The sequence below is a fragment of the Pseudomonas sp. UBA6699 genome, assembly GCF_002454615.1.
Classification (GTDB): Bacteria; Pseudomonadota; Gammaproteobacteria; order Pseudomonadales; family Pseudomonadaceae; genus Aquipseudomonas; species Aquipseudomonas juntendi.
The window spans coordinates 1-48,726 of the sequence record NZ_DKJF01000101.1; the positions used below are offsets into that span (position 1 = coordinate 1).

Annotated in this window: 46 protein-coding genes; 28 read left to right on the forward strand and 18 right to left on the reverse strand. The window is 62.2% G+C overall.

Translation table 11 applies throughout. From position 1 onward, the window contains the following. Positions 1-79 precede the first annotated feature (79 nt). Positions 80-1,300 (reverse strand): CaiB/BaiF CoA transferase family protein, encoded by a 1,221-nt coding sequence (locus tag B3361_RS19505; RefSeq protein ID WP_054904520.1) that lies wholly within the window; start codon positions 1,298-1,300, stop codon positions 80-82. A gap of 14 nt (positions 1,301-1,314) precedes the next feature. After that, positions 1,315-2,496, reverse strand: coding sequence for an acyl-CoA dehydrogenase (locus B3361_RS19510; protein ID WP_154211486.1), 1,182 nt, complete (start codon positions 2,494-2,496; stop codon positions 1,315-1,317). A 163-nt stretch (positions 2,497-2,659) separates the two neighbouring features. Between B3361_RS19510 and B3361_RS19515 the strand changes: the two genes are divergently transcribed. The 10 genes from B3361_RS19515 to B3361_RS19560 all read left to right on the forward strand — a co-directional run bounded on the left by B3361_RS19515 (position 2,660) and on the right by B3361_RS19560 (position 12,417). Next, positions 2,660-3,574 carry a LysR family transcriptional regulator gene (locus tag B3361_RS19515; RefSeq protein ID WP_054904518.1) on the forward strand — a complete coding sequence of 305 codons (915 nt, stop codon included), beginning with the start codon at positions 2,660-2,662 and terminating at the stop codon, positions 3,572-3,574. Positions 3,575-3,982: 408 nt separating this feature from the next. Continuing rightward, the gene (locus tag B3361_RS19520; RefSeq protein WP_009683556.1) at positions 3,983-5,104 is read left to right on the forward strand and encodes a Re/Si-specific NAD(P)(+) transhydrogenase subunit alpha; all 1,122 of its coding nucleotides are present in this window, start codon (positions 3,983-3,985) and stop codon (positions 5,102-5,104) included. Between the two features lie 11 nt (positions 5,105-5,115). Next, complete coding sequence (locus tag B3361_RS19525; RefSeq protein ID WP_003256966.1) at positions 5,116-5,430, forward strand: NAD(P) transhydrogenase subunit alpha; 315 nt, start codon at positions 5,116-5,118, stop codon at positions 5,428-5,430. A 2-nt stretch (positions 5,431-5,432) separates the two neighbouring features. Continuing rightward, positions 5,433-6,884 carry an NAD(P)(+) transhydrogenase (Re/Si-specific) subunit beta gene (locus B3361_RS19530; RefSeq protein WP_009683557.1) on the forward strand — a complete coding sequence of 484 codons (1,452 nt, stop codon included), beginning with the start codon at positions 5,433-5,435 and terminating at the stop codon, positions 6,882-6,884. A gap of 184 nt (positions 6,885-7,068) precedes the next feature. Then, positions 7,069-8,562: an acetyl-CoA hydrolase/transferase family protein gene (locus B3361_RS19535; RefSeq protein WP_029885367.1), complete on the forward strand. Its 1,494-nt coding sequence runs from the start codon at positions 7,069-7,071 to the stop codon at positions 8,560-8,562. Positions 8,563-8,892: 330 nt separating this feature from the next. Then, a complete protein-coding gene (locus tag B3361_RS19540; RefSeq protein ID WP_054904517.1) occupies positions 8,893-9,108 on the forward strand; it encodes a DUF1127 domain-containing protein in 216 nt (71 codons plus the stop codon). 301 nt (positions 9,109-9,409) lie between these two features. Further along, positions 9,410-9,727 carry a DUF2388 domain-containing protein gene (locus tag B3361_RS19545; RefSeq protein WP_029885365.1) on the forward strand — a complete coding sequence of 106 codons (318 nt, stop codon included), beginning with the start codon at positions 9,410-9,412 and terminating at the stop codon, positions 9,725-9,727. An 86-nt stretch (positions 9,728-9,813) separates the two neighbouring features. After that, positions 9,814-10,107 carry a DUF2388 domain-containing protein gene (locus B3361_RS19550; protein ID WP_009683560.1) on the forward strand — a complete coding sequence of 98 codons (294 nt, stop codon included), beginning with the start codon at positions 9,814-9,816 and terminating at the stop codon, positions 10,105-10,107. A gap of 37 nt (positions 10,108-10,144) precedes the next feature. Beyond that, positions 10,145-10,465: a DUF2388 domain-containing protein gene (locus tag B3361_RS19555; protein ID WP_009683561.1), complete on the forward strand. Its 321-nt coding sequence runs from the start codon at positions 10,145-10,147 to the stop codon at positions 10,463-10,465. Continuing rightward, positions 10,462-12,417, forward strand: coding sequence for a DUF4105 domain-containing protein (locus B3361_RS19560; RefSeq protein WP_054904516.1), 1,956 nt, complete (start codon positions 10,462-10,464; stop codon positions 12,415-12,417). The genes B3361_RS19555 and B3361_RS19560 overlap by 4 nt, the downstream gene beginning before the upstream one ends. Before the next feature lie 82 nt (positions 12,418-12,499). On the opposite strand, the gene B3361_RS19565 is transcribed toward B3361_RS19560, so the two are convergent. Beyond that, positions 12,500-12,901 (reverse strand): GFA family protein, encoded by a 402-nt coding sequence (locus B3361_RS19565; protein ID WP_054904523.1) that lies wholly within the window; start codon positions 12,899-12,901, stop codon positions 12,500-12,502. A gap of 266 nt (positions 12,902-13,167) precedes the next feature. On the opposite strand from B3361_RS19565, the gene B3361_RS19570 reads away from it, so the two are divergent. From B3361_RS19570 to B3361_RS19610, 9 genes are all read left to right on the forward strand, one after another. Next, positions 13,168-14,475, forward strand: coding sequence for a CitMHS family transporter (locus B3361_RS19570; RefSeq protein WP_009683564.1), 1,308 nt, complete (start codon positions 13,168-13,170; stop codon positions 14,473-14,475). Between the two features lie 69 nt (positions 14,476-14,544). Next, positions 14,545-15,315, forward strand: a complete 771-nt coding sequence (locus B3361_RS19575; protein ID WP_029885361.1) for a TerC family protein — start codon at positions 14,545-14,547, stop codon at positions 15,313-15,315. Between the two features lie 245 nt (positions 15,316-15,560). Then, positions 15,561-17,225, forward strand: a complete 1,665-nt coding sequence (locus tag B3361_RS19580) for a Na/Pi cotransporter family protein (protein ID WP_054904515.1) — start codon at positions 15,561-15,563, stop codon at positions 17,223-17,225. A 20-nt stretch (positions 17,226-17,245) separates the two neighbouring features. Further along, the gene (locus B3361_RS19585; RefSeq protein WP_154211488.1) at positions 17,246-18,652 is read left to right on the forward strand and encodes a M16 family metallopeptidase; all 1,407 of its coding nucleotides are present in this window, start codon (positions 17,246-17,248) and stop codon (positions 18,650-18,652) included. Between the two features lie 155 nt (positions 18,653-18,807). Further along, the gene (locus B3361_RS19590) at positions 18,808-19,830 is read left to right on the forward strand and encodes a DUF5924 family protein (protein WP_054904513.1); all 1,023 of its coding nucleotides are present in this window, start codon (positions 18,808-18,810) and stop codon (positions 19,828-19,830) included. Positions 19,831-19,923: 93 nt separating this feature from the next. Beyond that, positions 19,924-21,057, forward strand: coding sequence for an ABC transporter permease (locus tag B3361_RS19595; RefSeq protein WP_054904512.1), 1,134 nt, complete (start codon positions 19,924-19,926; stop codon positions 21,055-21,057). Next, the gene (locus B3361_RS19600; RefSeq protein WP_054904511.1) at positions 21,054-21,845 is read left to right on the forward strand and encodes an ABC transporter ATP-binding protein; all 792 of its coding nucleotides are present in this window, start codon (positions 21,054-21,056) and stop codon (positions 21,843-21,845) included. The genes B3361_RS19595 and B3361_RS19600 overlap by 4 nt, the downstream gene beginning before the upstream one ends. Positions 21,846-21,848: 3 nt before the next feature. Further along, positions 21,849-22,787, forward strand: coding sequence for an MlaD family protein (locus B3361_RS19605; RefSeq protein WP_054904510.1), 939 nt, complete (start codon positions 21,849-21,851; stop codon positions 22,785-22,787). Next, positions 22,784-23,401 (forward strand): ABC-type transport auxiliary lipoprotein family protein, encoded by a 618-nt coding sequence (locus B3361_RS19610; protein ID WP_054904509.1) that lies wholly within the window; start codon positions 22,784-22,786, stop codon positions 23,399-23,401. The genes B3361_RS19605 and B3361_RS19610 overlap by 4 nt, the downstream gene beginning before the upstream one ends. A gap of 37 nt (positions 23,402-23,438) precedes the next feature. Here B3361_RS19610 and B3361_RS19615 read toward each other — a convergent pair whose 3' ends face one another. From B3361_RS19615 to B3361_RS19640, 6 genes are all read right to left on the reverse strand, one after another. Beyond that, positions 23,439-24,668 (reverse strand): nucleoside recognition domain-containing protein, encoded by a 1,230-nt coding sequence (locus tag B3361_RS19615; protein ID WP_286920327.1) that lies wholly within the window; start codon positions 24,666-24,668, stop codon positions 23,439-23,441. A 132-nt stretch (positions 24,669-24,800) separates the two neighbouring features. Beyond that, positions 24,801-26,129, reverse strand: a complete 1,329-nt coding sequence (gene gltP, locus B3361_RS19620; RefSeq protein ID WP_009683574.1) for a glutamate/aspartate:proton symporter GltP — start codon at positions 26,127-26,129, stop codon at positions 24,801-24,803. Positions 26,130-26,875: 746 nt separating this feature from the next. Then, a complete protein-coding gene (locus B3361_RS19625; protein ID WP_029885353.1) occupies positions 26,876-27,346 on the reverse strand; it encodes an inhibitor of vertebrate lysozyme family protein in 471 nt (156 codons plus the stop codon). 2 nt (positions 27,347-27,348) lie between these two features. Next, positions 27,349-27,510, reverse strand: coding sequence for a DUF1328 domain-containing protein (locus B3361_RS19630; RefSeq protein ID WP_003252966.1), 162 nt, complete (start codon positions 27,508-27,510; stop codon positions 27,349-27,351). Positions 27,511-27,551: 41 nt separating this feature from the next. Then, positions 27,552-27,842 (reverse strand): hypothetical protein, encoded by a 291-nt coding sequence (locus B3361_RS19635; RefSeq protein WP_029885352.1) that lies wholly within the window; start codon positions 27,840-27,842, stop codon positions 27,552-27,554. Positions 27,843-28,016: 174 nt separating this feature from the next. Beyond that, positions 28,017-28,838, reverse strand: coding sequence for a BON domain-containing protein (locus B3361_RS19640; RefSeq protein WP_054904507.1), 822 nt, complete (start codon positions 28,836-28,838; stop codon positions 28,017-28,019). Between the two features lie 210 nt (positions 28,839-29,048). On the opposite strand from B3361_RS19640, the gene algB reads away from it, so the two are divergent. Both algB and B3361_RS19650 read left to right on the forward strand, forming a co-directional pair. Further along, positions 29,049-30,395 carry a sigma-54-dependent response regulator transcription factor AlgB gene (algB, locus tag B3361_RS19645; RefSeq protein ID WP_029885350.1) on the forward strand — a complete coding sequence of 449 codons (1,347 nt, stop codon included), beginning with the start codon at positions 29,049-29,051 and terminating at the stop codon, positions 30,393-30,395. Next, positions 30,392-32,173: a KinB sensor domain-containing domain gene (locus tag B3361_RS19650; protein ID WP_009683579.1), complete on the forward strand. Its 1,782-nt coding sequence runs from the start codon at positions 30,392-30,394 to the stop codon at positions 32,171-32,173. The genes algB and B3361_RS19650 overlap by 4 nt, the downstream gene beginning before the upstream one ends. 14 nt (positions 32,174-32,187) lie before the next feature. On the opposite strand, the gene B3361_RS19655 is transcribed toward B3361_RS19650, so the two are convergent. The 7 genes from B3361_RS19655 to B3361_RS19685 form a co-directional block, all read right to left on the reverse strand. Further along, positions 32,188-33,789 carry an EAL domain-containing protein gene (locus B3361_RS19655; RefSeq protein ID WP_054904506.1) on the reverse strand — a complete coding sequence of 534 codons (1,602 nt, stop codon included), beginning with the start codon at positions 33,787-33,789 and terminating at the stop codon, positions 32,188-32,190. A 136-nt stretch (positions 33,790-33,925) separates the two neighbouring features. After that, the gene (locus B3361_RS19660; protein WP_029886308.1) at positions 33,926-34,714 is read right to left on the reverse strand and encodes an N-acetylmuramoyl-L-alanine amidase; all 789 of its coding nucleotides are present in this window, start codon (positions 34,712-34,714) and stop codon (positions 33,926-33,928) included. Between the two features lie 80 nt (positions 34,715-34,794). Continuing rightward, positions 34,795-36,732 carry a GGDEF domain-containing protein gene (locus B3361_RS19665; protein WP_054904505.1) on the reverse strand — a complete coding sequence of 646 codons (1,938 nt, stop codon included), beginning with the start codon at positions 36,730-36,732 and terminating at the stop codon, positions 34,795-34,797. Between the two features lie 97 nt (positions 36,733-36,829). Then, positions 36,830-37,684 carry an endonuclease/exonuclease/phosphatase family protein gene (locus B3361_RS19670; RefSeq protein ID WP_054904504.1) on the reverse strand — a complete coding sequence of 285 codons (855 nt, stop codon included), beginning with the start codon at positions 37,682-37,684 and terminating at the stop codon, positions 36,830-36,832. A 12-nt stretch (positions 37,685-37,696) separates the two neighbouring features. Continuing rightward, complete coding sequence (gene dsbA / locus B3361_RS19675) at positions 37,697-38,332, reverse strand: thiol:disulfide interchange protein DsbA (protein ID WP_054904503.1); 636 nt, start codon at positions 38,330-38,332, stop codon at positions 37,697-37,699. 204 nt (positions 38,333-38,536) lie between these two features. Then, positions 38,537-39,154, reverse strand: a complete 618-nt coding sequence (locus B3361_RS19680) for a c-type cytochrome (RefSeq protein ID WP_009683585.1) — start codon at positions 39,152-39,154, stop codon at positions 38,537-38,539. A gap of 31 nt (positions 39,155-39,185) precedes the next feature. Beyond that, entirely contained in the window at positions 39,186-39,488 is a 303-nt protein-coding gene (locus B3361_RS19685; protein WP_029886304.1) for a c-type cytochrome, read from the reverse strand. A 193-nt stretch (positions 39,489-39,681) separates the two neighbouring features. Between B3361_RS19685 and yihA the strand changes: the two genes are divergently transcribed. Next, positions 39,682-40,314 carry a ribosome biogenesis GTP-binding protein YihA/YsxC gene (yihA, locus tag B3361_RS19690; RefSeq protein WP_009683587.1) on the forward strand — a complete coding sequence of 211 codons (633 nt, stop codon included), beginning with the start codon at positions 39,682-39,684 and terminating at the stop codon, positions 40,312-40,314. Positions 40,315-40,649: 335 nt separating this feature from the next. On the opposite strand, the gene polA is transcribed toward yihA, so the two are convergent. Further along, positions 40,650-43,397 (reverse strand): DNA polymerase I, encoded by a 2,748-nt coding sequence (polA, locus tag B3361_RS19695; protein WP_054904502.1) that lies wholly within the window; start codon positions 43,395-43,397, stop codon positions 40,650-40,652. Between the two features lie 75 nt (positions 43,398-43,472). Between polA and B3361_RS19700 the strand changes: the two genes are divergently transcribed. Next, entirely contained in the window at positions 43,473-43,760 is a 288-nt protein-coding gene (locus B3361_RS19700) for a DUF2782 domain-containing protein (RefSeq protein WP_009683589.1), read from the forward strand. 69 nt (positions 43,761-43,829) lie between these two features. Then, positions 43,830-44,780 (forward strand): homoserine kinase, encoded by a 951-nt coding sequence (locus B3361_RS19705; RefSeq protein ID WP_054904501.1) that lies wholly within the window; start codon positions 43,830-43,832, stop codon positions 44,778-44,780. A 65-nt stretch (positions 44,781-44,845) separates the two neighbouring features. On the opposite strand, the gene B3361_RS19710 is transcribed toward B3361_RS19705, so the two are convergent. Next, entirely contained in the window at positions 44,846-45,802 is a 957-nt protein-coding gene (locus tag B3361_RS19710; RefSeq protein WP_082414592.1) for a zinc ABC transporter substrate-binding protein, read from the reverse strand. A gap of 18 nt (positions 45,803-45,820) precedes the next feature. On the opposite strand from B3361_RS19710, the gene zur reads away from it, so the two are divergent. From zur to B3361_RS19730, 4 genes are all read left to right on the forward strand, one after another. Continuing rightward, positions 45,821-46,306: a zinc uptake transcriptional repressor Zur gene (zur, locus tag B3361_RS19715; protein WP_286920328.1), complete on the forward strand. Its 486-nt coding sequence runs from the start codon at positions 45,821-45,823 to the stop codon at positions 46,304-46,306. Further along, complete coding sequence (znuC, locus tag B3361_RS19720; protein WP_009683593.1) at positions 46,303-47,076, forward strand: zinc ABC transporter ATP-binding protein ZnuC; 774 nt, start codon at positions 46,303-46,305, stop codon at positions 47,074-47,076. Before zur ends, znuC begins: the two co-directional genes overlap by 4 nt. Then, complete coding sequence (znuB, locus tag B3361_RS19725) at positions 47,069-47,851, forward strand: zinc ABC transporter permease subunit ZnuB (protein WP_009683594.1); 783 nt, start codon at positions 47,069-47,071, stop codon at positions 47,849-47,851. The genes znuC and znuB overlap by 8 nt, the downstream gene beginning before the upstream one ends. Positions 47,852-47,977: 126 nt before the next feature. Further along, positions 47,978-48,685 carry a PA5502 family lipoprotein gene (locus B3361_RS19730; RefSeq protein WP_054904498.1) on the forward strand — a complete coding sequence of 236 codons (708 nt, stop codon included), beginning with the start codon at positions 47,978-47,980 and terminating at the stop codon, positions 48,683-48,685. The last annotated feature ends 41 nt before the right edge of the window (positions 48,686-48,726 follow it).

The following is a 48,726-nucleotide window of genomic DNA, read 5'->3' on the forward strand; positions in this document are numbered from 1 at the left end:
AAATAAACTTTCAGGGCGCTTAAAAAGCAAAGCGGGGAGGCCTGGCGGCCTCCCCGCTATATAGCTAGACCAGCATTCCCTACAACACGCCAACGCTGCGCAACTGGCGCACTTCTTCCGCTCCTAGCCCTAACACCTCCTCAAGCACCACCTCGGTATGCTCACCCAACATAGGCGGCGCCAGCCGATACTCGACAGGCGTCGCCGACAAACGTATCGGGCTCGCCACCTGCGGCACATTGCCTGCCAACGCATGCGGGATACTGACCGCCAGCCCGCGAGCCAGCACTTGGGGGTCGCGGAACACCTGGGCAAGATCATTGATTGGCCCACACGGCACACCCGCTGCCTCCAGCTTGCTCACCCATTCGGCCGTGGTCTTGAACACGGTGGCCTGGCGAATCAATGGAATCAGCTCAGCCCGGTTGGCCACACGCAGCTTGTTGGTGGCAAAGCGAGGGTCAGTCGCCCATTGAGGCTGCCCGGCCACCTCGGCGAACTTGCGGAACTGGCTGTCGTTGCCCACGGTAAGAATGAAATCGCCATCCGCCGTCGGAAAATCCTGATAAGGCACGATGTTGGGGTGCGCATTGCCCAGGCGACGGGGCGCCGTGCCCGTGGTCAGGTAGTTCATTGCCTGGTTCGCCAGGCAAGCCACCTGCACATCCAGCAGCGCCATGTCGACGTGCTGACCGACCCCAGTCTGGTCACGGTGGGCGAGGGCAGCCAACATGGCCACCGTTGAGTACAGCCCGGTCAGAATGTCGGTAAGGGCGACACCCACCTTGACCGGGCCTGCGCCTTCCTCACCTTCCGGGCGCCCCGTCAGGCTCATCAGCCCACCTAGCCCCTGGATCATGAAGTCATAGCCAGCGCGCCGGGCATAAGGCCCGGTCTGCCCGAAACCGGTAATGGAGCAATAGATAAGCCGCGGATTGTCGGCCTTGAGGCTCTGGTAATCCAGCCCATAGGCCGCCAGCCCACCCACCTTGAAGTTCTCGATGACGATATCGCACTTCGCCGCCAGCTCACGCACCAGGCGCTGGCCCTCGGGCCGCGTGAAATCGATCGTCACCGACCGCTTATTGCGGTTGGCCGACAGATAATAAGCCGCCTCGCTCGTGTTCTCGCCATTGGCACCTTTAAGGAAGGGCGGCCCCCAGGAGCGGGTATCGTCCCCACTGCCCGGCCGCTCGACCTTGATCACGTCAGCCCCCAGGTCAGCGAGGATCTGGCCAGACCACGGACCGGCCAACACGCGCGACAGGTCCAGCACCCGCAGATGTGATAACGCGCCCATGGACTGGCTCCTTATCAATAGAAAGCCTGGATACCGGTTTGCGCGCGGCCCAGGATCAGCGCATGCACGTCGTGCGTACCTTCATAGGTGTTGACCACCTCCAGGTTGACCAGATGACGGGCGACACCGAACTCGTCGGAAATCCCGTTACCACCAAGCATGTCGCGCGCCATGCGTGCGATATCCAGCGCCTTGCCGCAGGAGTTGCGCTTCATGATCGAGGTAATTTCCACCGCCGCGGTGCCTTCGTCCTTCATTCGCCCAAGGCGCAGGCAGCCTTGCAGCGCCAGCGTGATCTCGGTCTGCATGTCGGCCAGCTTTTTCTGGATCAGCTGGTTTGCAGCAAGTGGGCGACCGAACTGCTGACGGTCCAGCGTGTATTGGCGGGCGGTGTGCCAGCAGGCCTCTGCAGCACCCAGCGCCCCCCAGGAAATGCCGTAACGGGCCGAATTCAGGCAAGTGAACGGACCTTTGAGGCCACGCACATCGGGGAAGATGTTCTCTTCCGGCACAAACACATTATCCATGACGATCTCGCCGGTAATCGACGCGCGCAGACCGACCTTGCCATGAATTGCAGGCGCACTCAGGCCCTGCCAGCCCTTTTCCAGGACGAAGCCACGGATATCTCCGGCGTCATCCTTGGCCCAGACCACGAATACGTCAGCGATCGGGCTGTTGGTGATCCACATTTTGCTGCCGCTCAGGCGATAACCGCCCTCGACCTTCTTGGCCCGGGTAATCATCGAGCCCGGGTCAGAGCCATGGTTAGGCTCGGTCAAACCGAAGCAACCGATCCATTCCCCACTCGCCAACTTGGGCAAGTACTTCTGTTTCTGGGCTTCGGTGCCAAATTCGTTGATCGGCACCATCACCAGCGAAGACTGAACGCTCATCATCGAGCGATAACCGGAGTCGATGCGCTCCACTTCGCGGGCAATCAGGCCATAGCACACATAGTTCAAGCCACTGCCGCCGTATTGCTCGGGGATGGTCGCACCCAGCAGGCCCACTTCCCCCATTTCGCGAAAAATCGCCGGGTCGGTCTGCTCATGACGAAACGCCTCGAGTACACGCGGGGCCAGCTTGCCCTGGGCGAACTGATAAGCGCTGTCACGCACCATGCGCTCTTCTTCAGTGAGCTGCTGATCCAGCAGCAGTGGATCGATCCAGTTGAAGCTTGCTTCACCAGCCATGAGCGGAATCCTCGAGAAGGGGGCGGAGTTTTTATGTGCCTTTGAGCCTAGGACTGATTGCCCGCTGATACAAACGAGGATTGCGCACCATATAGTGATATTTTGTCACTTCGAAAATCAGAACCCCGCCACATTTTCGGCCTTACGAGTGAGGTTGACGTACATGCGACGCAAGATCCCCAGCACCTCTGCATTGGTTTGCTTCGAGGCCGCTGCACGTCACCAGAGCTTCACCAAGGCCGCCCAGGAGCTTTCCCTGACCCAAGGCGCCGTCTGCAGACAGATTGCCAGCCTGGAAACGTTCCTTAACGTAGAGTTGTTCCGCCGCTCGCGCCGTGGTGTGAAGCTGACCGAGGCGGGCCTGTCGTACAGCCGACAGGTTGCCGCGCAACTGGACGCAGTGGAGCGCGACACCTTGTCAGTGATGCGACAGCAGGGCGCCAGCGTGATCGAACTGGCAGTAGTACCGACCTTCGGTACCCAATGGCTGCTACCGCGCCTCAAAGACTTCCAGCAGCGCCACCCGGAGGTCACCGTGAACCTCACCAACCGCACCCGGCCATTTCTGTTCGCGGACACAACATTCGATGCCGCCATCTATTTTGGTGATGGCGACTGGTCTGGCACACAGTCGCAGCGGCTGATGGGGGAAAACCCGTTACCCGTATGCAGCCCGGCACTGCTGGGCGGGCAAGGCACGCTCGAAGCACGGCACATCGCTGAGCTGCCACTGTTGCAGCAGAGCACGCGGCCGTACGCGTGGCGGCAATGGTTCGCAAGCGTGGCCATGAATGTGGAACGTGACATGACCGGCCCACGCTATGAGCTGTTTTCGATGCTTGCCCAAGCGGCCATGCACGAGATGGGCGTCGCGCTGATACCGCCGTTTCTGATCCAGCGCGAGTTGCAGGAGGGTAGGCTGGTAGTCGCTAACAGACACGTCCTGACTAGCGACAAGGCCTACTATCTGATGATTCCAGAACGCAAGGTGGAGTCCGCATCTCTGCGCGCATTCCGTGACTGGCTGGTGAGCCAAGCGCAGGCATATGCCCAGGAACGGGACAACCTGACCCCGTAGTCAATTATTTTTAACACCTACAGATATATATATTTGTCGCATATTCGTAAACTGTTACGTACGCACAAAAATACCCGCTAACCGTCCTGACTACGGGGCTTTGCGGGTTATTTTGCGACATCGAACAAGCCATCAGCGAACTGGCCAAAATTTTTTTGTTTTTTCCTCCTAATCTGGCAAAAGCCCGTAGTTGATGGGCTGCGACCTTATGCGTGCGACAAGCGGTCACAGGGTGACTTGTAGTTTTAACTTCGTTTCGCTCCAGAACCGGTTGAAGCCCTATGGGTTCGTCTGCAAAATGCTTCGCCCGCCCAGGATCCGGCGGGATGGCGCTCCACAGCCACCCAGCACACCATTCGCAGTGCGCTGGCTTTGACAAAAACAAAGGTCACCGCAGGAGAAATAGTCGTGCACATTGGTGTTCCTCTCGAGACGCAGACCGGTGAGACAAGGGTCGCTGCGACCCCCGAAACCATCAAGAAACTGATTGGCCAGGGCCATCAGGTCACCGTTCAACGGGGGGCAGGGCTCAACGCCGCCATTCCGGACAGTGCCTATGAGGCCGTGGGTGCTTCCCTGGGGACCGCAGCCGATGCATACGGCGCCCAACTGGTCCTGAAGGTGGTCGCGCCCAACGACCAGGAACTGGCCCTGATCAACAGCGGCAGCCTGCTGGTAGGTATGCTCAACCCCTTCAACAGCGAACTGATCGGCAAGATGGCCGAACGCGGGATCACCGCCTTCGCGCTGGAGGCCGCGCCCCGCACGTCAAGGGCGCAGAGCCTGGACGTGCTGTCGTCACAGGCGAACATTGCCGGTTACAAGGCCGTGCTGCTGGCTGCCCATCACTACCCACGCTTCATGCCCATGCTGATGACCGCCGCCGGTACGGTCAAAGCCGCCCGGGTACTGATCCTGGGTGCGGGCGTTGCCGGCCTGCAGGCCATCGCCACGGCCAAGCGCCTGGGCGCAGTGATCGAGGCGTCCGACGTACGCCCGGCGGTGAAGGAGCAGATCGAGTCGCTGGGCGCCAAGTTCATCGACGTCCCCTACGAGACCGACGAAGAACGGGCGTGCGCCGAAGGCGTCGGCGGCTATGCCCGGCCGATGCCAGCCAGTTGGATGCAACGCCAGGCCCAGGCCGTGCACGAGCGCGCCAAGCAGGCGGATATCGTCATCACCACCGCATTGATCCCTGGCCGCAAGGCGCCAACCCTGCTCAGTGCCGAAACAGTGGCCCAGATGAAGCCTGGCTCGGTCGTCATCGACCTGGCCGCGGCCCAAGGCGGCAACTGCCCGCTGACCGTGGCGGACCAGGTCGTTCAGGCGCATGGCGTGACCATCGTCGGCCCTACCAACCTGCCGGCCCAGGTCGGCGCCGATGCCTCGGCGCTGTATGCGCGCAACCTGCTGGACTTCATGAAGCTGCTGTTCGACAAGGACGGCGCACTGACCATCAACCTCGAAGACGACATCGTCGCGGCCTGCCTGATGTGCCGCGATGGCCAGGTCGTCCGCAAGAACGGCTAAGGAGCACGACAATGGAAGACATGCTGATTTCCCACGGCATCTACAACCTGATCATCTTCGTGCTGGCCATTTATGTGGGCTACCACGTGGTGTGGAACGTCACCCCGGCGCTGCACACCCCACTCATGGCGGTCACCAATGCCATCTCGGCGATCGTCATCGTCGGTGCCATGCTGGCCGCCGCCCTGACCGTGACCCCTGCCGGCAAACTGATGGGCACCCTGGCGGTGGCCCTGGCCGCAGTCAATGTGTTCGGTGGCTTCCTGGTCACCCGCCGCATGCTGGAAATGTTCAAGAAGAAAACCAAGAACGAGGCGCAGAAGTAAGCATGAGCATGAATCTGGTAACGCTCCTCTACCTCGTCGCCTCGGTGTGCTTCATCCAGGCGCTCAAGGGCCTGTCGCACCCGACAACCTCGCGGCGCGGCAACCTGTTCGGCATGATCGGCATGGGCATCGCCATCCTCACTACGGTTGGCCTCATCTACAAGCTCGCGGCGCTCTCCATCGGCAACGGTGGGGCTACGACCGGCATCGGTTACGTACTGGTCGGCCTGCTGGTCGGTGGTACCGCCGGTTCGATCATGGCCAAGCGGGTCGAGATGACCAAGATGCCCGAGCTGGTCGCCTTCATGCACAGCATGATCGGCCTGGCTGCGGTGTTCATCGCCATCGCCGCAGTGCTCGAACCGCAGTCGATGGGCATCGTTGCAGCCATCAGCGACCCGATCCCTACCGGTAACCGCCTGGAACTGTTCCTCGGCGCAGCCATTGGTGCCATTACCTTCTCTGGCTCGGTGATCGCTTTCGGCAAGCTGTCGGGCAAATACAAATTCCGCCTCTTCCAGGGCGCACCCGTACAGTTCGCCGGTCAGCACAAGCTCAATCTGATCCTGGGCCTGACCACCATCGCCTTGGGCCTGCTGTTCACGTTCACCGGCCATTACAGTGCCTTCACCCTGATGCTGGCCTTGGCCTTTGTCATGGGTGTGCTGATCATCATTCCGATTGGCGGCGCCGACATGCCGGTGGTTGTTTCAATGCTCAACAGCTACTCGGGTTGGGCAGCTGCGGGTATCGGCTTCTCGCTGAACAACTCGATGCTGATCATCGCGGGCTCGTTGGTGGGCTCTTCTGGCGCCATCCTGTCGTACATCATGTGCAAGGCGATGAACCGTTCGTTCTTCAACGTCATCCTCGGCGGCTTTGGTGGCGACACCGACGCGGGGGCGGCGCAAGGCTCGCAAGAGCAGCGCCCGGTCAAGTCCGGCTCGGCTGACGATGCCACCTTCCTGTTGAGCAATGCCGACAGCGTGATCATCGTTCCGGGCTATGGCCTGGCGGTGGCCCGTGCCCAGCATGCACTCAAGGAACTGACCGAAAAGCTGACCCACAACGGTGTAACCGTGAAGTACGCGATTCACCCGGTTGCGGGGCGTATGCCTGGGCATATGAACGTGCTGCTGGCCGAAGCCGAAGTCCCTTACGACCAGGTCTTCGAGATGGAAGACATCAACGCCGAGTTTGGCCAGGCCGACGTGGTACTGGTGCTGGGCGCCAACGACGTGGTCAACCCGGCGGCAAAAAACGATCCCAAGTCGCCCATTGCCGGCATGCCGATTCTCGAAGCGTTCAAGGCCAAGACCATCATCGTCAACAAGCGCTCGATGGCCAGTGGCTACGCCGGCCTGGATAACGAACTGTTCTACCTGGACAAAACCATGATGGTATTCGGTGACGCCAAGAAGGTCATCGAAGACATGGTCAAGGCTGTGGAATAAAGCGCCGCAGCAAACCCGCCGATATAAAGGAAGCCCCGGTAAGCATCTACCGGGGCTTTCTTTTTATTGATCCGGATCAACGGCTCTACCGAGAGGCTTCTCATACGACCATGGTCGTGGGACGGCAATGGGCGAAATCTCTAGACTGCGCTGCAGTAGTTTCAGCAGCCCGAGATAACAATCCATGTACCGTGACCGTATCCGCTTGTCCTCTCTGCACAGCAAGGTAATGAGTGCGGCTGATGCCGCTGGTCTGATCGAGGACGGCATGACTGTCGGCATGAGCGGCTTTACCCGCGCCGGTGAGGCCAAGGCCGTCCCGCATGCACTGGCCGAACGTGCCAAACAGTCGCCACTGAAGATCAGCCTGATGACCGGCGCCAGCCTGGGCAACGACCTGGACAAGCAACTGACCGAGGCCGGTGTATTGGCCCGCCGCATGCCTTTCCAGGTAGACAGCACCCTGCGCAAGGCCATCAACGACGGCAAGGTGATGTTCATCGACCAGCACCTGTCGGAAACCGTCGAACAACTGCGCAACCAGCAATTGAAGCTGCCGGACATCGCGGTCATCGAAGCCGTGGCCATCACTGAGCAGGGCCACATCGTACCTACTACATCGGTGGGTAACTCGGCCAGTTTCGCCATCTTCGCCAAGCAGGTGATTGTCGAGATCAACCTCTCGCACAACACCAACCTCGAAGGTTTGCACGACATCTATATCCCCACCTATCGCCCGACCCGCACGCCCATTCCGCTGGTCAAGGTCGACGATCGTATCGGCAGCACCGCCATCCCGATCGACCCGGCGAAGATCGTGGGTATCGTCATCAGCGACCAACCGGACTCGCCATCTACCGTGTTGCCGCCAGATGACGAAACCCAGGGTATCGCCAACCACCTGATCAACTTCCTGAAGAAGGAAGTGGAAGCTGGCCGCATGACCAACAAGCTCGGCCCACTGCAGGCCGGCATCGGTAGCATTGCCAACGCCGTGATGTGCGGCTTGATCGAGTCGCCCTTCGAAGACCTGACCATGTACTCCGAAGTGCTGCAGGACTCGACCTTCGACCTGATCGACGCCGGCAAGCTGCGCTTTGCATCGGGCAGCTCCATCACCCTGTCGACCCGCCGCAATGCCGATGTATTCGGTAACCTCGAACGCTACAAGGACAAGCTCGTACTGCGCCCGCAGGAAATCTCCAACCATCCGGAGGTCGTGCGGCGCTTGGGCATCATCGGTATCAATACCGCGCTGGAGTTCGACATCTACGGCAACGTCAATTCCACCCACGTGTGTGGCACCAGGATGATGAACGGGATCGGTGGCTCGGGTGACTTCGCCCGTAACGCCCACCTTGCTGTATTCGTTACCAAGTCGATTGCCAAAGGCGGTGCAATTTCCAGTGTGGTGCCAATGGTCAGCCATGTGGACCATACCGAACACGACGTGGACATCCTGGTCACCGAACAAGGTTTGGCCGACCTGCGTGGCCTGGCCCCGCGCGAGCGGGCACGCGTGATCATCGACAACTGTGTGCACCCAGACTACCGCGCGGCACTGAACGATTACTTCGAGCGCGCCTGCCAACGTGGCGGCCATACGCCACATATCCTGCGCGAAGCGCTGAGCTGGCACGAGAACCTGGAAGAAACCGGCCGCATGCAAGCGAGCTGATCCAGCGGCGGCATGGAACAGCAGCCCCGCTTCTGCTGTTCCAGCCCATTCGCGTTTCACGTCCAGACCCAAGAATATCAAGAACTGTACTACTGTACCTGTCCTAGGCTTCTTTCAAGCCTGCAGAACATCGCCACATACCAAAAATGCACCATAAAGATGCAGACCAGTACAGTTTCGCCTGTTTCGAGTGCAACAGTAGGGTTACACAGTTAACTGAGCCATCGTCTTTCGCATGAACTGTATCTACTGTTCTGGACAAGAGAGGAGGATCATTGGCATCAGTTAAATCACTACCTAATCCCGCCATAAGCGGAAGGATGAAGCATCATGGAACGTACCCTCAGTTCCGGTCTGGTTTTTGAAAGCAATGCCCAGCAATCCAACGCATCGCTGCCGCTGCGCGCACTGTCCACTCTGGTGCTGTGGCAGCGCCGCATGGCAAGCCGCCGTCAACTGGCTCGCCTGGACGCTCGCCTGCTGGCCGACGCTGGCATCAGCGAGTCGCAGCGTTACGAAGAGCTGAGCAAGCCTTTCTGGCGCTAAGCACCGGCTTGCCGGCTTCGGCCGGCACCGCGAATTCCTGAAACCCGTTGCAGGCAACTGCGACGGGTTTTTTGTTTGTGGCATGCAGAGGTCAGCGCCAAGCGCTGAACAGATACAGTTTGTGTAGTACAAATCCAAACCGATACAGTTGACGGCCCGTTCTTCGTTAACATCTGGAAACACCCGCGCGTGATACGCTTGGCTTGGCAGTCTGGTAGAAACCACTGTCATAAGTACCGCGACCAGCAATGCGAGCGTCCGATAAGCAGAACCACCCGACCCGAGTTCAGGAGTGCACGAAATGTCCCGTAAATATCTGATTGGCGCCGCTCTTATGCTGAGCCTGGCTGGCACCGCAAACGCCACCAGTTTCGTCGTCACCACTGACGCTGTAGTAGGGGCAGTAGCTGCGTCCACCGACGCCACCTCGGATGTTTCTTCGTCGTTCCGTGACGATAAAATCGTCCAGGCCGCCCGTGACGACGCTGCCAGCTTCGTAGGCAGCCAAGGCGATATCCGCGGTGCCAAGCTGGAAAGCGCGTTCCGGCACATCCGCGCACAAATGCCAAGCCTGCAGGCCAGCGACGCCGAACTGGCCCAGGCCATTCTGGCAATCTAAGCGCCGGCAAGCGCCCAGGCTGTGCCGGGTGCCCCGTACAGCCAGGCCAGCCCTCGCCACCCTTACTTCCAGTTGTCGTAGAGCCCATGCGTTATCTGTTGCCGCTGCTGTTTTCCCTTGCCGGCATGGCCAGCGCCCATGCCATGGACACCACTACCCAAGGCCTGGTGATCTCAGCCTACGCCACCAGCCAGGTCACCACTGCACCCTTTGATCGCAAATTGGTGCGTGAGGCCCGTGACGATGCCGCGGTATTCGTCGCCACCCATGGCCAGATCCGCGGTGCTCGGCTGGAAGCTGCCCTGGAATCATTACGCCATAATTGCGCACGGCAGGGCGTTGGCGATCTGGAACTGGCGCAAGCAATTCTCGTCCAATGACTACATCTGACTCCCTGTAATTTTTCGGAGATGCTCCATGCGTAAACCGCTGATTGCCGCTACCCTCGGCATGTTGCTGCTGGCTGACCTGGCCCAGGCACAGACCCTGGTGGCCACCAGCAACATCATCGTGCGTGCCTTTGGCCGCTCGATCGACTTCACCTCGGACACCACCACTTCGATCCGCGACTCGAAAGTGGTACGCGAAGCCCACGACGACGCTGCCAGCTTCGTGGCCAGCAACGGGGACATCCGTGGCGCGCAGCTCGAAGCTGCCCTCACCACCCTGCGCGAGCGCGTTCCGGAAGCACGCGGCGCCAGCGACCAGGTATTGGCCGAAGCCATCCTCGCACTGTGAAGCCCGTGCGTGCCTGGCTGCTCGGCTGCGCCCTGACGCTGCTCGGCACGCCCGCCCTGGCCGGCCTGCAGCTCGAGCTGCAGTCGTCCGGCCTCGACCCACAGCAGACTCAAGCCAGCCAGGCCCTGCTTGACGAGGCCATGGCCAAGCTGCCCCCGCGCTTCAAGCAGCAACTCGACCGCCGCGTGCAGGTGAGCTGGAGCGACAACATGCCAGCCGACGCCTATGGGCAGGCCACACTGGTGTCCACGCTTCAGCTCAACCGTCGCCTGCTGCCCGGGCTCACCGATGGCAGTGCCGCCATTGAGCGCACCAACCGCCCTCATGGCACCGTGCGACAAGAGCTACTGGCCACTGTCCTGCACGAACTCAGCCACATCTACGACCGTGCGCGCCTATGGCCCAGCCGTGAAAGATCGCTGATTGCCCGCTGTAAACGCCAACAGGGCACCGTGGGCAAAATCGGCCTGCCTGAGGAATGCCGCGGCCAGGCTGAGCGCCGCTTCACCCTGAGCGATGACCCACGCCTGCTTGACCTGGCCGGCTGGCCGCAATACGTGGGCCGCCGGGGTGAGCGTGAGCAGCACAACGGCCAGTTCGTGCGCAGCCCCGACAGCTATGAACTCAGCAGCCCCAAGGAATACCTCGCGGTGAACATGGAGTACTTCCTCCTGGACCCGAGCTACGGTTGTCGCCGCCCGGCGCTCAACCAGTACCTGCATGAGCATTTCGGCTGGGCACCGCCACAGAACACTTGCGCCAGGGGCTTGCCATTCATCAATGCCGGTAGCGACTTCGCCCGCCAGCCACTGGGCGAAATCGACCCCGAACGGGTTTATGAAGTGGACTACCTGCTGGCCGAAGCCAACCAGAACCTGGTCAGCCGCTGGGGCCACAGCATGCTGCGCCTGGTCATCTGCAGACCCGGCCGCCCCCGCGGGCCAGACTGCCGCCTCGACCTGGACCAGAGCCTGGTGCTGTCATACCGCGCGTTCGTCAACGATGTGCAGCTATCGAGCTGGGACGGCCTGGTCGGCGTCTATCCATCGCGCCTGTTCGTGCTGCCGCTGGGCCAGGTCATCGACGAATACACCAAGACAGAGCTGCGCAGCCTGGCCTCGGTGCCCTTGAAGCTGAACCGCGAAGAGATTGAAAACCTGGTGCGCCAGGCTGCCGAAATGCACTGGAGCTACGACGGCAACTACTGGTTCCTGTCCAACAACTGTGCCGTAGAGTCATTGAAGTTGCTGCGCAGCGGCACCGCCAACCCGCAATTGAATGACCTGGACAGCATCATGCCCAACGGTTTGCTGGCCGTGCTCAAGGGCAGGGGGCTGGCCGACACGAGCGTGCTCGACAACCCCCGCGAGGCGCTGCGCCTGGGCTACCGCTTCGACTCCTACCGCGAGCGGTACCAGGCCATGTTCGAGGTGCTGCGCAAGCAATTGCCGATCCAGCAGCAACTGGTAGAAGACTGGCTGGCCTTGAGCGCCGAGCAACGTCGCCCCTGGTTCGCCCAGGCCGACCTGCGCACCAGCGCTGCGCTGCTGCTACTGGAGCAGGCCAGCCTGCGCCGGCAACTGTTGCTGGCCCAGGACGAGGTCAAGCAGCGCTACCTGAATGCCGCAGCGTTGAAAGATGGCAGCGTCAACAAGGCCGATGCCACCCTCAAGCAAATGCTTGCCAACAGCGGCTTCCTCAGCCGCCCGGCAGAATTGCTCGACAGCAAAGGCTATGGACTGCCGCAGCCCGAAGAACGCGAACACCTGGAGCGGGAGAGCAAGGAACGGCAGGCCAGGTTGCTGCGCCTGAGTACCAACCTGGACAAGGAGGTAAGGGCGCTGCTGGCCCCCTCGCGGGCCAGGGAAATTTCTGCGGTAGAGGCCAATGTGAAGCAGATAGGCGAGCATTTGCGGGCACTGCACAAGGCTGCAGGTGGCCTGCAGTTGTAACGGCGCCTATCCGCGGCGAGCCGGCTTACACCTAGTGGAGTTGGCTTGCCAGCGGCAGGGCCCGCAGCACGAGCACAGCATCTTAAAGGCGTTCCCCGTGCTCCTCCGGCAAATCCTCATCAAGGTGCAGCCAAGGCAACCGGCTGCCTACCCAGATATGGCGGTTGGCGCGCACGCCCTCCGGGTGGTCGAGGGTGGCCACGGTCACATCGATGGTCTCGGGACTGTGCGTGGTCACCAGCGCCACATGGGCCCCACACCGCCCACAAAAGTAACGGCTGCAACTGGGCGGGGCCACGTAGCAGTTCGGCTTACCCGTTAACCAATGGAAATCCGAGCGGGGTAGGGTCAGCCAGGTCACGACCAGCCCACCACTTACCCGCCGACAGATTGTGCAGTGGCAGTGGGCGATGTCCGTCAGGTCACCCGCCAGCCGATACCGCAACGCGCCGCAATGGCAGCCACCCTCGGTCACATGCTGCATCATCTACCTCTCGTCGCCTTTGCTTCAGCGAAAGCTGGCTGAAAGCTTGTGCTCATAGGATAGCGCCACCACCGGCACAAGACCGGTCAGCCAGGGCGCCCGGTAACAACCGCGCCCGGCCCAATCAACAACAACAATGGTGATCCTGATGTATTCCTGTGCCCGCCTTCGCGCAATCCCCCTCCGCATGCTCCCCGTGCAGCGCCAAACGCGCTGACCCGCCCGAATCGACGTTCCTTTCGTAGCGCCACGCCTGGAGTATTGCCATGCTGACCTTCCTCGGCTTTGCCATGGTCATCACCTTCATGTACCTGATCATGACCAAGCGCCTGTCGGCCTTGATCGCGCTGATCCTGGTACCGATCCTGTTCGCCGTGTTCGGCGGTTTTTCCGCCAAGATCGGCCCGATGATGCTCGAGGGCATCAGCAAGCTCGCGCCTACCGGCGTGATGCTGATGTTCGCAATCCTGTATTTCGCCCTGATGATCGACTCCGGCCTGTTCGACCCGGCCGTGCGCAAGATCCTCAAGCTGGTCAAGGGCGACCCGCTGAAAGTCTCGGTGGGTACCGCCGTACTGGCCCTGGTGGTTTCGCTCGACGGTGATGGCGCCACCACTTACATGATTTGCTGCGCCGCCATGCTGCCGATGTACAGCCGCCTGGGGATGAGCCCGCGAATCATGGCCGGCCTGACCATTCTGGCCGGCGGCGTGATGAACATGACCCCTTGGGGCGGCCCGACCGCACGTGCCGCCAGCGCCCTGCACGTGGACCCGTCGGACATTTTCGTGCCGATGATCCCGGCCATGTTGTTCGGCGTACTGGCCATCCTGGCCATTGCCTACCTGTACGGCAAGCGTGAGCGTGCCCGCCTGGGTGAACTGCACCTGCCAACCGATGACACCGACCATAGCGATATCACCGTTTCGCAATTCCCTGAGGCCCGCCGCCCCAAGCTGCTGTACTTCAATGGCGCGCTGACTGCCGCCCTGATGGTCGCGCTGATCGCCGGTATCCTGCCGCTGCCGGTGCTGTTCATGATCGCCTTCAGCATTGCCATGATCGTCAACTACCCCTGCCTGCAACAGCAGAAAGACCGCATCGCCGCCCATGCCGGCAGCGTGCTGGCAGTCACCGGGTTGATCTTCGCCGCGGGCATCTTCACGGGCATTCTGTCGGGCACCGGCATGGTCGATGCCATGTCCAAGAGCCTGCTGGCAGTCATCCCTGAAGCGATGGGCCCCTACATGGCAGTGATCACCGCAATCGTGAGCATGCCGTTCACCTTCTTCATGTCCAACGACGCGTTCTACTACGGGGTTTTGCCAGTGTTGGCCGAGGCCGCCAGCCACTACGGCATCAGCCCGGTTGAAATGGCCCGCGCATCGATCGTCGGCCAGCCGGTACACCTGCTCAGCCCACTGGTGCCCTCGACCTACCTGCTGGTAGCCCTGGCCGGTATCGAGTTTGGCGATCACCAGCGCTTCACGCTCAAGTGGGCAGTGCTGGTGTGCCTGTGCATAATGTTCGCCGCGCTGCTGATGGGCATTTTCCCGCTGTTCAGTAGTCTTTAATAAACGCGTATTACCCCACCGCGACGCGCCCTGCAGGGCGCGTCGCCTTTACCGCTCGAAGGAAACAACATGGAATGGCTGACCAGCCCGGAAATCTGGGTTGCCTTTTTTACCCTCACCGCGCTTGAGATCGTCCTCGGGATCGACAACATCATCATGATCTCGATCCTGGTCAGCCGCATGCCCAAGCACATGCAGCCGCGCACCCGGATCTTCGGCCTGGCCCTGGCCATGGTCACCCGCATCATGCTGCTGTTGTCGATCACCTGGGTCATGCGCCTTACCGCCGACCTGTTCGTGGTGCTCGGCCAGGGCATCTCCGGGCGTGACCTGATCCTGTTCTTCGGCGGCCTGTTCCTGCTGTGGAAAAGCTCCCAAGAGATCTACCACGGCCTGGAAGGTGAGGACGAAAACGATGAAGCGCCCAAAGGCGCAGGTGGCAAGTTCTTCTACACCATCATTCAGATTGCCATCATCGACATCGTGTTCTCGCTGGACTCGGTGATTACCGCAGTAGGCATGGTGTCCCACGTGCCAGTGATGATCGCTGCCATCGTCGTGGCCGTACTGGTGATGATGCTGTGCGCCGGCGCCATCAGCAACTTCATCGACAAGCACCCATCGCTGAAGATGCTCGCACTGTCGTTCCTGATCGTGGTCGGTACCGTACTGATCGCCGAAGCGTTCGACGTGCACGTGCCCAAAGGCTACGTCTACTTCGCCATGGCCTTCTCGCTGGCGGTAGAGGCCATCAACATTCGCATGCGCACTGCCCTGGCCCGCAAGGACGGCAAAGAGCATGACCCAGTGAAACTGCGCAAGGACATTCCGGGTCAGTAAGAGCGGAACGTGCAGGACAGCGGGGGCCCTACGGGGCCCCTTTTTCATTTTTGAATGGCTGCTACGTTGCGCCTGCAAGACCGGCAATGATTCATTCACGGTATGTTTCAAATTGATGACTACCGTGCGAAGCTGGCAAGCACTGCGCAAAACAGCTAAAGCTTTGAGTGAGCAATGAAAACCTATTCGAACGCTCACGTTTCTTCCCTTGGCCCCATGGGCCTGTGCTTCAGGGGGCCTTCGCCATGCTGACCCTGCTCAACCTGCTCTCGGCCGTAACGCTACTGGTCTGGGGCACCCATATCGTGCGCACCGGCATCCTTCGGGTATTCGGCTCGAATCTGCGGCGCATCATTGGCCAGAACATGAACAAGCGCCCGCTGGCATTCATTGCCGGCATTCTGGTCACTGCCATGGTGCAAAGCAGCAACGCCACGGCCATGCTGGTCACCTCGTTCGTCGGCCAGGGCCTGATGGCCATGACCCCCGCCTTGGCAATCATGCTCGGCGCCGATGTCGGCACTGCGCTGATGGCCCGGGTACTCACGTTCGACCTATCCTGGCTGTCGCCGCTGTTGATCTTCCTCGGCGTCATCTTCTTCCTTTCGCGCAAACAGACGCGGGCTGGCCAATTGGGCAGGGTGGGTATCGGGCTGGGCCTGATCATCCTGGCGCTGGAGCTGATCGTACAGGCCGCCGCGCCCATCACCCATGCCCAGGGCGTGAAGGTACTGTTCGCCTCGCTGACGGGCGACATCATGCTCGATGCCCTGGTCGGGGCGACGTTCGCCATGGTCTCTTATTCCAGCTTGGCGGCCGTTCTCCTCACGGCGACCCTGGCCGGTGCCGAGGTCATCAGCCTGCCGGTGGCCATTGGCCTGGTAGTCGGCGCCAACATCGGCAGTGGCCTGCTGGCGTTCATCAGCACCAGCATGCAGAACGCCGCCGGCCGCCGGGTGGCCTTGGGCAGCCTGCTGTACAAGCTGATCGGCCTGGTGTTGATCATTCCCGTACTGCACCCGCTGGTAGGCTGGATGGACTCGCTGAGCTTCAGCCCGCAAGAGCTGGTCATCGGCTTCCACCTGCTCTACAACACCTCCCGTTGCTTGCTGATGCTACCCACGGTCAACCCCATGGGTCGGTTGTGCAATGTGCTGCTGCCCGAGCGGGAACACAGCAACGGCCAGATCCGTGCGCGCCACCTCGACGCGTCCGCACTGGAGACCCCCAGCCTGGCCCTGGCCAATGCCGCGCGGGAAACCCTGCGCCTGGGCGACATCGTCGACAGCCTGCTCGAAGCCATGCTGGGGGCCCTGCGGGGCACCCAGACGGCGCTGCCCCAGCAGGTACGCGCCCTGGGCGAAGATGCCGACGCCCTGTACAGCGCGATCAAGCTGTACCTGGCGCAGATGACACGCGAGGACCTCAGCGAGCAAGACAACCGTCGCTGGGCGGAAATCATCGAAGTGGCTATCAACCTCAAGCTGGCCTGCGACCTCATCGAACGCATGCTGCGCAAGGTCCAGCAGCAGAAGACCAGCCAGCGCCGTGAGTTTTCCCAGGTCGGCCTCGAAGAGCTGACCGGCCTGCAGGAACAATTGCTGGCCAACCTGCGCCTGGGCTTGTCGGTGTTCCTCAGCGCCGACCCGGAAAGCGCCCGCTTGCTGCTGCGTGAAAAACGCCGGTTCCGGGCCCAGGAGCGGCGCCTGGCCCACGCCCACGTCAGCCGCCTGCAGCGCAAAGTCATGCAAAGCCTCGAGACCAGTTCGCTACACTTGGAGCTGATCGCCGACATGAAGCGTTTGAACTCTTTGTTCTGTAGCAGTGCCTATGTGGTACTGGGCGGCTCGGACACCGGCGGGTTGATGCTCGACAGTGTGCCAGACGAAGCCAGCCATGATTCTGCCTAGCTGAGGACCCTAGCTCGCCCATGCGTTGCCTGATGTTCGTTTGCATCCTGATCTGCAGCCTGCCCACTTTCGCCCTCGACCGGTCGCGGGTGGAAGGCTACCTGTTGCCCAACGGCCTGCAGGTGATTCTGAAAAATGGCTACGAGCGTGACCATGTGGCGATACGCCTGGTGGTCGGGGTTGGGCTGGATGATTTCGATTGCGAGCAGAAAGAGCTGCCGCACCTGCTTGAGCACCTGCTGTTCAGCGGCATCGATGAAACCGGCGAAGGCGGCCTGGAAGAGCGCCTGCAGGCGCTGGGCGGGGAATGGAACGCCTTTACCAGCAGTGCCGATACCACTTTCGTCATCGAAGCACCGGCGCGCAACCAGCGCAAGGTACTCGACCTGTTGCTGGCGGTCATCCGCGATACCCACATCGATGCCAAGGCCCTGGCCACCGCCAAACGCATCATCGAACGCGAGGATGGCGGCCACTACGGCCACCTGCAGCGCTGGCTCGACCGCCAGGACATCGGTCACCCCGCCAGCGACCAACTGGCCACCGAGCTGGGCCTGAAGTGCCCAGAGCGCTCCAACGTCGACGACATGACCCTGGAACAGGTCCAGGCCCTGCGCGACCGCTGGTACGCCGCCAACAACATGACCCTGATCATGGTCGGTGGCCTGGACCGCCTGTTGCCAGCCTATCTGGAACGCTCGTTTGGCGAGCTGCCGGCCACCGAGCCAGAAGAGCGCCGCAACCTGGATAGCATCACCCAGCAAGCCGAGCAGCGTCGCGATCTGACCCGTGGCTGGCTCGGTGACAGCGTGAAACTGCACTGGCTTTTCATCGAGCCGGTACTGGACAACGACCACCAGGCCACCCTCGACCTGCTGGCACGCTACCTGGACTGGGCCATCTACGACCAGCTGCGCCTGCGCAATGGCTTGTCCTATGGGCCCTCGGTGCAGCGCGAAAGCTTCGGTGACACCGGCCTGCTCAGCGTCAATGCCGACCTGGAGCGCGATGACATCGACAAGGCCGTAGCGGTCATGCAGCGGTTGTTCAAGCACCTGCGCAAAGAAGGGCTGGACCCGGATACGTTCGCCCGCATCAAGGATGCCAGCGTCGCCAAGGAAAGCTGGAGCACCCAAGGCAACAGTGCGTTGGCCGACTACTACTGGGGGGCGCTGAACGACTACACCGACGGCGGCTTCACCAACCCGGTGCGCAAACTGCGCCAGGTCACCCTGGAGCAAGCCAACCAGGCGATGCGGGAATTGCTCAGGGAAGACGGCTACGTACGCATTGAAAAGCCGCTGCTCGGTTATGACGAATTCTATGGGCTGGGTGCCCTGTTGGTAGGGCTGATCGTGGCCGCGGGGCTGTTGCGCTGGCGGCGGCATGGCCCACAGCGGCCGAGCGGTGCTACACGCCGGCGGTGAATCAGCGGTATTCTTTTGCCAGTACTGGCCTCTTCGCGGGTAAACCCGCTCCTACAGGGACCCCACTGTTGCAGAAGCTGTGGTGATCCAGTGGGAGCGGGTTTACCCGCGAAGCGGCCGGCACAGCCACCCAACTCTCTCCTGTTGTAGAGCCAATGCCTCAGATCCCCCGCATCGTCCAGCGCATCATCGAACTGCTCAAACGCTATCCCGGCATCATCGCGCTTGGGGGTTTTCTTTCCGGCATCGGCAGCTTCATCCTGGTCGACCGCCAGGCCGGCCTGGCCAGTTGGGTTGCCGTGCTGATGCTGGTGAGCTGGGTGTGGCTGATGCTGGAAAACACACTCACCGGCCTGTTCGCGCGCACGTTCAACCGCGAAATCCCGCAGCCACTGCTGCGCTACGCCACGCAGATGATCCACCAGGAAACACTGTTCTTCGTTTTGCCCTTCTTCTTCATCACCACGACCTGGAACAGCGGCCAGTTGGTGTTCACCGGCCTGCTCGGCGCTGCCGGCCTGGTGTCGATCATCGACCCGCTGTACTACAAATGGCTCGCTCCGCGGCGCTGGCTGTTCCTGGCGCTGCATACCCTCACCCTGTTCGCTGCGTTGCTCACGGCGCTGCCGATCATCGTCCACCTGACCACCGCGCAAAGCTTCAAGCTGGCGCTGATCATCGCCATGGCGCTGTCGTTTCCCAGCTTGGCCAGCAGTTTTCCGATCAACAACTGGCGCCGGGCTGTGGCCTTGTTGCTGGTCACGCTGTCGGTGGGTGCTGGCGGCTGGTTGTTGCGCTCCTGGGTACCGCCGGCAACCCTGTGGATGACCGAGGTGGCGGTGAGCACCGAAGTGCTGAACCGCCAGCCAGGCGAGTCGCTGCACGAAATTGCCGCCAGCAGCATTCGCAGCAGCGGCTTGTACGCCTATACCGCCATCAACGCACCACGCGGCCTGAATGAGCGGATCTACCACGTGTGGCAGAAGGACGGCCAGGAGGTGGACCGCATTGCCCTCGACATCCACGGTGGGCGCAAGGAAGGCTACCGGGCCTGGACGCACAAGCAGAACTTCCCACCCAACCCGGCGGGCAGGTGGCAGGTGCGGGTTCTGACCGAGGATGGCCAAGTGATTGGCGTACTGCGCTTCAAGGTGGTCGACGATGTGCCAGCCGGGTAATCAATACCTGCTGGTACACAGCACATAATCACCAAACAGCCCCGGCCTGCTGCGCTATGATCAGCCCCTGAGCCTTAGCGCCGAGTCAGTTGCATGGAGCCTATGACCACCCCCAGCCTCACTCTGGATACCAGCCGGCAACCGGCCTGCCTGCGCATTGCCGGTGACTGGACCTTGGCGCACTACGCCAGCCTGAAACGCGACAGCGAGCGGCTGCGTGCGCAATACACCCCCGACACCGTCGCCGACCTCAGCCAGCTGGGGCGCCTGGACACGGCCGGTGCGTCGCTGCTGGCCGAACTGCTCGGCACCGAGCGCCTGTCGCGCTGCACCCACGACCTGCCGGAAGCCAGCCGGGCGCTGCTGAAGAATGTCTACCAATCGGTCCAGGACTACTGCATCCCGGTCAAGAAGCCCGAGCGCAACGTGCTGCTGTTGCTGCTGGAGCGTATAGGCTGCGCCGTCGGCACCCTGTGGCAAGACAGCATGCAACTGCTCGGCTTCATCGGCGTCATCCTCGAAACGCTGCTACGCCGTGCCCTACAGCCACACCGCTGGCGCATCACCCCGGTCGTCGCCCACATCGAACAGACAGGGCTGGATGCCGCGCCAATCGTGGCCTTGCTGACCTTTCTGGTGGGTGCCGTGGTGGCCTTCCTTGGCGCCACGGTGCTGGCCGACTTCGGCGCAACGGTGTTCACCGTCGACCTGGTGGCGTTCTCGTTCCTGCGCGAGTTCGCCGTGTTGCTCACCGCCATCCTCATGGCCGGCCGCACCGCCAGCGCATTTACCGCGCAGATCGGCTCGATGAAAGCCAATGAGGAAATAGACGCGATCCGCACCCTGGGCCTCAACCCAATGGAACTGCTGGTGGTACCCCGGGTGCTGGCCCTGCTGATTACCCTGCCGCTGCTCACGTTCGTCGCCATGCTTTGCGGCATCGTCGGCGGGGCCGTGGTGTGCGCCCTGTCGCTGGGCATTTCGCCGGCCATGTTCCTGTCATTGCTGCAAAGCGATATTGGCGTGCAGCACTTTCTGGTCGGCCTGGCCAAGGCGCCGTTCTTTGCCTTTCTGATTGCCGCCATTGGCTGCCTGGAAGGCTTCAAGGTCAGCGGCAGCGCCGAGTCGGTCGGTGCACACACGACTTCGGCCGTGGTGCAGTCGATCTTCGTGGTTATCGTGCTCGACGCGGTGGCCGCGCTGTTCTTCATGGAGATGGGCTGGTGAACCGACGTGAGAGCGTGATCGAAGCCCGCGGCATCTGTAACCGCTTTGGCCGGCAAGTGGTGCATGAAAACCTCGACCTGGACCTGTACCGCGGCGAGATCCTTGCCGTGGTGGGCGGGTCTGGTAGCGGCAAGTCCGTGCTGCTGCGCAGTATCATCGGCCTGCGCCGCCCCAACGAAGGGCAGATCAAGGTGTTCGGCCAGGACCTGGCCGGCCTGCGCGAAACGCAGCGCTCATTGGTCGAACGGCGTTTTGGCGTACTGTTCCAGAAGGGCGCGCTGTTCTCTTCCCTGACAGTGACCGAGAACGTTGCCCTGCCACTGATCGAGCATGCCGGATTATCCCGCGCCGATGCCGAGCACCTGGCCGGGGTAAAGCTGGCATTGGCCGGGCTGCCGATCTCGGCGGCCGACAAGTACCCTGCTTCTCTGTCGGGGGGCATGATCAAGCGCGCAGCGCTGGCCCGGGCCCTGGCCCTGGACCCGGACATACTGTTCCTCGACGAGCCGACCGCAGGCCTGGACCCGATCGGCGCTGCGGCCTTCGACCAGTTGATCCTCACCCTGCGCGATGCGCTCGGCCTGTCGGTGTTCCTGATCACCCACGACCTCGACACCCTGTACACCATCACCGACCGCATCGCCGTGCTGTCGCAGAAAAAGGTCCTGGTGGCCGGCCCATTGGCCGAGGTCGAACAGACCAACGACGCCTGGGTCCAAGAATACTTTCACGGCCCACGCGGGCGCGCAGCCGAACAGGCCGCCACCCGCACTGGCCAGGAGCGCTGAGCAATGGAAACCCGAGCCCATCACGTTCTTATCGGCCTGGTCACCGTCCTGGTGGTAGCCGGTGCCATGCTGTTCGGCCTGTGGCTGACCAAGTCCAGCGTCGACGATGCGTTCAAGGACTACGAAGTCGTGTTCAACGAGGCAGTTTCCGGCCTGTCTCGTGGCAGCCCGGTGCAGTACAACGGGATCAAGGTGGGTGACGTTTCCACCCTGCGCCTGGACCCTAAAGACCCGCGTCGGGTATTGGCACGGGTGCGCCTTAGCGGCGATACCCCAGTCAAAGAAGACACCCAGGCCAAGCTGACCCTGGCCGGGGTGACCGGCAACTCGTTCATCCAGCTCAGCGGCGGTACCCCACAGAGCCCCGAGCTGAAAGGCAAAGACGGCAAGCTGCCGGTGATCATCGCCTCGCCATCGCCCATCTCGCGCCTGCTCAATGACAGCAGCGACCTGGTGACCAACATCAACTTGCTGCTGCACAACGCCAACCAGATGTTCTCCGAGGGCAACATCGACCACCTCAGCAATACCTTGGCCAACCTCGACAAGACCACCGGCGCCTTCGCCGGGGAGCATGGCAGCATCAGCCAGGCTATCGAGCAACTGGTCCAGGTAGGCAAGCAGGCCAGCGCGACCCTGGCCGAAACCCAGGTGCTGATGCGCAATGCCAATGGCTTGCTGGGCACCGAGGGCAAGCAGGCCATCGGCAGCGCCGAGCAAGCCATGCAGTCGTTGGCGCAGAGCACTGCCACCATCAACAGCCTGCTGAAGGACAACAGCGAAGCCATCGGCGACGGCGCCCAGGGCCTGAACCAGCTGACCCCGGCCATCCGCGAACTGCGCGAAACCCTCAACGCACTCAAAAGCATTTCCCGGCAACTGGAAGCAGACCCCAGCGGCTACCTGCTCGGCCGCGACAACAACAAGGAGTTCCAGCCATGAAATCGTCGCTGCGCTTAGTGGCTTTGGCGGTCACGATTGGGCTGGCCAGCGCCTGCTCGATCCTGCCCACGAGCGAGCCTGTGGACCTGTATCGCTTGCCCGTCAACCAGGTCAGCCGCAGCGCGCCGCCGCTGGACTGGTCATTGCGCCTGAACAAACCGCTGGCCAGCGAGGTATTGGCCGGCCCACGGATTGCGGTCATCCCGCAGGGCAATGTGGTCAGCAGCTACAAGGGCGCGCGCTGGAGCGATCCGGCCCCGATGCTGCTGCGCAACCGGCTGCTCGACGGCTTCCAGCGCGACGGGCAGGTGCAGCGCCTGAGCGCCGACGACAGCAATTTGCAGGCTGACTACGAGCTGGCTGGCGAGTTGCAGGCGTTCCAGAGCGAATACCGCGCGGACGGCACCGTGGAGGTGGTGATCCGCTATGACGCACGGCTGGTGCAAGGCCGCACTCAGCGTATCCTCGCCAGCAAGCGCTTCGAGGTCCGCCAGCCGCTGGCAGACAAGCAAGTAGCCGGGGTAGTGGCCGGGTTTGGCCAAGCGTGCGATCTACTCACCGGGCAGGTGGTCGAGTGGGCGATTGCCCAGGCAGGCAGCAGCACAACCCGCTAGTGTTTACCCGTTGATGCGGTGCAGGCCTGCAGATCGTTCAGGCAAAGAACCAGTAACACACGCAGATGGTTGCCACTACACCAGAGAACTCGGCCAGCAGCGCACACCCCACCGCATGCCGCACACGCTGGATGCCCACCGCGCCGAAATACACCGCCAGCACATAGAAAGTCGTCTCGGTACTGCCCTGGATGGTTGCCGCCACCAGGGCAGGGAAGCTGTCCACCCCTTGGCTCTGCATGGTCTCGATCAGCATTGCCCGCGCCGCGCTCCCGGAGAACGGCTTGACCAACGCTGTCGGCAGGCCTTCGACGAAGCGCGTGTCCAGGCCCAGCCAGTTGACCGCATGGCGAATACCGTCCAACGCCAATTCCAGCGCGCCCGAGGCTCTCAGCACGCCCACAGCCACCAGCATGGCCACCAGGTAGGGCAGCAGGTTCTTGGCGACGTCAAAGCCCTCTTTGGCGCCCTCGACAAAGGCTTCATATACCTTCACCTGCCGCAACGCACCGATCACCACGAACAGCAGGATCACGCCAAACAGCGTCAAGTTACCCAGGATCGACGACAAGCTGGCCAGTGCCGCTGCCGACAATGTGCCCAGGAAGGCCATGAAGCCACCCAGCAGCAGCGCACCGGGGATGAAGTAGGCAAGTACGACCGGGTCCCACAAACGCAGGCGTTGCATGACGGCCACCGACAACAGCCCGACCAGGGTCGAGACACTGGTGGCCAGTAGGATCGGCAGGAACACCATGGTCGGGTCGGGCGCGCCTTGCTGGGCGCGGTACATGAAGATGGTCACAGGCAGCAGGGTCAACGAAGAGGCGTTGAGCACCAGGAACAGGATCTGCGCGTTGCTCGCCGTGGTGCTGCTGGGGTTCAGCTCCTGCAACGCGCGCATGGCTCTGAGGCCAATCGGTGTGGCGGCGTTGTCCAGCCCCAGGCCGTTGGCCGCGAAGTTCATGGTGATCAGGCCCAGTGCCGGGTGGCCGGGTGGTACTTCCGGCATCAAGCGCGCAAACAACGGGCCCAGTACCTTGGCCAGCCATTCGACGATGCCGGCCTTTTCGGCAATTTTGAGAAAGCCCAGCCACAGGGTCAGAGTGCCAAACAGCAGCACCATCACCTCGACCGAGAGCTTGGCCATGGCAAAGATGCTCTCGACCATGGCCGCAAAAATGCCCGCGTTGCCGCCTATCAGCCATTGGGCCAGGGCGGACACTGCCGCCACCAGGAAAAAGCCGAGCCAAAGGCCATTGAGCATCCGTGTGTTCCCCCAGAAAAGTGCCCGAATGATAGCGTATCGGGGCGCAAGGCTGCAGACCGCGGCCGCGCAACATCACAGACAACAAAAAGCCCCGACGGGTCGGGGCTTTTTGTACAGCGGGGTATGAACTCAGCGCTTGGCCGCTTCGCCAACCACCGCAGTTTGCTGTTTGTCAGCCATGAGCGAGGCGTAGTACTGCTCGCCCTTGGCCGCATCGTACATGCCTTCCCAACGCGAGATGACCAATGCCGCCAGGGCGTTGCCGATCACGTTCAGCGCGGTGCGGGCCATGTCCATGATGCGGTCGACGCCGGCGATGAAGGCCAGGCCTTCCAGCGGAATGCCCACGCTGCCGAGGGTGGCCAGCAGTACCACGAACGAAACGCCTGGCACACCAGCAATACCTTTGGACGTGACCATCAGGGTCAGCACCAGCAGCAGCTGCTGGCTCCACGACAGGTCGATACCGTACAGCTGGGCAATGAAGATCGCCGCAATGCTCTGGTACAGGGTCGAACCATCGAGGTTGAAGGAGTAGCCGGTCGGTACCACGAACGAGCAGATCGACTTTGGTGCACCGTACTTCTCCATTTTCTCGATCACCCGTGGCAGCACGGTTTCCGAACTGGAAGTGGAGTAGGCCAGGATCAGCTCATCTTTCATGATGCGCATGATCTTGATCACCGAGAAGCCAAACAGGCGAGCCACCAGGCCCAGTACCATGAAGGCGAAGAAGGCAATGGCGAAGTACACCAGCAGCACCAGCTTGGCCAGCGGCAGCAGCGAGCTGAAGCCGAAGTTGGCGACAGTCACGGCGATCAGGGCGAACACACCGATCGGCGCGTAGTTCATGATCATGTGGGTGACCTTGAACATGGTTTCCGATACGGCCTGGAAGGTACGTACCAGCGGGTCACGCAGCTCTGCCTGCAGGCTCGACAGCCCCAGCCCGAACATGACCGAGAAGAAGATGATCGGCAGCATTTCGCCACGCATCAGCGCTGCGAAGATGTTCGACGGGATCAGGTTGAGCAGGGTCTCGATGAAGGCGTGCTCATGCTGCACTTCGGCCGCGGTCGCCTGATACTTGGAAATATCCACGGTACCCAGCGTGCTCATGTCGATACCGGCACCGGGGTGGAACAGGTTTGCCAGCACCAGGCCGACGACGATGGCGATCGTGGTCACCACCTCGAAGTAGATGATGGTCTTCAGGCCAATGCTGCCCAGTTTCTTCGCATCGCCAACCCCGGCGATACCCACGATCAGCGACGAAATCACGATCGGGACGACGATCATCTTGATCAGGCGAATGAAGATGTCACCGGCGGGCTGGAGGACGTTACTGATCCACCAGGCCTTTTCTGCACTGAAGTGGTTCAGCAGCGCGCCGATTGCAACACCCAGCACCAGACCGATGACGATCTGCCAGGCGAGGCTCAGTTTTGCCTTCTTCATGTCTTTACCCTTTGTTCTAGTGGTCATGACACCGGGTGGAAACAGGCGTGACAGAGCCCTTGGCCAAGTCACACGCAATAACGGTTTCCGTCCGGCGACGTTATGTAAGGACACCGCAGGCGAGCGACAGGGCGCCCTGGCCAGCGAAAAAGGCGGCAACTATTGCGATGGCAGGGGGGGAAATCTAATGCCTGAAGCGCATACCCCATGCAGGTTATGCATACCGTTTTCGACCGACGAGGTAGGTTTGTAAGTCGTTGATTTATAACGTTCGGGATCCCGAACAAGACGAGACAGCCATATTCAGGCGGATCTGGCACTCTAAAAAGAAGTGACAAATATGACGCGTTCGACAATCCGAATGGCCGAAATGCCACAGGTGAGGGAGTCGATACGGAGGGAAAAAATTTGATGTACGGTCGAGACAAAATGTGTCTCGGGGAAGAACACGCGCAAGGAAAGAGGCATTTCCTACGTGGCTCCTCGGAAGTCAGGTCGGCTTGGGTATCCCAGCGATACCGCCGACCTGAAGCTTCCGATTCCGCCGTTCCTGACCCGGCCCAACGCTGGAGGCACTCCCTGTACCCCTAGGCCACTCCGATCATGTCTCAACCAGAACAGCCCGGCCCCTTGGTCATGTGCAACCCCTCCTCGGGGCGGCGCATCATAGAAGGCTGAACGCTACAAAGGTTCAGCTTCTATTTCGTGTCAGTGGGTGACCACTCACCGGCACTGGCAACCACGGCTCAGTACCAATTCGGGTCACGCTTGAGCTGCTCCTGCAACATCGTCTTCATGCCGTCATCCGGCTTGCCCAGCCAGCGGTACTGCGCATGCCGGGTTGGCGACTTGTCCTTGGGCAAGCCTTCAGGCACCTCCACGAGCATGCCGTAGGCATCATCCTTGTCCCAGCTGAACGCAACGATCAGGCGCTTGTAGGTGCACTTGTCCTGGGCCTCGCACAGGGGGCCGACCAAGTACTTGTCGCCATCTTCCGTAACAGCAGACATTTGCTGCTCCGAGCTGCCAGTGAGGTTGACCACCCAATCGGGCAGGCGCTCCTCGCCTTTGATCGTGTCCTGCCAGGTTTCCCGGTATTCCGGGTCCGAACCCAGCAGCTGGTTGGCACGGACCTGGCCATCATTGGCAGCCAGTGCCGCTGCACTGCTACCCATCAGCAGGGCAGCAGCCAGGGCAGTGTGTAGCTTCCTGCTCATTGTCAACCTCGACCGCGTCCAAAGAAGAAGGAGGCTACAAACAGGACCAGGAAGACAATGAACAGGATCTTCGCAATACCTGTGGCAGCGCCGGCGATACCACCGAAGCCCAGAACGGCAGCGACAATGGCGATGATGAGGAAAGTGATAGCCCAGCTCAGCATGGTGTTTCTCCTTTCTTTTTCAAAACTTCAAACGGTCCGCCTTAGAACACCCAGCGGTCTTGAGGCACGACGTGTTCCAGAGTGGCCGGCGACGCCGCCTTGCCCTGGGAGGGCAACGGGTCCGCCGCCTTGACGAAACTGTTGGCCCGGGTCGACTGGATCTGGCTCAGCAGAGCTGTCTGTGCAGCCACCTGGTCGGCCAGACGCGCTGTTTGCCAGCTGTAGTAGAAGAGGCCGGCAGCCAAGGTCAAAACCAGTGCGATCCCTACCGACACCAGGTGGCGCAGTGACAGAGTGGCGACTTGCGAGTGGTTGACGGACTGGCGATTCATGCCGGCTCCTCCTGCTGTAATTTTTGTTCAAACCTGAACAGGTAATTGCAGCCTGCATGCCAGCCTCATAAATAAATAAAAACCCTTTAAAAACAATAACTTAACAATTTGGCCACAGGGGTATCAGGACGTATCCTGCACGATGGCCATGCTGGGGTCGTGCGAATTGCACGATCAGCCTTCGACCTTGGTCGCGACCTTCAGCAGATCGGCATCCACCCCCCGCACGCCAATGATCTGCCGGGCCATTTCCACGGCAATGGTTTTTTGCTCCGCACTGACCACCTCGCCGGACAACCGCACCATGCCCTCTTCACTGGCCACTTTGAGGTTCAGCCCATCAAGGTTGCGGCTGTAGCGGTAGCTACTCTGGATCTTGTCGATGATCCAGGGGTCGCTTGGCTGCGGGCCGCTTGGTGTCCCCACAGGGGTTTCCCGCGCTTTGGCCATGGCAGCGCTGTCGAGGCTGACAAGATTGTTCACCATGTGCACGCCATCGGTTGTGCGCGCCACCACGCCCGCCAGCTCCTTGGCCTCGGCGCTGTCGACTTTACCCCGCAAGGTCACCACGCCCTCGCTGCTTTGCACTTCGATTGCAGCCTTCTCGGTGGTACGGCTCCACAGCAACCGCGCACGGATCACCGCTGCCAGGGTGGCGTCCTCCAGGCGCTGGGCATAGGCCCGCAGCTCGAGCGGGCGCTCGACCAGTTCAGCGTTGACCTGCAGTTGGTTATCGACCTGCTCGACACCTCGGGTAGCCAAGGCCACGTCTTCGGCCAACCGGCGCTCCACCTCGTTTTCTACCTCGCCGGAAAGCCGCGCCTGTTTGCCGTCTACCTCGACTTTGATACGGAACGGGTTGAGCATGCGGTTTAGCGACAACGCCGTTTGCAGCGCCCCTTCAAGCCGGGCGTCATGCACGGGGTCCGCGAGAGCGGGGGTGAACACGGGAAGCAAAGCGGCTGCTAACACAGCGCTGCGTAGGGCAAAGGTCATGGCGTTACCTCCTTTTGTAGGCAAAAGCTGAAAATCATCGCAACCAATGTGCCACCCTATGCCTCTAAGCAAAGCACCGGGAAATGGGGCCTGAAGGCGTCGTTTAGCCATTGGCTAGCATGCAAAGGACAGAATCCTTCAGAATTGACCATGCAACTTGCCCGATTTTTCCCACACTAAATAAAGATCTACCCTTAAGGAGCGCAGGAAATGGAATCAGCCCAGGACAACCAAGGCCGCATTCTGCTGGTGGATGACGAGTCCGCGATCCTGCGCACTTTCCGCTATTGCCTGGAGGACGAGGGCTACAGCGTGGCCACCGCCAATAGCGCCGCCCAGGCAGAGAGCCTGTTGCAGCGCCAGGTGTTCGACCTGTGCTTCCTGGATTTGCGCCTGGGTGAGGACAACGGACTTGATGTACTGGCGCAGATGCGCATTCAGGCGCCCTGGATGCGCGTGGTGATCGTTACCGCGCACTCGGCAATCGACACGGCAGTGGACGCCATCCAGGCGGGTGCCGCCGACTATCTCGTCAAGCCCTGCAGCCCAGACCAACTGCGCCTGGCCACCGCCAAGCAACTGGAAGTGCGGCAACTCTCGGCCCGCCTCGAAGCGCTGGAAGGTGAAGTACGCAAACCCAAGGACGGCCTCGACTCACACAGCCCGGCGATGATGGCCGTGCTGGAAACCGCCCGCCAGGTCGCGACCACTGACGCCAACATCCTCATCCTCGGCGAGTCCGGCACCGGTAAAGGCGAGCTGGCCCGCGCCATTCATGGCTGGAGCAAGCGTGCACGCAAAGCCTGTGTGACCATCAACTGCCCGTCGCTGAATGCGGAGCTGATGGAGAGCGAGCTGTTCGGCCATACCCGCGGCGCCTTCACCGGCGCCAGTGAAAGCACGCTTGGGCGGGTGAGCCAGGCTGACGGCGGCACGCTGTTCCTCGACGAGATCGGCGACTTCCCACTGACCTTGCAGCCCAAGCTGCTGCGCTTCATTCAGGACAAGGAATACGAGCGCGTGGGTGACCCGGTTACCCGCCGGGCGGACGTGCGCATCCTGGCTGCCACCAACCTCAACCTTGAAGAGATGGTGCGCGAAAGCCGCTTCCGCGAAGACCTGCTCTACCGCCTGAACGTCATCACCCTGCACCTACCGCCCCTGCGCGAGCGCAGCGAGGACATTCTGACCCTCGCCGACCGCTTCCTCGCCCGTTTCGTCAAGGAGTATTCCCGGCCAGCACGCGGCTTCAGTGAAGAAGCCCGCGCGGCGCTGCTCAACTACCGCTGGCCCGGCAACATTCGCGAATTGCGCAACGTAGTGGAAAGAGCCAGCATCATATGCCCGCAAGAGCGGGTAGAAATCAGCCACCTGGGCATGGGTGAGCAGCCGGCTGGCAACGCCCCACGCGTTGGCGCCGCGCTTAGCCTCGACGAGTTGGAGCGTGCGCACATCGGTGCCGTACTGGCCGCCAGCGACACCCTGGACCAGGCCGCGAAGACCTTGGGCATCGACGCCTCCACCCTGTACCGCAAACGCAAGCAATACAACTTATGAAATGGCCACCCATGAAGCTGCGCACGCGGCTTTTCCTCAGTATCTCGGCACTGGTCACCGTGGCGCTGCTCGGTCTGCTGCTGGGCCTGGTCAGTGTTCTGCAGATGGCCACGATGCAACAGCAACTGGTGCGCGACACCACCCACTCCTTGGAGGTGGGGCTCAAGCTGCGGCAGAACCTTGGCGAGCAGTTGAACCTGATTCTGGATGACGACACCGCCCCGGAAAACCTGCGATCGCTGCAGGACAACTTCCAGTCCCTTCTGGCCAAGGGGCTGGAGCAAGGCGGCGAGCGCACCGGTTTCAGCAAAGCCAACAGCAACTATCAAGCCTTCCTCCAGGCTTACCGCGACAGCCCGGCCCCTGCCCGCAGCATGGGTGTGGACCAGCCGCTGGGCGCTGCATTCAATCAGGTCCGCACCGACCTGATCGACTCCCACAGGCAGGCCCTGGACCTGATTACCCGCAGCGAGGAGCGCAGCCGTGACCGCGCCTTGCTGGTCAGCGGTGTGCTGGGCTTGATGGGCCTGGTGGTGCTGGTACTCGGCTTTATCAGTGCGCACAACATCGCGCGGCGCTTCGGCCAGCCGATCGAGGCGCTGGCCACGGCCGCCGACCAGTTGGGCAAGGGCAATTTCGATGTCACCCTGCCAGTCACCCAGGCGGCCGAACTCAACCAGCTCACCCGCCGCTTCGGCTTGATGGCCGATGCCTTGCGCAAGCACCAGGCCACCAACGTCGACGAGCTGCTGGCCGGCCAGCAACGCTTGCAGGCGGTGCTGGACAGCATCGACGATGGCCTGTTGATCATCGACCGCCAGGGCCGGCTGGAACACCTCAACCCGGTAGCCCAGCGCCAGCTGGGCTGGAATGACAGCCGGGTAGGCAGCAGCCTTGCCGAAGCGTTGCAACGGCCAGAGCTGGAACAGCAGCTGCGCCAAGTGCTGCGGGGCGGCAGCCTGGACCGGCCACCAGACGACCTGAACATGGAGGTGGATGAAGAATCGCGCCTGCTTACCTACAGCCTGACCCCGGTCAGCCACCCACAGGGGCCGATTCTTGGCGCAGTGATGGTGCTGCACGACGTAACCGAGCAGCGCGCCTTCGAGCGTGTGCGCAGTGAATTCGTGCTGCGCGCCTCCCATGAGTTGCGTACGCCCGTTACCGGCATGCACATGGCCTTCGGCCTGTTGCGCGAGCGCGTCAAGTTCCCGCCAGAAGCGCGGGAGAATGACTTGCTGGAAACCATCGGCGAAGAAATGCAGCGCCTTACCCAACTGATCAACGACCTGCTCAACTTCTCGCGCTATCAAAGCGGGCTACAGAAACTGGAGCTGGCTCCCTGTGCCATCGACGAGCTGGTGGAGCGGGCACAACTGCGGGTTGCCGACCAGGCTGCGCACAAGCAGATCGAGTTGGTCAGCGACCTGGAGCAGCCACTGCCGCGCATCCAAGCCGACCCCGCGCAACTTGATCGGGTGCTGGACAACCTGCTGCACAACGCCATCCGCCATACCCCCAAGGGCGGGCGCATCCGCTTGCACGCCCGCCGCCATGCGGAGCGGGTGATCATCAGTGTCGAGGATAACGGCGAAGGCATCGCCTACGGCCAGCAAGGGCGCATTTTCGAGCCCTTCGTGCAGGTTGGCCGCAAAAAAGGTGGGGCGGGGCTGGGCCTGGCGCTGTGCAAGGAGATCGTGCAACTGCATGGCGGGCGCATGGGCGTGTTTTCGCGGCCGGGGCAGGGCACGCAGTTCTATATGGCATTGCCAGTCTGACGCACGCCTACACCCTACGCGGGTCGTCGCGGCAGATGCCCGCGTGTGACCATCTGGGCAAACTGCCTGGCCGTCAACGGCCGGGCAAATAGCCAGCCCTGGCCGTAGTTGACCCCTTCACCGCTCAACAGCGCCGCTTGGTCCTCACTCTCGATACCTTCGGCAATCACCCGCAGGTGGAGGTCGTGGGCCATGCGAATGATGTGTGGGGCAACGCCACTGCTGGCGGCATCATGGCCAAGAGCGTCTATGAACGCCTTGTCGATCTTCAGGCAGTCCACCGGCAACGTCTGCAGGTAAGCCAGGCTGCAATAGCCAGTACCAAAATCGTCGATCAGCACCTGATGCCCTGCGGCGCGCAGTGCCTGCAGATTTTCGCGGGCCACTACCACGTCGATCAAACCCCGCTCGGTCACCTCGAAGGCAATCTGGCTGGGCGCCACCCGGTGCAACGCCAGCAGGCGCGCCGATACTCGGCCGATGCGCGGCTCCATCACATCGCAAGCCGCCAGGTTGATCGAGATATAAAGGTTGGGGTGCGAACGCAGCAACGGCCCAAGTTGTTCAAGCACACGTTGCAGCACGAAGTCCGTGATCTGGCGGATCTGCCCGGTGTCTTCCGCCAGCGGTATGAACAGGTCGGGGCTGGTCAAGGTACCGTCCGGGCGGCGCCAGCGCACCAGGGCCTCGGCGCCCACACAACGCCGGCTGCCAAGCTCGATGATCGGTTGGTAGAGCACCTGCAGCTCGCCACGGCGCAGTGCACCCTGCAGCTCTGAGCTCATCGAGCGCCGCTGCAAGATCAGCTGCAACACCAGCCAGCCGATGAAGCAGGCGGCCAATACGCTACCCGGGAACAACAGCCAGAGCATGCCGTTCATGCGCAGGGGCAAGCTGACACGCGGCGCGATCAGCACCAATTGGTAGTCAGGCGACTTGGTTGGCATGCGGTAGATCAGGCGGTCACTGAGTTCGAGCAGCGACTTGTGGCTATGCGACCAGGCCGAGGGCGGCGGCCATACCGGTGGCGGGCCCAGGACCGGAATGGCGCGGGCACCGTTGTCGAGTACTACCACCAGGCTGCCACCCGGTGGCAGGTCGACCACATCGGTCAGGTGCCCACGTGAGGTCGAGACCAGGAACCTGCCCCGGCCGAGCATCAGCGCGGCGAGGTTCTCGTTCGGCTCGGTGGTGGTGTTGAGCCAGTAGCTGTAGACCGGCCCCTTGATGTCCGGCGGCCGCAAGGGCACGAACGCGCGCTCGTTACCCCGGTTTGAACAGGCGACATTGCCGTCCACGTAGGCCGCTTCGTAAATGAAGCGCGAACTCAAGCCCACCTGCTGCAAGGCCGCCAACATGGCCGGGCTGCATCCACGCAGCGGCTGTGCCTGCAACTGGTCGACACCCTCGCGCAGCTGGCCGAATACCTGCTCCAGGCGCTCGAGAAAACGCTCGCCCTGGGCGTTCATCTGCTCGGTTTCGCTCTGTTTCAGCTGCTGCAGGGCGATGCCGACGCTGGCAGAAAGCAACAGGGCGGCGCTGGCCAGTGCTGCCAGCGTGGCGAGCATCCAGGGACGGTAGAAAATTTGACGCAGCAAGCCAATGGCAGACGACATGGACGGCATCCAGTTGATAACTAAGGTATAGCAACTGAATCAGTAATCACCTGCGCCGTTTAGCGCTTCGCTTGCCCATGCCAGGCCCCGGCCAGCACGGGCAACGCCCCTGTCACCGCGCGCGGCCTGGTGACAGTCAACGGGTCCGGTTGAGCACCTGCAGCATGGCCGCCGTCTGCGCATCCGGCATGCCGTCGAAACGTTGCGGGCGGAAGCGCATCTGGAAGGCAGCGATGACATGCCGGGTGGCTACATCGAGCACGCCTGTTTGCTCGATCTGATAACCAAACCGCGCCAGCTCCTGCTGATACCAGCCAACGCTGGGCGGGTTGACGTTGAAGTACGCTTGTTGCTGCGCCACGGCGTTGGCATCTGGCCAGACCCCCAACCCAGCATCGGCCAGGCGTTTCCACGGGAACAAAGGGCCCGGGTCAAGCTTGCGCAATGGGGCGATATCGCTGTGGCCAATGATATGCCGGGGCTCGATATTGTTACGTTTGACGATGTCCTTGAGCAACGCGATCAGCGCCTGGATCTGCGCCTCGCTATAGGGGTACCAGACCCGCCCGTTGGGTGTGTCGGCAAAGCCTGGGTTGACGATTTCGATGCCGATGGACGACGAATTCAGCCATGTGCGCCCCTGCCACTGGCTGTCACCGGCATGCCAGGCGCGACGGCTCTCGTCCACCAACTGGTACACCGTCGCCGGGCCATCACCAATCAGGTAATGGCTACTGACCTCACCGTGGGTGAGCAATGCCAGCGAGCGTTCCAGCGAGGCATTGGTGTAATGCAAAACAACGAACTGGATACGGTTGTCCTGGTTCGCCGAAGGGTGGCTGCGGTCGATGCGCAGGCCCGTGGAGCAACCGGCGACGGTGAACAGCAGAAAGGTGATCAGGGTTTTTTTCAGCGTGGAAAGCACGTCGGAGGCCTCGGCGTAAGAGCGCTACAGTATAACGTGCTCGCCAGCAGCAATGTTTGCCGCGAGTCAGTGGCTGCCCATCAGTTTTGTTCCACGCGATTACGCCCGAGTTCCTTGGCCCGGTACAACGCGGTGTCGGCGCGCTTGAGCACCTGGTCTGCGCGCTCGCCAGCGCGGAACGCCGCCAACCCGATGGAGGTGGTGATCACCACCCGTTCACCCTTGAAGTGGAACGGGCAGGCCTCGATGGTCGCCCGCAGCAGTTCAGCGGCTTGCGCAGCCGCCGGCGGGGCCGTCTGCGGCAGCAACAGGACAAACTCTTCGCCACCGAACCGGGCTATGAAGTCACGGCCGCGCAAGCACTTGCGCAACTGGCCGGCAACGATCTTCAGCACTTTGTCCCCGGCCAGGTGCCCATAGCTGTCATTGATGCGCTTGAAATGGTCAAGGTCGAGGATCGCCATGGCCAGATGGCCGCCCTGGGCCTGCCATTCGAGCATTTCCCGTTCCACCCGCTCGCTCCAGGCCGCCCGGTTGGGCAGACCGGTGAGCGGGTCGAGCAGGGCCTTTTGCCGCTGCTCTTCCAGATGTTCGCGGTAACCGAGTGCCTCGTGCTCCATGCTTGCCACACGCTCCGACAACCCCTGCAGGCGGTTGGCCAGTTCCTGCTCGCGGCGATCACGCTCGTGCTTGTGCTCGTCCATGGTCACCAACAAGCCTTCCAGGCGGTTCTCCAGGATGTGCTTGAGGCTGTCGACATCGGCGGCACCTTGCACGCTGCTCTGCAACCCGTCTACGTGCTCGCGCAACTGGGTGTCCAGCGCGCGGGCGGCACTGCTGTTGTCGGCATGGCCGGCGCTGGCTTCATGCAGATGGCTCTGGAACCCCTCCAGGCGCTCGTTGAGCTGCTGCAAGTAGGTTTCAAATTCATGCTGGCCACTGTCGGTGATCGCCAGCATCAGCACTGCAAGGTCATCCAGTACCGGGATCAGCTCATACCAGTTCAGGCCGCGGGCCACCCGCGCACGCATCTCCAGTGCCTGGGCCTTGTGCCGCTCGGGCAGGCTGAGGTCGTCGAGCAGGCCGAGCAAGGTTTGCTCGATGTGTGCAGCGACCTGACTGTACGGCGGCTCCACCGCGTCGGGGAGGGCATAAGGGCCGTCTTCGCCGAACATTGGTTCCATTTCCGCTAGCGGTGCAGGCTCCGGCAGCAGCTGGCTGACCACGTGTTCGGCAGCAGGCGCTTCATCTGGCTGCGGCACTGGCGATGCGGGTATTTCGGCCGCATCGATCAGCGCGGGGCCAGCTGCTTCTGGCGCTGGCTCGGGCGCTGCGGGCAACTCGGCCGCCGGTGCAGCAGGTGCTGGCAACGGTTGCAACGCATCGATATCAACATTCGGGTCGGCGTCGGGTCTGGGTGGCGCTGCGTGCGGTGGAGCCTGGGCACCCGGCACCGCTTCGGGCACAAGCGCCGGCTCCGCTTGGGCATCGTCATCGCGGCTGCCGAACAACCGCTGCAGAAAACCGGGGCGGGTTTCTTCACCCGGCTTGCCCAAGGCGGCCAGCGCACGCCCCTGCAAACCGCTCAGCTCACCCAGCAATGGCGGCAGGTCGCGTGACTGGGTAACGCCCCCATCGAGCTTCTTCGCCAGCTTTTTCAGCGGCCGGGCAATATCACCAGGCAGCGGCAGGTTCTGTAATTGGCCCACCAGTGCAGCCAGGGCATCGCCAACCTGGTTCATGCGGTTTTCGCGGCGCTGCTCCGAATCCAGCACCGCCTTCTCCAGGCGCGGAATCAGCCCGGCAAGGCCAGCATCCATGTTGTCGCTGCGAATGACCTCGCGCATCTCTTTCATGCACGCGTCGACCACCTTGTCACTGCCTTCGGCAGCCAGGGTACTGCGCACCAGGCCACGGCGCAGCAAGTCGAGACGGGCGTCCCAACGACGTTCGAGCTTTTCTTGCTGCTCGATGGCTTTGAGGTATTTTTCTTTCCAGCGCTCGGCTTCTTCGGTCATGCCTGGATCCGCGACGGGTGATACATCTGGGGCTGTCTGATTACACGCTGTCGGCGCGCACGCCCAACACTTGAGGGCGTGCGACGCCTTGGCTGATTCAGCTCAAGGCCGGCAGCGTATCCACAGTCAATGCATCAGGCAATCGGATCTCTACCGCCACCGGAAGGTGGTCGGAAATAGGCTGGGCCAACACCTCGACACGCTCCAGTGTAAGGCTGGAACTGAGCAGAATGTGGTCCAGGCACCGCTGGGGTCGCCAACTGGGGAAGGTAGCTTCGACCTGCGGGGCCACCAGGCCAAGGTCACGCAGGGGTGAGTGCTCGAGCAGGTCGGTGGCGTGGGTGTTCATGTCGCCCATCAGCACCTGGTGGCGGTAGCCGCCAATCAGCTCGCGGATATAGCCCAATTGCAGGGCGCGGGTCTTGGCGCCGAGGGCCAGGTGCATCATCACCACGATCAGCGCATCCTCGCCTTCACCGAACCGCACCAGGATTGCCCCGCGACCGGCGGGGCCCGGCAACGGGTGGTCTTCGAGCAATTGCGGCTTCAGGCGGCTGAGCACGCCGTTGCTGTGCTGGGCAAAACGCCCAAGGTTGCGGTTGAGCTGTTGGTACCAGTAGGGGAAGGCACCCAGCTGCGCCAGATGCTCGACCTGGTTCACGAACCCGGAACGCAGGCTGCCACCATCGGCCTCCTGCAGGGCCACCAGGTCGAAGTCGCTCAACAGCTTGCCGATCTTCTGCAAGTTGCCGGCGCGCCCGTTATGCGGCAGCAGGTGCTGCCAGCTACGGGTCAGGTAATGCCGATAACGCTCGGTGCTGATGCCGACCTGAATGTTGAAGCTGAGCAGCCGCAGGCGACCATCGTCCGGCAGGCCGGGTGCCTGCAGGTGATGCTCGTTGACCTGCGGCTGGTGCAGGCCAATGCCACGCGTAGCTCTGAAGCGGGGCATGGGATACGCCGCTTACTTAGCGGCGCGCTCCTTGGCGATCAGTTGGTCGGCGACATTCAGCACGCCTTCGGGCCCACCTGCGGTACCCAGGTCGAAGCGGTACTTGCCGTCGACGACCATGCTCGGTACGCCAGTGATTTCGTACTTCTTAGCCAGTTCCTTGGCCTGGTTGATCTGGCCCTTGATGGCAAACGAGTTGAAGGTGGCGAGGAACTTGTCCTTGTCCACGCCCTGTGTGGCGAGGAAGTCGGCCATTTCTTGCGGGTCAGTCAGGCGCTTGCGCTGGTTCTGGATAGCATCGAACACCGCCGCGTGCACCTTCTGCTCAACGCCCATGGCTTCGAGGGTCAGGAACATCTGGCCGTGGGCATCCCATGGGCCACCGAACATGGCCGGTACGCGCTTGAAGTTGACATCCTTGGGCAGTTTTTCGACCCAAGGGTTGAGCGTCGGCTCGAAATGGTAGCAGTGAGGGCAGCCGTACCAGAACAGCTCAACCACTTCGATCTTGCCAGGCACGGAAACCGGAACAGGGTTGCTCAGCTCGATATATTCCTTGCCGGCAGTGGCAGGCTCTGCGGCCTGCACCGCTGTCATACCGAATGCGCTGGCGGCGACCAGCGCAGCGCTGAGAATCAGTTTACGCATGCTTTACTCCTGAGCAATCATGGGTCGCCACTACGCGACCTGCCTTGAGACAGGCCGGGAAGGGCTTGAGTTCTGTAGTGTACCGGCTACGCACTGAAAAAAGGGTAGCCCAGCCACCCTTTCATCATTGGCCTGCAACATTAACTGAAAGTTAATGCCAGGCCCCTGAAGGCATGTGCAGCACCTGCAGGACCGCGCCGCCAGTCAGTGCAGGCCCTGGATATAGCTGGCCAATGCCTCGATATCGTGGTTGCTCAGCTTGCCGGCAATGGTGCGCATGGTCATGGCATCGCCGTCGTTGGTGCGGTTGCCTTCACGGAAGTCGGTCAACTGCTTGGTCACATACTGGGCATGCTGCCCACTCAAGTGCGGGAAACCGGCCAGGGCGATACCCGCGCCATTGGGCGAGTGGCAGCCGGTGCAGGCGGGCATGCCTTTTTCCAGGTCGCCGCCATTGAACAGCGCGCGACCGCGCTCGACCAGTTTGGGGTCGGCAGCCCCCACGCTGCCTTTCTGGCTGGCGAAGTAGGCGGCGATATCGGCCAGGTCCTGGTCATTGAAAGCAGCCAGCATGCCGGTCATTTCCAGCACGGTACGTTTGCCCGACTTGATGTCGTGCAGTTGTTTTTCCAGGTAGCGCTGGCCCTGGCCAGCCAGTTTCGGGAAGTTGGGTGCCAGGCTGTTGCCGTCGGGGTTGTGGCAGGCGCCACAGACGGCCGTCTTGGCCTGGCCGGCAGCGGCATCGCCTTTGATAGGTTGCGCAGCAGTGGCCGCACCTGCGACACCCAGGGTCAACAGCAGACTCACGACTAGTTTGTTCATCAGCTAATCCAACACGGCTAAGGGTGAAATGTTATGTATCGGGACTGCCACTCATCCAAAGGATGACCAAACGGTAGTCCTCGGCACTGCAGTCCATGCACAATCCACGCGGCGGCATAGCCTTGAAACCCTGGGTCACATGCCGGACGAGTACATCCATACCTTGCGCCAGCCTTGGCTCCCAGGCTGCCCGGTCACCCTGCCTGGGTGCCTGGGGCAATTGCCCGGTGTGGCAAGCCGCACACGTGCGGTTGTACAACACCTCGGCATCCTGTGTAGCCTGTGCGCTGAAATACGGCAGGAACATACCGACAGCTAGCAGCCATTTCGCCAGGCGAAACGACCTGACAGGGTTGGGGGACGCGCTGCGTTCTGATGCGCAAGCTATAGTTCGGCACCCCATGCCCGTTCCCCTTCGCTGGGAGAATGGGCACACAAAAACTGGGGCATTATATACTTCTGTCAGCCAAACGGAAACGACACCGCTTGCCGGCCTAGGCTTTGGCAACACCCACATCGGATATCCCATGCAAGTCAAGAACCCCATCCTCGGCCTCTGCCAGAAAGCCAAATTCGCCCTCAGCGCAGCCAAGGTCGAACAATGCCCGGACGATCAGGGCTACGAGGTGGCCTTTGCGGGCCGTTCCAACGCCGGCAAATCCAGCGCCCTCAACACCCTGACTCACGCCAGCCTGGCGCGCACCTCGAAAACCCCCGGGCGCACCCAGCTGTTGAATTTCTTCAGTCTGGACGATGAACGGCGTTTGGTCGACCTGCCAGGTTACGGTTATGCCAAGGTGCCGATTCCGCTCAAGCAGCACTGGCAGAAGCACCTGGAAGCTTATCTGGGCAGCCGTGAGTGCCTGCGCGGCATCATCCTGATGATGGACGTGCGCCACCCCATGACCGATTTCGACAAGATGATGCTCGACTGGGCCAAGGCCAGCGGCATGCCGATGCACATCCTGCTGACCAAGGCCGACAAGCTGACCCACGGCGCGGGCAAGAACACCTTGTTGAAGGTGCAATCGGAAATTCGCAAGGGCTGGGGCGACGGTGTCACCATCCAGCTGTTCTCGGCGCCCAAGCGCCTGGGCGTGGAAGAGGCCTATCGGGTGCTGGCGGGCTGGATGGAGCTGGAAGACAAGCCAGTGGCCTGAGGCCTGCAGCGCGGAGCATGGCCTGGGCTTCGCCCAGGTTCAGGCCAAATTGCGGGCAAAAAAAACCCCGGACTTCGTATGGGGAGGGGGAAGTTCGGGGTCCAAGTCCGGACCGCTAGGGCGGGGTCCAGATATCTGCCAACACTTAACACAACATAGGAGCATCGAAAGGCTTCACCAGCCATTCAGTTACTCTGAGTTCCGCTTCACTGGTTTAGTTCCGAAGCCCTGAAAACTATTTGCGATAGTTTCATGAAAGCCCAGCCCCGCGCGCGCCAGCGCTGCCAGGATCCGCGTCACCACGTCGCAGATCCTACACAGCTTTTCCGGCTCAATCAGTGAGCTTCGTCCCAGTTCGCACCAATTCCTGCTTCTACCAGCAGCGGCACATCCAGCTGCGCCGCCTTGCTCATGTGCTGGCGAATTTCATCTTTGACCTGTTCAACCAGGTCCTCGCGCACCTCAAGCACCAGTTCGTCGTGAACCTGCAGGATCACCCGCGCGTCCAGGCCGCTCTCGCTCAGCCAGTTATCCACGTTGACCATGGCGCGCTTGATGATGTCGGCGGCGGTACCCTGCATGGGCGCATTGATGGCGGTACGCTCTGCCCCTTTGCGCAGGGCCGGGTTCTTGGCGTTGATGTCTGGCAGGTAGAGGCGGCGGCCAAACAGGGTTTCGACGAAACCTTGCTCGGCAGCCTGGGTACGGGTGCGCTCCATGTAGGCCAGCACCCCGGGGTAGCGGGCGAAGTAGCGGTCGATATAGTCCTGCGACTGCTTGCGGTCGACGCCGATCTGCTTGGCCAGACCAAATGCGCTCATGCCGTAGATCAGGCCGAAGTTGATGGCCTTGGCTTTGCGACGCTGATCGACGGTGACGTTTTCCAGGGCTACACCAAAGACCTCCGCCGCCGTGGCACGGTGCACGTCCAGGTCATTGCGGAAGGCGTGCAGCAAGCCTTCGTCCTTGGCCAGGTGGGCCATGATGCGCAACTCGATCTGCGAATAGTCCGCCGCCAGCAGCTTGTAGCCTGGGCTGGCGATGAACGCCTGGCGGATTCGGCGGCCCTCGGCGGTACGGATCGGGATGTTCTGCAGGTTCGGGTCGCTGGACGACAGCCGGCCAGTCGCCGCCACCGCTTGCTGGTAAGAGGTGTGAATACGCCCGGTACGCGGGTTGATCTGCCCCGGCAGCTTGTCGGTGTAAGTGCTCTTGAGCTTGCTCAGGCTGCGGTACTGCATCAGTACTTCAGGCAGTGGGTAACCCAGCTCCGCCAGCTCGTCGAGCACCGCTTCGGCGGTAGACGGCTGGCCTTTGGCGGTCTTGCTCAGCACCGGCATGCCCAGCTTGTCGTACAGGATCGCCCCCAGTTGCTTGGGCGAGCCCAGGTTGAACTCCTCGCCCGCCAGCTCGTAGGCGCGCCGTTCCAGCTCGGCCATTTTCTCACCCAGCTCACCGCTCTGGACGTGCAGCAGGGCTGCATCGACCAGTGCGCCCTGGCGTTCGATCTTGGCCAGTACCGGCACCAGCGGCATCTCGATGTCCATCAGCACCGGCTGCAGGCTTGGGGTCTGGGCCAGGCGGGCCTGCAACGCATGGTGCAGGCGCAGGGTGATGTCAGCGTCTTCGGCAGCGTAGGGGCCCGCCTTGTCCAGGTCGATCTGGTTGAACGTAAGCTGCTTGGCGCCCTTGCCGGCGATGTCCTCGAAGGCGATGGTAGTGTGGTCGAGGTACTTTTGCGCCAGGCTGTCCATGTCATGCCGGGTGGCCGTGGAGTTCAGCACGTAGGACTCGAGCATGGTGTCATAGGCAACACCGCGCATGGCGATGGCGGGCGAACCGTTGGCGAGGATGTTGATATCGTATTTGGCATTCTGCCCGACCTTGGCCTTGGTCGGGTCTTCCAGCAGGGGCTTCAAGGCCAGCAGCACGGCGTCGCGGTCCAGCTGGGCCGGCGCGCCCTCGTAGTCGTGGGCCAGCGGAACGTAGGCCGCTTCATGGGGCGCCACCGCGAACGACAGGCCGACCAATTGGGCCTTCTGGGCGTCCAGGCCGGTGGTTTCGGTGTCGAACGCGAACAGCGGCGCCTGGCGCAGCTTCTCCAGCCAGGCCTCGAAGCGTGTTTGGTCGAGGATGGTTTCGTACTTCGGCTCGACCTTGGCCACCGGCTCCGCGACCGGCGCAACGTCATCACCCACCCTGGCAGCCTCCCGCTGCACGTCGGCAACCCAGCTCTTGAACTCCATCTCGGTGTACAGCGCCAGCAGCGCATCGCGGTCAGGCTCGCCGCATACCAGCGCCTCGACCTCGACGTCCAGCGGCACGTCGACCTTGATGGTAGCCAGCTCATACGACAGGAACGCCGCGTCGCGGTGCTCTTCCAGCTTGGCCGGCAGGGTCTTGGCACCGCGAATGGCCAGTGCCGGCACCTTGTCGAGGTTGGCGTACAGGTCGCTGAGGCCGCCACCAATACCGGTCAACAGGCCCACGGCGGTTTTCTCGCCCACACCGGGCACACCGGGGATGTTGTCGACCTTGTCGCCCATCAGGGCCAGGAAGTCGATGATGTGCTCCGGGCCGACGCCAAACTTCTCATGCACGCCCGCCACGTCCAGCACGCTACCGGTCATGGTGTTGACCAAGGTAATGTGGCCATCCACCAGCTGCGCCATGTCCTTGTCACCGGTCGAAATGATGACCGGGCGGCCCAAGGCGGCGCTGCTGCGCGCCAGGGTGCCGATCACGTCGTCGGCCTCGACCCCTTCCACGCACAGCAGCGGGTAGCCAAGGGCCTTGACGCTGGCGTGCAGCGGCTCGATCTGCACCCGCAGGTCGTCGGGCATGCTCGGCCGGTTGGCCTTGTATTCGGCGAACATGGCGTCACGGAACGTGCCACCCTTGGCGTCGAACACCACGGCAAAGAGGCTGTCGGGGTATTGCTTGCGCAGGCTCTTGAGCATGTTCAGCACACCCTTCACCGCACCGGTCGGCATGCCCTTGGACGTGGTCAGCGGCGGCAGCGCGTGAAAGGCGCGGTACAGGTAGGAGGAACCGTCCACCAGGACGAGGGGCGCTTGGCTCATGAGCAGAATCAACCTTTTCGACGGGTCCGGCGCTAGAATAGCCAGAATCATTGACGACAAAGGGACTAGGTTATCATGCGTACACTCAATCGCCTGTTACTGCTCGGCCTGTTGGCAACCACGCCGGTCGTCACCCTGGCGGCGGAAGACGCCCCCTCGGCCGATCCCGAGGTGACCATTCGCACGGAAGGCGACAAGACCATCCAGGAATACCGTCAGAACGGCTTCCTGTATGCGATCAAGATCACACCGAAAAACGGCAAGCCTTATTTCCTGGTACGCGCCGATGGCACCGATGCCAACTTCATTCGATCCGACCAGCCGGACATGCTGATTCCGTCCTGGAAGATCTTCGAGTGGTAATCTGACGCGCACCGTTCACATCAACCCGGCACTTCCCGGCGGAAGTGCCCGTATGGGCAATTTTTCATCATGTCAGTCTTCACCCCCGTGACCCGGCCTGAGCTGGAAACCTTTCTGGCACCGTACGCGCTGGGCCGCCTGCTCGACTTCCAGGGCATAGCCGCCGGCACCGAGAACAGCAATTTCTTCGTCAGCCTCGAACAGGGGGAGTTCGTGCTGACGTTGATCGAACGCGGGCCCAGCGAGGACATGCCGTTCTTCATCGAGCTGCTCGACACCCTGCACGCAGCCGACATGCCGGTGCCCTATGCCGTTCGTGACCGCGACGGCAACGGCCTGCGCGAGCTGTGCGGCAAGCCGGCGCTGCTGCAGCCAAGGCTGTCAGGCAAGCACATCAAGGCGCCCAACGCGCAGCACTGCGCCCAGGTGGGTGAGCTGCTGGCGCATATACACCTGGCCACCCGCGGCCGCATCATCGAGCGCCGCACCGACCGTGGCCTGGACTGGATGCTGGCTTCAGGCGCCGAGCTGCTGCCACGCCTGACTGCCGAGCAAGCCGCGCTGCTGCAACCGGCCCTGAACGAAATCAACGCGCACAAGGCGCAGATCCTGGCGCTGCCGCGGGCCAACCTGCATGCCGACCTGTTCCGCGACAACGTGATGTTCGAAGGCACCCACCTGACTGGCGTGATCGACTTCTACAACGCCTGCTCCGGGCCGATGCTGTATGACATCGCCATCACCGTGAACGATTGGTGCCTGGATGAGCAGGGCGCAATCGACATGCCGCGTGCCCAGGCGCTGCTGGCGGCCTATGCCGCACTGCGGCCGTTCACCGCTGCCGAGGCCGAGCGGTGGCCTGAGATGTTGCGGGTAGGCTGCGTGCGCTTCTGGCTGTCGCGGCTGATTGCGGCAGAATCGTTTGCCGGGATGGATGTGATGATCCATGACCCGAGCGAGTTCGAAGTGCGTTTGGCACAGCGCCAGCAGGTGGCTTTGCACCTGCCATTTGCCCTCTAGCCCTTTTCAGCCTCTTCGCGGGCACCTGTGGGAGCGGGCGTGCCCGCGAAGAGGCCGGAACAGGCTTACAACTGCTCCAGGCACCCAGCCAAGTCGGCACCCAGCTTCTCCAGCAAGCGCTCATAGCCCTTGCCATCCACAGGGTCAGTACCACCCAGTGCATCCAGCTCGGCCAGACGCACCGGCAGCCCAGCAGTCAGGGTCTCGGCCAGGCGCGGGCGCAGTGGCGGCTCGCTGAACACGCAGGTCTTGCCCACTTCCTGCAGGCGCTTGCGCATGGCGGCCACATGCTGAGCCCCCGGCTGCACCTCGGACGCCACGCTGAACACGCCAGTGTGCTTCAGGCCATATTCCGCCTCGAAGTAGTCGAACGCCTCGTGGAACACGAAGTACGGCTTGCCAGCGATACCCGCCACCCGCGCTTTGATTCGCTCATCCAGCGCATCCATACGGTCTGAAAAGACCTTCAGGTTGTGCTGGTAGCGCGCCGCGTTGGCGGGATCGGCCTGGGCCAGGTCCGCAGCCATTTTCCCCGCGATTACCCGCGCGTTGACCGACGATAGCCACAGGTGCGCATCCAGGCTACCTGGGCGGTGGTCATGGTCATGCTCATCGTGGTCCGCTTCCTCATGGGAATGGCTGTCTTCGCCAAAGTGGCGCAGCTTCATGCCTGGCAGCGACTGCACGGCCACGGTTGCCTTGCTGCGACTGCCCAATACGCGTGGCAGGAAGCTCTCCATGTCCGGGCCGATCCAGTACAGCAGGTCGGCATCGCCCACCCGCCGTACGTCGGATGGGCGCAGGGCATAGTGGTGCGGCGAAGCACCTGGCGGCAGCAATACCTCAGGGCTGCCAACACCCTCCTGCACGGCAGCGGCAATCTGCTGCAGCGGCTTGATGCTGGTCAGCACACGGACATCGGCCTGGGCCGAACAGGCGATGAATGCGACAAAAAGGACTAGAAATCGGGACACGGTGAATACTCGAGTCGTGAGAAACGGGTAACATAATAACGTCTCCATACAGAATCGTCGCTGCCCATGTCCTTCACGCCGCTGGCCAACCGTCCCCATGATCACTCCCATTGCGTGCATAGCGCACTGGCTGAAGCTGATGCCTTGTGCACCCGCCAGGGCCTGCGCCTGACCGCGCTGCGCCGCCGGGTGCTGGAGCTGGTATGGCAAAGCCACAAGCCGCTGGGTGCCTACGATATCCTTGCCGTGCTCAGCGAGCAGGACGGCCGCCGCGCTGCACCGCCCACGGTGTACCGCGCACTGGACTTCCTGCTGGAAAACGGCCTGGTGCACCGCATTGCCTCGCTCAACGCGTTCATCGGCTGCAGCCACCCCGAGCACGTGCACCAGGGCCAGTTCCTGATCTGCCGTGCATGCCACGTCGCCATCGAGCTGGAGCAACACAGCATCAGCGAGGCCATCATCGACAGCGCCAAGGGCGTGGGCTTCAGGGTCGAGACCCAAACCGTGGAAGTGGTCGGCCTGTGCGGTAATTGCCGGAGCGCGGCATGAGCGATGCCCTGATCCGCCTGGAACAGGTGGGCGTCAGCTATGGCGGCGAGGCGGTGCTCGACAGCATCGACCTGTCGGTGGCGCCGCGCCAGATCGTCACCCTGATAGGCCCCAATGGCGCGGGCAAGACCACCTTGGTGCGCGCCGTGCTCGGGCTGCTCAAGCCGCACCGCGGCACGGTATGGCGCAAGCCCAGGCTGCGTATCGGCTACATGCCGCAAAAAATCCAGGTCGATGCCACCCTGCCGCTTTCCGTGCTGCGTTTCCTGCGCCTGGTGCCGGGGGTAGACCGGGCAGCAGCCGTATCGGCCCTGCAGGAAGTGGGCGCCGAACAGGTTATCGACAGCCCGATCCAGACCATCTCCGGTGGCGAGATGCAGCGTGTCCTGCTGGCGCGTGCCTTGTTGCGTGCGCCGCAGTTGCTGGTACTCGACGAGCCGGTGCAAGGGGTGGATGTGGTCGGCCAGACCGAGCTGTACAACCTCATCACCCGGCTGCGCGACCGCCATGGTTGCGGCGTGTTGATGGTGTCGCACGACCTGCACCTGGTCATGAGCGCCACCGATCAGGTGGTGTGCCTGAACCGCCATGTCTGCTGCTCGGGTCACCCGGAACAGGTCAGCAACGACCCAGCCTTTGTCGAACTGTTCGGGCAGAACGCACCTAGCCTGGCTGTTTATCATCACCATCACGACCACAGCCACGACCTGCATGGCTCGGTGGTCGCCCCCGGCCCCCACGTTCACGGAGAGCACTGCAAGCATGGCTGATTTTCTTCTTTACGCCTTGCTTGCAGGCCTGTCCCTGGCCGTTGTCGCGGGCCCGCTCGGCTCTTTCGTGGTATGGCGGCGCATGGCGTATTTCGGCGACACCCTGTCCCATGCCGCATTGCTGGGCGTGGCCATGGGTTTCGCCCTGGATGTAAGCCCGGCCCTGGCCGTCACCGTTGGCTGCCTGTTGCTGGCGGTGCTGCTGGTGACCTTGCAGCAACGCCAGCCGCTGGCCTCCGACACCCTGCTGGGCATCCTCGCCCCCAGCACCTTGTCACTGGGCCTGGTGGTGCTCAGCTTCATGCACGATGTGCGTATCGACCTGATGGCCTACCTGTTCGGCGACCTGCTGGCCATCAGCACTACCGACCTGGCCTGGATCCTCGGCGGCAGTGCGCTGGTGCTGCTGTTGCTGGGCGTGCTCTGGCGGCCGCTCTTGGCGGTTACCGTGCATGAGGAACTGGCCATGGTCGAAGGCCTCCCCGTAGCCGGCCTGCGCCTGGCGCTGATGCTGCTGATTGCGGTGGTGATCGCCGTGGCCATGAAGATCGTCGGCGTGCTGCTGATCACCTCGCTGTTGATCATCCCCGCTGCTGCGGCGCAGCGCCACGCCCGCTCGCCCGAGCAGATGGCGCTGGGTGCCAGCCTGCTGGGCATCACCGCGGTCTGCGGTGGCCTGGCCATGTCCTGGTTCAAGGACACCCCCGCCGGGCCGTCGATCGTGGTCTGTGCAGCGGTGCTATTCTTGCTGAGCCTGGCCCTGCCAAAGCGCTGATTACAAGGCGTGCTCAGGCACGCCTTGCAACCTTTTCCCGGGTAAAGGGTCTGTAAGACCTGTTTTCGAGCGTGCGCACCTGGGTGTAGACTTGCTCGCTTTTTGCGCAAATAGAGAATCGCAGGAATGAAGCCGTTCGCCTCCCGTTATCTGCTTGTTGCCGCGTTTTCCCTGTTCCTGGCTGCCTGTTCCAGTGCGCCGGTGGAACAGGCCACCGCACCTGCCCAAGCCGATGCCTGGCAGCAGTTGCAACAAAACATCGCCAGCAACGAGCTGGCCACCGCCGAAGACCAACTGGCTGCCCTGCAGGCCCAGGCGCCCGACGACGCACGCCTGGAGCAATACCAGCGCCAACTGGCCGAAGCCTACCTGCAGCGTAGCCAGATCGTGCTGCAAAAAGGTGACGTGAATGCCGCCGCAACGGCCTTGGCCCGTGCCCGGGCGCTGATGCCGCAAGCCCCTGCGGTAACCGGGGGCGACGCCGTGAGCCAGGCGCGCAAGGCCGAGCTGGCCAAAGCCGAAGCGGCGCTGAAGGCCGCCGAGGCCAAGCCCAAGGCGCTGATCATCGACCCGACCGCACCCAGCACCGTGGTGGCCCTGAAAACCACCGACAGCCGCGCCATGCGCCGCCAACTGGATGACATTGCGGCAGACGTGGTGAGCTATGACTGTGAAGTGGTGTTCCAGGTGCCGCGCACCCATGACGCGCCCTGGCTGAAAACCTTGCTGGAGAAGCGCGTGCGCAAGATCGACAGCGGGTTTGAGCTGAAGCAGAAGCATGAAATTCAGCGCTCGCTGCCGGCGCAGGTGGTTCTGGTGCCGCATCAGCGCTGAAAACGCTGGGGTGCTGGGGCTGCTTTGCAGCCCTTCGCGGG

What these genes read in the sequence shown, in the direction of transcription:
- B3361_RS19540 (WP_054904517.1), top strand. Translation starts at nt 8,893, where the DNA reads ATGGAACGTACCCTCAGTTCCGGTCTGGTTTTTGAAAGCAATGCCCAG.
- yihA (WP_009683587.1), top strand. Translation starts at nt 39,682, where the DNA reads ATGCAAGTCAAGAACCCCATCCTCGGCCTCTGCCAGAAAGCCAAATTC.
- B3361_RS19655 (WP_054904506.1), bottom strand. Translation starts at nt 33,789, where the DNA reads ATGTCGTCTGCCATTGGCTTGCTGCGTCAAATTTTCTACCGTCCCTGG.
- B3361_RS19535 (WP_029885367.1), top strand. Translation starts at nt 7,069, where the DNA reads ATGTACCGTGACCGTATCCGCTTGTCCTCTCTGCACAGCAAGGTAATG.
- B3361_RS19580 (WP_054904515.1), top strand. Translation starts at nt 15,561, where the DNA reads ATGCTGACCCTGCTCAACCTGCTCTCGGCCGTAACGCTACTGGTCTGG.
- B3361_RS19595 (WP_054904512.1), top strand. Translation starts at nt 19,924, where the DNA reads ATGGAGCCTATGACCACCCCCAGCCTCACTCTGGATACCAGCCGGCAA.
- znuB (WP_009683594.1), top strand. Translation starts at nt 47,069, where the DNA reads ATGGCTGATTTTCTTCTTTACGCCTTGCTTGCAGGCCTGTCCCTGGCC.
- B3361_RS19605 (WP_054904510.1), top strand. Translation starts at nt 21,849, where the DNA reads ATGGAAACCCGAGCCCATCACGTTCTTATCGGCCTGGTCACCGTCCTG.
- B3361_RS19705 (WP_054904501.1), top strand. Translation starts at nt 43,830, where the DNA reads ATGTCAGTCTTCACCCCCGTGACCCGGCCTGAGCTGGAAACCTTTCTG.
- B3361_RS19585 (WP_154211488.1), top strand. Translation starts at nt 17,246, where the DNA reads ATGCGTTGCCTGATGTTCGTTTGCATCCTGATCTGCAGCCTGCCCACT.
- B3361_RS19570 (WP_009683564.1), top strand. Translation starts at nt 13,168, where the DNA reads ATGCTGACCTTCCTCGGCTTTGCCATGGTCATCACCTTCATGTACCTG.
- B3361_RS19510 (WP_154211486.1), bottom strand. Translation starts at nt 2,496, where the DNA reads ATGGCTGGTGAAGCAAGCTTCAACTGGATCGATCCACTGCTGCTGGAT.
- polA (WP_054904502.1), bottom strand. Translation starts at nt 43,397, where the DNA reads ATGAGCCAAGCGCCCCTCGTCCTGGTGGACGGTTCCTCCTACCTGTAC.
- B3361_RS19640 (WP_054904507.1), bottom strand. Translation starts at nt 28,838, where the DNA reads ATGACCTTTGCCCTACGCAGCGCTGTGTTAGCAGCCGCTTTGCTTCCC.
- B3361_RS19630 (WP_003252966.1), bottom strand. Translation starts at nt 27,510, where the DNA reads ATGCTGAGCTGGGCTATCACTTTCCTCATCATCGCCATTGTCGCTGCC.
- B3361_RS19505 (WP_054904520.1), bottom strand. Translation starts at nt 1,300, where the DNA reads ATGGGCGCGTTATCACATCTGCGGGTGCTGGACCTGTCGCGCGTGTTG.
- gltP (WP_009683574.1), bottom strand. Translation starts at nt 26,129, where the DNA reads ATGAAGAAGGCAAAACTGAGCCTCGCCTGGCAGATCGTCATCGGTCTG.
- B3361_RS19515 (WP_054904518.1), top strand. Translation starts at nt 2,660, where the DNA reads ATGCGACGCAAGATCCCCAGCACCTCTGCATTGGTTTGCTTCGAGGCC.
- B3361_RS19680 (WP_009683585.1), bottom strand. Translation starts at nt 39,154, where the DNA reads ATGAACAAACTAGTCGTGAGTCTGCTGTTGACCCTGGGTGTCGCAGGT.
- B3361_RS19610 (WP_054904509.1), top strand. Translation starts at nt 22,784, where the DNA reads ATGAAATCGTCGCTGCGCTTAGTGGCTTTGGCGGTCACGATTGGGCTG.
- B3361_RS19575 (WP_029885361.1), top strand. Translation starts at nt 14,545, where the DNA reads ATGGAATGGCTGACCAGCCCGGAAATCTGGGTTGCCTTTTTTACCCTC.
- B3361_RS19710 (WP_082414592.1), bottom strand. Translation starts at nt 45,802, where the DNA reads ATGGAGACGTTATTATGTTACCCGTTTCTCACGACTCGAGTATTCACC.
- B3361_RS19625 (WP_029885353.1), bottom strand. Translation starts at nt 27,346, where the DNA reads ATGAGCAGGAAGCTACACACTGCCCTGGCTGCTGCCCTGCTGATGGGT.
- B3361_RS19730 (WP_054904498.1), top strand. Translation starts at nt 47,978, where the DNA reads ATGAAGCCGTTCGCCTCCCGTTATCTGCTTGTTGCCGCGTTTTCCCTG.
- B3361_RS19635 (WP_029885352.1), bottom strand. Translation starts at nt 27,842, where the DNA reads ATGAATCGCCAGTCCGTCAACCACTCGCAAGTCGCCACTCTGTCACTG.
- B3361_RS19565 (WP_054904523.1), bottom strand. Translation starts at nt 12,901, where the DNA reads ATGCAGCATGTGACCGAGGGTGGCTGCCATTGCGGCGCGTTGCGGTAT.
- B3361_RS19615 (WP_286920327.1), bottom strand. Translation starts at nt 24,668, where the DNA reads ATGCTCAATGGCCTTTGGCTCGGCTTTTTCCTGGTGGCGGCAGTGTCC.
- zur (WP_286920328.1), top strand. Translation starts at nt 45,821, where the DNA reads ATGTCCTTCACGCCGCTGGCCAACCGTCCCCATGATCACTCCCATTGC.
- B3361_RS19555 (WP_009683561.1), top strand. Translation starts at nt 10,145, where the DNA reads ATGCGTAAACCGCTGATTGCCGCTACCCTCGGCATGTTGCTGCTGGCT.
- B3361_RS19590 (WP_054904513.1), top strand. Translation starts at nt 18,808, where the DNA reads ATGCCTCAGATCCCCCGCATCGTCCAGCGCATCATCGAACTGCTCAAA.
- B3361_RS19665 (WP_054904505.1), bottom strand. Translation starts at nt 36,732, where the DNA reads ATGACCGAAGAAGCCGAGCGCTGGAAAGAAAAATACCTCAAAGCCATC.
- B3361_RS19650 (WP_009683579.1), top strand. Translation starts at nt 30,392, where the DNA reads ATGAAATGGCCACCCATGAAGCTGCGCACGCGGCTTTTCCTCAGTATC.
- B3361_RS19670 (WP_054904504.1), bottom strand. Translation starts at nt 37,684, where the DNA reads ATGCCCCGCTTCAGAGCTACGCGTGGCATTGGCCTGCACCAGCCGCAG.
- algB (WP_029885350.1), top strand. Translation starts at nt 29,049, where the DNA reads ATGGAATCAGCCCAGGACAACCAAGGCCGCATTCTGCTGGTGGATGAC.
- znuC (WP_009683593.1), top strand. Translation starts at nt 46,303, where the DNA reads ATGAGCGATGCCCTGATCCGCCTGGAACAGGTGGGCGTCAGCTATGGC.
- B3361_RS19700 (WP_009683589.1), top strand. Translation starts at nt 43,473, where the DNA reads ATGCGTACACTCAATCGCCTGTTACTGCTCGGCCTGTTGGCAACCACG.
- B3361_RS19550 (WP_009683560.1), top strand. Translation starts at nt 9,814, where the DNA reads ATGCGTTATCTGTTGCCGCTGCTGTTTTCCCTTGCCGGCATGGCCAGC.
- B3361_RS19530 (WP_009683557.1), top strand. Translation starts at nt 5,433, where the DNA reads ATGAGCATGAATCTGGTAACGCTCCTCTACCTCGTCGCCTCGGTGTGC.
- B3361_RS19545 (WP_029885365.1), top strand. Translation starts at nt 9,410, where the DNA reads ATGTCCCGTAAATATCTGATTGGCGCCGCTCTTATGCTGAGCCTGGCT.
- dsbA (WP_054904503.1), bottom strand. Translation starts at nt 38,332, where the DNA reads ATGCGTAAACTGATTCTCAGCGCTGCGCTGGTCGCCGCCAGCGCATTC.
- B3361_RS19525 (WP_003256966.1), top strand. Translation starts at nt 5,116, where the DNA reads ATGGAAGACATGCTGATTTCCCACGGCATCTACAACCTGATCATCTTC.